45 protein-coding genes and 2 pseudogenes are annotated in these 48,870 nt (G+C 67.2%); 23 read left to right on the forward strand and 24 right to left on the reverse strand.

The window, feature by feature from the left end:
• On the reverse strand, positions 1-1,431 hold a 1,431-nt coding region (locus E0T84_RS26325), incomplete at its 3' end, for an Hsp70 family protein (protein ID WP_138745949.1).
• Between the two features lie 141 nt (positions 1,432-1,572).
• Here E0T84_RS26325 and E0T84_RS26330 point away from each other — a divergent pair.
• Together E0T84_RS26330 and E0T84_RS26335 are read left to right on the forward strand one after the other, a co-directional pair.
• Positions 1,573-1,985, forward strand: a pseudogene (locus tag E0T84_RS26330) (Rieske 2Fe-2S domain-containing protein); the annotation flags it as partial.
• 39 nt (positions 1,986-2,024) lie between these two features.
• A complete protein-coding gene (locus tag E0T84_RS26335) occupies positions 2,025-2,483 on the forward strand; it encodes a nuclear transport factor 2 family protein (RefSeq protein ID WP_171055186.1) in 459 nt (152 codons plus the stop codon).
• Positions 2,484-2,486: 3 nt separating this feature from the next.
• Here E0T84_RS26335 and E0T84_RS26340 read toward each other — a convergent pair whose 3' ends face one another.
• The gene (locus tag E0T84_RS26340) at positions 2,487-3,140 is read right to left on the reverse strand and encodes a L,D-transpeptidase (RefSeq protein ID WP_075909461.1); all 654 of its coding nucleotides are present in this window, start codon (positions 3,138-3,140) and stop codon (positions 2,487-2,489) included.
• 78 nt (positions 3,141-3,218) lie between these two features.
• On the opposite strand from E0T84_RS26340, the gene E0T84_RS26345 reads away from it, so the two are divergent.
• Positions 3,219-4,682, forward strand: a complete 1,464-nt coding sequence (locus E0T84_RS26345; RefSeq protein WP_138745951.1) for a bifunctional phosphatase PAP2/diacylglycerol kinase family protein — start codon at positions 3,219-3,221, stop codon at positions 4,680-4,682.
• Here E0T84_RS26345 and E0T84_RS26350 read toward each other — a convergent pair.
• Positions 4,636-5,310 (reverse strand): phosphatase PAP2 family protein, encoded by a 675-nt coding sequence (locus tag E0T84_RS26350; protein ID WP_138745952.1) that lies wholly within the window; start codon positions 5,308-5,310, stop codon positions 4,636-4,638. The genes E0T84_RS26345 and E0T84_RS26350 overlap by 47 nt on opposite strands.
• A 58-nt stretch (positions 5,311-5,368) precedes the next feature.
• Here E0T84_RS26350 and E0T84_RS26355 point away from each other — a divergent pair, with 58 nt between their 5' ends.
• From E0T84_RS26355 to E0T84_RS26365, 3 genes are read left to right on the forward strand one after another with little or no spacing between them, the layout of a single operon-like run.
• Positions 5,369-5,851 (forward strand): hypothetical protein, encoded by a 483-nt coding sequence (locus E0T84_RS26355; RefSeq protein ID WP_138745953.1) that lies wholly within the window; start codon positions 5,369-5,371, stop codon positions 5,849-5,851.
• A 54-nt stretch (positions 5,852-5,905) separates the two neighbouring features.
• Positions 5,906-6,898 (forward strand): diiron oxygenase, encoded by a 993-nt coding sequence (locus E0T84_RS26360; protein WP_070944910.1) that lies wholly within the window; start codon positions 5,906-5,908, stop codon positions 6,896-6,898.
• Positions 6,898-8,328: an FAD-dependent oxidoreductase gene (locus E0T84_RS26365; RefSeq protein ID WP_138745954.1), complete on the forward strand. Its 1,431-nt coding sequence runs from the start codon at positions 6,898-6,900 to the stop codon at positions 8,326-8,328. The genes E0T84_RS26360 and E0T84_RS26365 overlap by 1 nt, the downstream gene beginning before the upstream one ends.
• Here the strand turns inward: E0T84_RS26365 and E0T84_RS26370 are convergent.
• Genes E0T84_RS26370 through E0T84_RS26380 form a run of 3 tightly spaced genes read right to left on the reverse strand, consistent with a single transcriptional unit; the run spans position 8,325 to position 10,763 of the window.
• Positions 8,325-9,047, reverse strand: a complete 723-nt coding sequence (locus tag E0T84_RS26370; protein ID WP_138745955.1) for a TetR/AcrR family transcriptional regulator — start codon at positions 9,045-9,047, stop codon at positions 8,325-8,327. The two genes, E0T84_RS26365 and E0T84_RS26370, sit on opposite strands and share 4 nt — an antisense overlap.
• 55 nt (positions 9,048-9,102) lie before the next feature.
• A complete protein-coding gene (locus tag E0T84_RS26375; RefSeq protein ID WP_171055187.1) occupies positions 9,103-9,945 on the reverse strand; it encodes an alpha/beta fold hydrolase in 843 nt (280 codons plus the stop codon).
• A gap of 53 nt (positions 9,946-9,998) precedes the next feature.
• Positions 9,999-10,763 carry a trans-aconitate 2-methyltransferase gene (locus tag E0T84_RS26380; RefSeq protein WP_138745957.1) on the reverse strand — a complete coding sequence of 255 codons (765 nt, stop codon included), beginning with the start codon at positions 10,761-10,763 and terminating at the stop codon, positions 9,999-10,001.
• Between the two features lie 43 nt (positions 10,764-10,806).
• On the opposite strand from E0T84_RS26380, the gene E0T84_RS26385 reads away from it, so the two are divergent.
• Together E0T84_RS26385 and E0T84_RS26390 are read left to right on the forward strand one after the other, a co-directional pair.
• Positions 10,807-11,685 carry an amidohydrolase family protein gene (locus tag E0T84_RS26385; protein WP_070944914.1) on the forward strand — a complete coding sequence of 293 codons (879 nt, stop codon included), beginning with the start codon at positions 10,807-10,809 and terminating at the stop codon, positions 11,683-11,685.
• Between the two features lie 22 nt (positions 11,686-11,707).
• Complete coding sequence (locus tag E0T84_RS26390; RefSeq protein WP_371726368.1) at positions 11,708-12,898, forward strand: alpha/beta hydrolase family protein; 1,191 nt, start codon at positions 11,708-11,710, stop codon at positions 12,896-12,898.
• On the opposite strand, the gene eccE is transcribed toward E0T84_RS26390, so the two are convergent.
• The 13 genes from eccE to E0T84_RS26455 form a co-directional block, all read right to left on the reverse strand.
• On the reverse strand, positions 12,854-13,783 hold the full coding sequence (gene eccE / locus E0T84_RS26395; protein WP_138745958.1) for a type VII secretion protein EccE: 930 nt from the start codon (positions 13,781-13,783) through the stop codon (positions 12,854-12,856). The genes E0T84_RS26390 and eccE overlap by 45 nt on opposite strands.
• The gene (gene mycP, locus E0T84_RS26400) at positions 13,780-15,159 is read right to left on the reverse strand and encodes a type VII secretion-associated serine protease mycosin (RefSeq protein ID WP_070944916.1); all 1,380 of its coding nucleotides are present in this window, start codon (positions 15,157-15,159) and stop codon (positions 13,780-13,782) included. Before mycP ends, eccE begins: the two co-directional genes overlap by 4 nt.
• A 7-nt stretch (positions 15,160-15,166) precedes the next feature.
• Positions 15,167-16,582 (reverse strand): type VII secretion integral membrane protein EccD, encoded by a 1,416-nt coding sequence (eccD, locus tag E0T84_RS26405; RefSeq protein ID WP_138745959.1) that lies wholly within the window; start codon positions 16,580-16,582, stop codon positions 15,167-15,169.
• Between the two features lie 2 nt (positions 16,583-16,584).
• Positions 16,585-17,502, reverse strand: a complete 918-nt coding sequence (locus E0T84_RS26410; RefSeq protein WP_138745960.1) for an ESX secretion-associated protein EspG — start codon at positions 17,500-17,502, stop codon at positions 16,585-16,587.
• Positions 17,503-17,518: 16 nt separating this feature from the next.
• Positions 17,519-17,806 carry a WXG100 family type VII secretion target gene (locus E0T84_RS26415; RefSeq protein ID WP_019342950.1) on the reverse strand — a complete coding sequence of 96 codons (288 nt, stop codon included), beginning with the start codon at positions 17,804-17,806 and terminating at the stop codon, positions 17,519-17,521.
• Between the two features lie 29 nt (positions 17,807-17,835).
• On the reverse strand, positions 17,836-18,129 hold the full coding sequence (gene esxG, locus E0T84_RS26420) for a type VII secretion system protein EsxG (protein ID WP_070189520.1): 294 nt from the start codon (positions 18,127-18,129) through the stop codon (positions 17,836-17,838).
• Positions 18,130-18,178: 49 nt separating this feature from the next.
• A complete protein-coding gene (locus tag E0T84_RS26425; protein ID WP_138745961.1) occupies positions 18,179-19,738 on the reverse strand; it encodes a PPE family protein in 1,560 nt (519 codons plus the stop codon).
• Position 19,739: 1 nt separating this feature from the next.
• A complete protein-coding gene (locus E0T84_RS26430) occupies positions 19,740-20,051 on the reverse strand; it encodes a PE family protein (protein WP_138745962.1) in 312 nt (103 codons plus the stop codon).
• Positions 20,051-24,040 carry a type VII secretion protein EccCa gene (gene eccCa, locus E0T84_RS26435; RefSeq protein WP_138745963.1) on the reverse strand — a complete coding sequence of 1,330 codons (3,990 nt, stop codon included), beginning with the start codon at positions 24,038-24,040 and terminating at the stop codon, positions 20,051-20,053. The genes E0T84_RS26430 and eccCa overlap by 1 nt, the downstream gene beginning before the upstream one ends.
• Positions 24,037-25,587, reverse strand: a complete 1,551-nt coding sequence (gene eccB, locus E0T84_RS26440; protein WP_138745964.1) for a type VII secretion protein EccB — start codon at positions 25,585-25,587, stop codon at positions 24,037-24,039. The genes eccCa and eccB overlap by 4 nt, the downstream gene beginning before the upstream one ends.
• Positions 25,584-27,353 carry a type VII secretion AAA-ATPase EccA gene (gene eccA, locus E0T84_RS26445; RefSeq protein ID WP_138745965.1) on the reverse strand — a complete coding sequence of 590 codons (1,770 nt, stop codon included), beginning with the start codon at positions 27,351-27,353 and terminating at the stop codon, positions 25,584-25,586. The genes eccB and eccA overlap by 4 nt, the downstream gene beginning before the upstream one ends.
• Before the next feature lie 186 nt (positions 27,354-27,539).
• Positions 27,540-28,442, reverse strand: coding sequence for a class I SAM-dependent methyltransferase (locus E0T84_RS26450; RefSeq protein ID WP_070189514.1), 903 nt, complete (start codon positions 28,440-28,442; stop codon positions 27,540-27,542).
• Between the two features lie 30 nt (positions 28,443-28,472).
• Positions 28,473-29,375 (reverse strand): oxygenase MpaB family protein, encoded by a 903-nt coding sequence (locus E0T84_RS26455; RefSeq protein WP_070189513.1) that lies wholly within the window; start codon positions 29,373-29,375, stop codon positions 28,473-28,475.
• A gap of 76 nt (positions 29,376-29,451) precedes the next feature.
• Between E0T84_RS26455 and E0T84_RS26460 the strand changes: the two genes are divergently transcribed.
• The 3 genes and pseudogenes from E0T84_RS26460 to E0T84_RS32465 form a co-directional block, all read left to right on the forward strand.
• Complete coding sequence (locus tag E0T84_RS26460) at positions 29,452-30,066, forward strand: TetR/AcrR family transcriptional regulator (RefSeq protein ID WP_070189512.1); 615 nt, start codon at positions 29,452-29,454, stop codon at positions 30,064-30,066.
• A gap of 19 nt (positions 30,067-30,085) precedes the next feature.
• Complete coding sequence (locus tag E0T84_RS32460) at positions 30,086-30,250, forward strand: hypothetical protein (protein ID WP_234998632.1); 165 nt, start codon at positions 30,086-30,088, stop codon at positions 30,248-30,250.
• Positions 30,234-30,449 (forward strand): annotated as a pseudogene (locus E0T84_RS32465) (SAM-dependent methyltransferase); the annotation flags it as partial. The gene E0T84_RS32460 and the pseudogene E0T84_RS32465, both read left to right, overlap by 17 nt.
• A gap of 145 nt (positions 30,450-30,594) precedes the next feature.
• Here the strand turns inward: E0T84_RS32465 and E0T84_RS26470 are convergent.
• A complete protein-coding gene (locus E0T84_RS26470) occupies positions 30,595-31,176 on the reverse strand; it encodes a VOC family protein (RefSeq protein WP_070189510.1) in 582 nt (193 codons plus the stop codon).
• Between the two features lie 123 nt (positions 31,177-31,299).
• On the opposite strand from E0T84_RS26470, the gene E0T84_RS26475 reads away from it, so the two are divergent.
• The 6 genes from E0T84_RS26475 (at position 31,300) to E0T84_RS26500 (ending at position 36,986) form a co-directional block, all read left to right on the forward strand.
• Positions 31,300-31,929, forward strand: a complete 630-nt coding sequence (locus E0T84_RS26475; protein ID WP_070944928.1) for a TetR/AcrR family transcriptional regulator — start codon at positions 31,300-31,302, stop codon at positions 31,927-31,929.
• Entirely contained in the window at positions 31,926-33,047 is a 1,122-nt protein-coding gene (locus tag E0T84_RS26480; RefSeq protein ID WP_171055189.1) for an alpha/beta hydrolase, read from the forward strand. Before E0T84_RS26475 ends, E0T84_RS26480 begins: the two co-directional genes overlap by 4 nt.
• Positions 33,023-34,012, forward strand: coding sequence for a 2-hydroxyacid dehydrogenase (locus E0T84_RS26485; RefSeq protein WP_171055190.1), 990 nt, complete (start codon positions 33,023-33,025; stop codon positions 34,010-34,012). The genes E0T84_RS26480 and E0T84_RS26485 overlap by 25 nt, the downstream gene beginning before the upstream one ends.
• 80 nt (positions 34,013-34,092) lie before the next feature.
• On the forward strand, positions 34,093-36,300 hold the full coding sequence (locus tag E0T84_RS26490; RefSeq protein WP_138745966.1) for an acyl-CoA dehydrogenase: 2,208 nt from the start codon (positions 34,093-34,095) through the stop codon (positions 36,298-36,300).
• 66 nt (positions 36,301-36,366) lie between these two features.
• Positions 36,367-36,657 (forward strand): hypothetical protein, encoded by a 291-nt coding sequence (locus E0T84_RS31980; RefSeq protein WP_318263537.1) that lies wholly within the window; start codon positions 36,367-36,369, stop codon positions 36,655-36,657.
• A 17-nt stretch (positions 36,658-36,674) separates the two neighbouring features.
• Positions 36,675-36,986: a hypothetical protein gene (locus tag E0T84_RS26500; RefSeq protein ID WP_070189506.1), complete on the forward strand. Its 312-nt coding sequence runs from the start codon at positions 36,675-36,677 to the stop codon at positions 36,984-36,986.
• 20 nt (positions 36,987-37,006) lie between these two features.
• Here the strand turns inward: E0T84_RS26500 and E0T84_RS26505 are convergent, their stop codons facing one another.
• Positions 37,007-37,789 carry an SDR family NAD(P)-dependent oxidoreductase gene (locus E0T84_RS26505; protein WP_070944931.1) on the reverse strand — a complete coding sequence of 261 codons (783 nt, stop codon included), beginning with the start codon at positions 37,787-37,789 and terminating at the stop codon, positions 37,007-37,009.
• Between the two features lie 29 nt (positions 37,790-37,818).
• Positions 37,819-39,492, reverse strand: a complete 1,674-nt coding sequence (gene fadD2 / locus E0T84_RS26510; RefSeq protein WP_171055191.1) for a long-chain-fatty-acid--CoA ligase FadD2 — start codon at positions 39,490-39,492, stop codon at positions 37,819-37,821.
• Between the two features lie 54 nt (positions 39,493-39,546).
• Between fadD2 and ligD the strand changes: the two genes are divergently transcribed.
• The 5 genes from ligD (at position 39,547) to E0T84_RS26535 (ending at position 44,216) form a co-directional block, all read left to right on the forward strand.
• Positions 39,547-40,788 carry a non-homologous end-joining DNA ligase gene (ligD, locus tag E0T84_RS26515; RefSeq protein WP_070189539.1) on the forward strand — a complete coding sequence of 414 codons (1,242 nt, stop codon included), beginning with the start codon at positions 39,547-39,549 and terminating at the stop codon, positions 40,786-40,788.
• A gap of 8 nt (positions 40,789-40,796) precedes the next feature.
• Complete coding sequence (locus tag E0T84_RS26520) at positions 40,797-41,531, forward strand: (Fe-S)-binding protein (RefSeq protein ID WP_138745967.1); 735 nt, start codon at positions 40,797-40,799, stop codon at positions 41,529-41,531.
• Complete coding sequence (locus E0T84_RS26525) at positions 41,528-43,003, forward strand: LutB/LldF family L-lactate oxidation iron-sulfur protein (protein ID WP_070189502.1); 1,476 nt, start codon at positions 41,528-41,530, stop codon at positions 43,001-43,003. The genes E0T84_RS26520 and E0T84_RS26525 overlap by 4 nt, the downstream gene beginning before the upstream one ends.
• Positions 43,000-43,620 (forward strand): lactate utilization protein C, encoded by a 621-nt coding sequence (locus E0T84_RS26530; RefSeq protein ID WP_070189501.1) that lies wholly within the window; start codon positions 43,000-43,002, stop codon positions 43,618-43,620. Before E0T84_RS26525 ends, E0T84_RS26530 begins: the two co-directional genes overlap by 4 nt.
• A 146-nt stretch (positions 43,621-43,766) precedes the next feature.
• Positions 43,767-44,216, forward strand: a complete 450-nt coding sequence (locus tag E0T84_RS26535) for an STAS domain-containing protein (RefSeq protein WP_138745968.1) — start codon at positions 43,767-43,769, stop codon at positions 44,214-44,216.
• Positions 44,217-44,384: 168 nt separating this feature from the next.
• On the opposite strand, the gene E0T84_RS26540 is transcribed toward E0T84_RS26535, so the two are convergent.
• Both E0T84_RS26540 and E0T84_RS26545 read right to left on the reverse strand, forming a co-directional pair.
• Positions 44,385-45,782, reverse strand: coding sequence for a DUF1254 domain-containing protein (locus E0T84_RS26540; RefSeq protein WP_138745974.1), 1,398 nt, complete (start codon positions 45,780-45,782; stop codon positions 44,385-44,387).
• A gap of 84 nt (positions 45,783-45,866) precedes the next feature.
• The gene (locus tag E0T84_RS26545) at positions 45,867-48,206 is read right to left on the reverse strand and encodes an arylsulfatase (RefSeq protein ID WP_070189499.1); all 2,340 of its coding nucleotides are present in this window, start codon (positions 48,204-48,206) and stop codon (positions 45,867-45,869) included.
• A 152-nt stretch (positions 48,207-48,358) separates the two neighbouring features.
• Between E0T84_RS26545 and E0T84_RS26550 the strand changes: the two genes are divergently transcribed.
• A partial coding sequence (locus E0T84_RS26550) for an AraC family transcriptional regulator ligand-binding domain-containing protein (RefSeq protein ID WP_138745969.1) occupies positions 48,359-48,870 on the forward strand: 512 nt, incomplete at its 3' end.

Below are 48,870 nucleotides of genomic sequence, written 5' to 3' on the forward strand. Positions count from 1 at the left end.
CGGTGCCACTTCCGGCGGGGGCAGCGGTTTGGGCTCCGGTGGCTTGACCTCTGAACTCGGTGCGGTGCCCGTGGCACTGGTCAGCGCATAGGTGACGCCACCGATCGCGACGACCACCAGCGCCGCGGCCACCGCGAAAACCGTCAGCGGCAAACGCTGCCAGCCCGCGGGTGGCTGTTCGATCGGGCCCGTCGGCGGGACATACTGCACAGCCGGCCGCGCAGCTGTCTCGCTGCCGTAGGAGTCCACCAGATCGGGGCCGGTGTAGGGCACCACGTCGTCGCCGGCGTCGTCTTCTGACCACGCCAACGCGCGGAATGTAGAGGAACCCTCTGGGCTGGAAGGCATTTCGACCGGGGGCACCACGGCCGCCGCACCCAGTGTGGGTGCCACCCCGGTTTGCGCATCGGCCTCGGCGAGGTAGGCGGCAGACAGCGCGGCGCCGATCGCGGCGTCCAGTGCAGGCTGCGGCGTCGTCGCCACCACCGCCTGGGAGTGCTCCGAAAGGCGTTGGGTGACAAGAGGAATACTGGCTCCGCCACCTATTGTCACCACTGCCGACACCGCCGGCCAGCTGATCCCGTTGCGCTCCAACACTTTTTCCAGCGCGTCCAGCGCACCGGCCAGCGGAGCTTGGATCAACGATTCGAGTTCGGTGCGCGTCACCCGCACGGTGGCCGAATAGCCGGGCAGCTCCACCACGAGATCGGTCGCGGTGTCCGCTGACAGCCGTTCCTTGGCCTGACGGCATTCCTCACGCAGCCGGGCCAACGAACCGACTGCCGCGGTACCTGCCGGATCGATGCCACCGGCCTGGGCCACGCCGTCAAGCACATGCGCCAGCAGCGCCTGGTCGATCTGATCACCGGAGAAATCGGGATAACGGGTGGTCTCGTCGATCGGTTCGAACGCCGCGGCGGCATCGGCGAGCGTGATGCTGGTACCGCCACCGCCGAAGTCCAGCAGTGCCACCACACCGTTGGGCGGCAGGCCCGGGTTGGCACGTAACGCGGCCAGAGAGGCGACAGCGTCGGGGACCAGGCGCGGCGGCCGCCCGTCGCGGGAGAAGCTGGGATTGGTACGTAGGGCATTGCGCAGGGCACGCAGCGTAGGCGCTCCCCAATGCGCAGGCACCGCGATGGCCAGCTGGTCCGAGGGGCCACCGGCCAGCTCGACCATTGCATCGAGCGCCTCGACCAACAGGGTGTCCGCGGGATAGGAGGCGCCATCGGGCGCCACCAACGGCACCGGATCGCCGACCCGCTCCACGAAGCCGCTCAGGGTGACACCGGAACCGGACACAGGCACGCCGACCTGCGGCGTCCGGTCGGCCGACAAGGTCAGCACCGAACGCCGGCTGACAGGTTGATTGCCGACACGCGCCGCAACCAAGTTGGTGGTCCCGATCGACAACCCCAACGGGCCGCTCATAACGCCCGCCACGATAGCCGCCGCGCGGCGCCGGGGCCCACCGACACTCCGCAGGGGGCTCAGTGCCCGGACACCGGTACCCATGCCCGGCGTATTCGCGCACCCACGCCCGGGCAACATCGGAACCGACACCACATGCGGGCCGGCCATCCCGTGGGGCGTGGCAGCGACCCGGCGGCATCCATCGACGAACTGTCCTCCTGGGCCAAGCTGCACTGGCCCGGCGCTGTCCAAACCCACTTCTGGTCGGCGCAGGACTACTGGCCGTCGGATTCAACCTCGCCAAGGGCTGGATCGCCCCGGTGACCCGGATGGGCGCCACGGCGTCCGAGGACTGCGGCGTCGTGACCGGGCCGCCGTGGCACCTGGAGGCACACAGCGTGGTCGACGGAGTGGAGCGCACGGTCTCGCCGGTATGCCCCCATCTGGGCGGCATCGTGAATCGGAACGACGCCGACAAATCCTGGGACTGTCCGCTGCACGGCTCCCGCTTCGCTCCGGACGGCACCTCGATCGAGGGTCCGGCCACGCGCGACCTGACGCGTTCGGCATAGCGTCACACCCGCCGCGGCCGGTGTGCTCCAATGTCGGGCATGGGTGACATCGACGACATCGAGCGAGTCAAGTACCGGTATCTGCGTGCCCTGGACACCAAGCACTGGGACGAGTTCGCCGACACTCTCACCGAGGACATCGCCGGTGACTACGGGCAGTCCATGGGTAAGACGCTGCACTTCACCGACCGCGACTCTCTGGTGGAGTACATGAAGAGCTCGTTGGGTCCGGCGGTGATCACCGAGCATCGCGTCGCGCACCCGGAGATCGAAGTCGACGGCGACGAGGCCACCGCCACCTGGTACCTGCAGGACCGGGTGATCGTGCCGAGCATGAACTTCATGCTGTTCGGCTCGGCGTTCTACCACGACCGCTACCGCCGTACCGCCGACGGCTGGAAGATCAGCGCCACCGGCTACGACCGCACCTACGATGCCACCCTGTCGCTGGAGGGCCTCAACTTCAACCTGGAACCCGGTGCGGCCCTGAATATTTGACGGCTATTTGGCGACAGCGATCACGGCGCCGGGCCGTAGCCACTGCATGATCTTCACCAGGGTGGCGTCGTCGATCGCGACGCAGCCGGCTGTCGGTCCGCCGTCGGTGGTGTGTACGAAGAACGCCCCACCGTTGCCCGGCACCCGCGCCTTGTTGACGCCCATCACCACAGCGTGTTTGTACTGGGGGATGTGCAGGTTCTCCGTCCCGCTGCTCGGGTCGGTGTTGAACGGACACTGCGCCTTCTTGCAGACCTGCATGGTGTTGTAGGTCGGGCTCTTCATGTCGCCGTCCCACCAATGGTCGGGCGTGACCTGGACGTACTGAAGCCCACCGCCGGGATTCGGTGCAGTGCCGAAGGCGAAGTCGAGCGTGAAAATGCCCATGGGCGTTTTCATTTCGCCGTCATGGGTTTGCGGCGCCATCCCGTTTGCGCCGACGTTGGCGTCGATCCCCGCGCCCACCGGCTGCCAACCAGCGGGGCCCCGTTGCCAGACATCCATCTTGGCCTTCGAACCACCCACGCCGACAACCGAAATCACCTGGGTCGCGTTGCCGACCGAGGAGGCGAACCATGGTGGGTCGACCGCGCCGGCGGTAGGTGCGCATGCCAGGGCCAGCACCCCCGCGCACAGCAGAACGAGCAGTCGGCGCATCCGTCCATCGTCGCTGCCGTCCCTCTCAGCCGGATAAAGCTAGGAGCACGATCCGGTCGCGACGGCTACGTTGGCGCCATGGACGTGCACGCGATCGGCAAAGGACTGGGAACGCTGGACCGTGAGGTCTTCGAGGCGGTAGCTGAGTCACCCAGCCCGCTACTGGACACCGTGATGCCCGGGCTGACCAGGGCCGCAGACCATTCCAAGCTGTGGCTCGCCATCGCCGCCGCGATGGGCGCGCTGGGCACCGTATCGGCGCGACGCGGCGCCGCGCGCGGTGTGGTCAGCCTGGCGGTGACCAGTCTGATCACCAACCAGGTGGCCAAGCGGATCTGGCGGCGGCCTCGCCCGGACCGCACCCTGATCCCCCTCGCACGTCGCACGCGACGCGTCCCGACCTCGCACTCGCTGCCGTCGGGGCACTCCGCGAGCGCGGCGGCCTTCGCGGTGGGTGTGGGACTGGAGTCCGCGTCGGCCGGCCTGCCGCTGGCCCTACTGGCCGGCCTGGTCGGCCTGTCCCGGGTCGCCACCGGCGCGCACTATCCCGGTGACGTGTTCGCCGGGTTCGGCATCGGCGCGGCGATCGCCGTCCTCGGCGCCCGCATCGTCCCCACCATCCCGGCCGCCACACTGCCCCGCTCCGAGCCGCTGCGATTCCGCACCGAGCCGCGACCCGACGGCGCCGGTGTCGCACTCGTCATCAACCCGGCCTCCGGCGACGGAACCGGCGCCCGCATCATCGACGACGTCCGAAAGGCCCTGCCGCGCACCGAGATCATCGAGCTCTCCGACGACGACGACATCGAGGCGGTGTTGCGGGAGACGGCCGCCCGTACCGACGTGCTCGCGGTGGGTGGCGGCGACGGCACGGTGGCGTGCGCGGCGGGCATCGCCGTCGAGGCGGGGGTGCCGCTGGCGGTGTTCCCCGGCGGGACGTTCAACCACTTCGCCAAGGACATCGGTTGCGATTCGGTGGACCGCACCGTCAATGCGATCGCCGACGGCTCGGCGGCTTACGTCGACCTGGTCTGCCTCAACGAGGAACGCATGGTGATCAACACGGCCAGCATCGGCGCCTATCCGAAGTACGTGCGGACGCGCGAGAAGCTCGAACGACGGATGGGCAAGCGGTTGGCCGGCATGTACGCGCTGTATCTGACCCTGCGCCGGGAGGCCCCGGTCCGAATCAGCTACGACGACAAGACCCTTGAAACCGAGTTGTTCTTCCTGGGCAACTCGACGTACTTCCCGTCCGGATTCGCCCCGTCTCAGCGCCCGCGCCTCGACGACGGCCTGATCGACGTACGGATCCTGGAGACCGGCCGGCGGTTGAGCCGGCTGCGCATCGCGACGGCGGTGGCGCTGGGCCGGCTGGAACGCAGCCCGCTGTACCACGAATTGCAGGTGCCGGAGTTCCGGTTCGTCGCCGTCGACGGGCCCACCACCGTGGCCCATGACGGCGAAGTCGGCGAGGCACTCAGCGAGGCCACCTTCAACGTGCGCTACCGGGCGCTGCCGGTATTTCGTCCGCTGCCGTGACGGTTGTCGGCAACGGCGGGCACAGCAGGTAGACCGCCACGAACCAGACGTAGCCCAAGGCCCAGCCGGCCACGACGTCCGAGGGATGGTGGACGTTGAGCACCACGCGTCCGACGCCGATCGCGAGGATGAGCACGGCTCCGCCGGCCACCCACCAGCCGCGCAGTTGTGGGCGAATCGTCGGCCAGGCCAGGGCGAGCAGCGCAAGCACCGACACCATCACGCCCATCGCGTGCCCGGACGGAAACGACGTGGACAGGGCGTGGACCAACGCCGTGGCCGGCCGCGGACGATCGACCAGGAACTTGGCCAGCTCGGTGACCACCGCGCTGAACTCGATGGTCAGCAGTAGGTACCACGCGATGCGCCGCTGCCGGCGGACCAGCGCGACGACGATCATCACCAGCGCCACCAAGCGGAACGCGAAGGGGCCCAGCACCGTGCAGAACACGTCCCATGCCGTCACCCAGCCGGGGTGTGCCGAACCGAACCGGTACGGACCCGCCAGGCCCGCGGCATCGACGTCGGCCAGCCATCCCCATTGCATCGCGTAGCCGATCCACAGCGCCGCGTACACCGCGACGGCCGTCACCGCGCTCACGATCAGCCACCGGTCTCGGGTTTTCATCAGATCATCTCTACCAGCTCCAACCGATTTGCCACTTTCGCGCGCTACCGTCGAAGACATGGCACTGATCCTGCGAAAGCTGATGCACATCGGCGCTCTGCCGGAGGGTCTACGAGCCGAAGCCGAGGCCGAAGGCATCGTGTTTCTCGCCGAGTACGTCCCAGTGACCAGGCGTTTCAGCGGAACGATCCCGGGTAAGCGGTCGGCAGGCAGCGTCGCGAGCTATGCCGGTGCGCTGGTGCTGACCAACTACCGCGCGCTGGCCACGATGTCCACCCTGCCCAAGCTTGCCGGTCGCAGCATCGACCAACCGTGGTCGGCGCCGCAGGTCGGTGCGGTACACGCCGAGCTCGACCCGGCCGGGCTCACGCTCACCGCCGATGTGGCCCAGATCGACCGACGCTGCCGCGGCCAGCTGTCGTTGCACTACAAGACCGAGATACCGGCCGACGTTCTCGCGTCGCTGCCGCGCCGATCGCTGGCCTTCGACGTCGGGTCCGAGTACGTGTTCCGCGCGGTCGGCGTGCCCTACCACCCCTAGTCCGCAAAAAGACCGGTATTTACCGAGACACAAAGTCCCGGTAAATTGGGGGCCATGGCTTCTACCTCGCCTGCCGCACCACTGGATGCGGATTACCAGGACCTGTTGCAGACGCTGTCCGCGGGTTCGGTGCGCCGCCGCTTCGACCCGTACCTGGACATCGCGTGGGACTCCCCCGAGTTGGCGATCGACCTCGACGATCCACGGTGGGTGCTCTCACCACACGTCGATCCGCTCGGCGCCACCGCCTGGTATCAAGCCCAGCCGCTGGCTCGCCAGATCGAGATCGGCCGCTGGCGAACGCTGAACTCGGTGAAGGTCGGCGCGGCCTTCGAGAGCATCCTGATCCGCGGATTGATGGCGTTCATCATGAAGCTGCCCAACAACTCCCCCGAGTTCCGCTATGCGTTGCACGAGATGACCGAGGAGTGCAACCACATTCAGATGTTCCAGGAACTGGTCAACCGCAGCGGCGTGGACGTGCCGGGCATGCGGCCGCTGTTCCGCCGCCTGTCGCCCTACATCGGCCTGGTCGGCCAGTACTCCCCCACGGCATTCATGGCGGGAATCCTGGCCGGCGAGGAGCCGATCGATCATTTCCAGAAGGGGCTGATCCGCGAGGGTGCCAACATTCCGCCCGCGGTGCTGCGGACCATGCAGATCCACATCGCCGAAGAGGCCCGCCACATCTCCTGGGCGCACGAGTTCCTCAAGACCCATATGCCGGAACGATCTTGGCGGATGAAGGCCTTCGCGTGCGTCGCCTTCCCGCTCACCCTGCGCTGGCTCGCGCACGAGATCGTGGCCCCGCCGAAGTCGTTCGGTCAGGACTTCGGCATTCCGCGCGCGGTGATCAAGGACGCGTTCTGGCGCAGCCCGCACTCCCGCAAGATCCTCGCCGGTTACTTCGGTGAGATGCGTTCCCTGAGCGAAGAACTCGGCTTGATGAACCGGGTCGGCCGGTGGATGTGGAAGCGTTGCGGGATCGACGGTGAGGCGGCCCGCTACCGCGGTGTGCCCGACCGCGAAGCGGTTGCCCTGCCCTGATGCCACACGTCATCACGCAGTCCTGCTGCAGCGACGCCTCGTGCGTCTATGCCTGCCCGGTCAACTGCATTCACCCCACACCCGACGAACCGGACTTCCACACCGCCCAGATGCTGTACGTCGACCCGGTCGAATGCGTCGACTGCGGAGCGTGCGTGACGGCCTGCCCGGTGGACGCGATCAAACCGCACACCAAGCTGACCGCCGACGAAGACGTGTTCGCCACGCTCAACGCCGATTTCTACGCCACACCCCGCCGGCCGAGGCCGATCCTGGCTCCGGTCGTCCCGCCGCTTGAAGTGCGCCCGGGCGAGCTGCGCGTGGCGATCGTCGGATCCGGCCCGGCCGCGATGTACGCCGCCGAAGAGGTGCTGACCATTCCCGGCGCCCTGGTCCGGATCTACGAACGACTCACCACGCCATACGGTTTGGCCCGGTTCGGCGTGGCACCCGATCACCAGCGGACGCGCGGGGTGACACACCAGTTCGACCACGTCACCGCCAACCCGCGCTTGCAGATGCGCCTCGGCGTCGAGGTCGGCAGTGAGATCACCCATGAGGACCTGCTGAACGAGCATCACGCCGTCATCTACGCCGTCGGCGCGTCGATCGACCGCCGCCTCGACATCGACGGCATCGACCTGCCCGGCGTCAGCTCGGCCACCGAGTTCGTCGCCTGGTACAACGGTCATCCCGATCACGCTGATCGCACCTTCGACTTGTCGAGCCCTCGCGCGGTCATTGTCGGCAACGGCAACGTCGCCCTCGACGTCGCGCGTCTCCTCACGATGGATCCGGACCGGCTTGCCGGCACCAACATCGCAGCCCACGCCCTGGAAGCGTTGCGCCACAGTGCCATCGAAGAGGTGGTCGTGGTCGGCCGGCGCGGCATCGAACAGTCCGCGTTCACTGTCCCCGAACTCGTCGGCCTGTGTTCGACGCCCGGCGTCGATGTCGTCGTCCGCAACGAAGATCTGCGGGCGCTGCCTGACTCCGACCCGCGTGCCGCGATCTTGCGTGCGGCGCCGCGCGGGGCGGGCAACCGCCGGGTCGTGCTCGAGTACCTGTTGTCGCCCACCGCGATCCTCGGAGACTGCGCCGCCGAAGGTGTCGAGTTCGTCCACAACGAGCTGATCGCTGCACCCGACGGCTCCACGCGGGTGAAATCGACTGGGCTCCAACGGGTCATCGAAGCCGGTCTGGTGCTGACGTCCATCGGATATCGCGGGCGGCCGGTGCCGGGGTTGCCGTTTGACGATGCCACGGCGACGGTGCCGCACCAGGGTGGCCGGGTTCCGGGCGTCCGGGGCGCGTTCGTCACCGGGTGGATCAAACGCGGGCCGACCGGATTCATCGGCACCAACAAGTCCTGCGCCCAGGAGACGGTCCGCAGCCTCGTCGCCGACTACAACGCCGGGTTGTTGGCCTAGCAGGTCTCGCGGTTCGTCAGCGCCGCGATCACCGACGTCAGCTGGTCGTCGCGGTTGATGTCCAGCCCACTCGCCCGCGCCGCGCCGTCGAGGACATACCACCCGAAGTCGGCCAGGTGCGTCACGATCTCTTCTCGTGACCGCTCCGGCGCCGCACCGCGGATCCACGCCGACAAGGTGGCCTCCACCATCGTCACCACCGCGAACGGCACCGTCTTGAATGCGCTGTCATCCACCCCGATGGTTTGCGCGATCGTGGCGATGATCCCTTCGGACTGCCTGGTCATTCGGAGCTTCAGCTCACTGACCGCGTCCAGCGAGCCGTCGCTGCCGAAAGTCGGCCCGCGCCGGACGAACTCGTCGAGCCGCGGGTGGTCCAGCATCCAATCGGCCACCGCCCCCACGGTGCGGGTCAGGATCTCCCGCAATGAGCCGCTGGAGACGTCGAGGTTGGTGTCGAGCACCGCCGCGAAGTCGTCGAACACGTACGAGCGGACGCGTCGCTCCAGCTCTTCTTTGCCGGCGAACTGGCGGTACACCACCGACTTCGCCAGTCCGGCGCGGTCCGCGATCCGCGCCATGGAGATGTCGGCGCCCGGCGGATTCTCCTCGATCAGCGCGACCGCGGCTTGCATGATCTGGGCACGACGCTCGGAGTTGTGCTGCTCCCAGCGGGCCTCATAGCCGCTGACCGCAGCGGGGTCGGCGGCGGTCGGCATGGCCCCCACCCTACCCACGGCCGGTTCGGACGTGGAGTGGATGGGAAAGGACGTGTCACCCAGTGATTTGTGCACCGCCGGTAACGGGCAGCGGTTGCGCCGGTGCACAAATCGCGTCGATGACGCGGTCGGCATGGGTGACGTACAGCCCGTGGGCGGCGCCGGGGATCTCGACGAGCGTGCCCTGTGGCAACAGTGCGACGGTCCGGCGCCCGGTGAGCTCGATGGGTGACGACACGTCGGCGTCACCGTGGACCAGTAGCACCGGAAGGTCGAGTTCGGCCAGCTCGGCACGGTAATCGGTGTGGGCCCCCATCCGCTGGGTGGCCAGCAGCGTCTCGACGGGCACCGCAGCGATCTGGTCCACCGTCCACTCGACGACCTCAGGCTCCACGGCGTGGTCTCCGAAAAACGGTGGTGCGCTTTCGATACACCATTGCTGCACATCGCGTTCCAGCTCGGCGAGCATCCCGTCGAGCATCTCCTCGGGTACCCCGTCCGGATTGTCCGCGGTCTGAACCAGCAGTGGGAGTTGCGCCGCCACCAGCACCGCACGATTCACCCGGCCGGTCCCATGCCCGCTGAGATAGCGCACGATCTCACCGCATCCCAGGGAATGCCCCACCAGTGTCACATCGCTGAGATCCAGGTGATCGAGCAGCCCGGCCAGGTCGTCGGCCAGCAGATCCACCGTCCACTCACCGCGATAGTCGCTCGAGCTTCCGTGGCCGCGCCGGTCGTAGGCGACACAGCGAAAGCCCTTGTCCACCAGGCGTTCGATGATGTGATTCCACTGGCCTGAGTTGAGTCCCCACGAGTGGGTGAACAACAGGACAGGCCCTGACCCGGTGTCGGTGCAGTGGATGTCGGTGTTGTCGGCTGTCTTTGACGTAGGCATGTGTCCATCGTCGAACGTGCAGGTACGCATGTCGATTACGTCGTAGGTAATGACTACCGGACTCGGGCGGCCACGAACACCCGACGGAACGGGAAGAACGTGGTGCCGTCAGCGCGTCGCGGGTAGGCCTCGGCCAGCATCGGGATGATCGCCTGGCGGTACTGCTGCCATAGCTCGTCGGTCAGCCGTCCTTTGACCTGAGTCAGGGCGGTACCGGTGATCCAATCCAAAACTGGTGTCTCGCCAGATAATTGGTGTACATAGGTGGTCTCCCAGGCGTCCACCGCACAGCCCGCATCGGTCAACAGGCCGGCGTACTGAACCGGCGTGTCCACCTGGCCCACGTCTCGCCACGGCATGTCACACAGCGGCCCGGTGAACGGCTCGCGCCGCGCCAGCGCGCGCACCGCGTGGTGCGACGGCGCGTCGAAATTGCCGGGTACCTGAAAGGCGATCCAGGCCCCGGAGGACAACTGCCGAGCCCAGCGCGACACGAGCTCGCGATGCGAGGGCACCCACTGCAACGCCGCGTTCGAAACCAGCACGTCGGTGTCCGGTTGCGGTTCCCAGTGCTCGATCGCGCCGGCATGCGCCTCAAGCCCACGGGCCTGCGCAGCCGCGACCATCTCCGGTGAGCTGTCCCAGGCCTCCAGTGTGGCACCGGGCCAACGCTGCGCGAGCGTCTCGGTCAGGTTGCCCGGCCCACAACCCAGGTCCACCACGCGGCGCGGCGCCTCGGCCCCGACCCTCGAGAGCAGGTCATAGAACGGCCGGCCCCTGTGGTCGGCGAACGCGAGGTAGGTCTCCGGATTCCACATGCCCCGATCATGCCCGGCACCTGGCTCGATATCGTCGGATCCGATGGACGAATCGGAGCAGGTACTGCAAATCTGGTCGGGGCTGGGGCTGCCCGGCATCATCGACGTGCACACCCACTTCATGCCCAAGAACGTCATGGACAAGGTGTGGCAGTACTTCGACGGCCGGGGCCCGCTGATCGGGCGGGAATGGCCCATCACCTACCGTGCCGACGAGGCGCAGCGGGTGGCCACCCTTCGGGCCTTCGGCATCCGCAGGTTCTCCTCGCTGATCTATCCGCACAAGCCGGACATGGCGGCCTGGCTCAACCAGTGGGCCAGAGGGTTCGCACAGGACACCCCGGACTGCCTGGCCACCGCCACGTTCTATCCCGAACAACAGGCCGCCGGCTACGTCGCCGACGCCATCGCCGCAGGCACCCAGGTGTTCAAAGCACACATCCAGGTGGGCAACTATGAGCCGAACGACCCCCTGCTCGGCGAGGTGTGGGGCCAGATCGAAGACGCCGGCGTCCCCGTCGTGATCCACTGCGGCTCCGGCCCGGCACCTGGCGATTTCACCGGCCCGGACCCGATCGCCCGGCTGCTGAGCCGCTATCCACGCCTGGCACTGATCATCGCGCACATGGGAATGCCGGAGTACTCGGCGTTCCTGGATCTCGCCGAGCGCTACGACAACGTGCGCCTGGACACCACCATGGCGTTCACCCCGTTCGTCGAGGAGATGATGCCGTTTCCCACCGCCGAGGCGAGCCGGCTGAAAGCCCTCGGTGAGCACATCCTCTGGGGCAGCGATTTCCCCAATATCCCCTACGGCTACGCCGAGGCCGTGCACCACCTGATCGACCTGCCGGGTGTCGATGACGCATGGTGCCGCAACGTTCTGCACGACAACGCCGCGAAGTTGTTCGGCCTCAGCTGAGCAGTTGGTTAGCATCGGGATCGTGGACGCGGACCCGGTAGAACCCCCGATCCCAGTTCCTGATGTTCCCGGCGGCGATGCCGGCGCCCGCGGACTGCCGCGGCGGGCCGATCTGACCATGCGGCAGCGTGCCATCGTGGACGCCTCCGCGATCGCCGACATCGCGTTGCGCACCGGGGTTGCCTCGATCGTGGCGACGTCGATGGTGCCGACCACGCTGGCGTCGATGCTTCACCCGTCGACGTTTCGAACCGAGAACGACCACATGCCGTTCTACGCCGAACTGGCCACCGCAAAAGATCCCGCGGTGTCGTTTCCGGCGCCCACCCGGCCACCCCGGGTGTCCACCCGCCGGGCCAATCCCCTGGCCGAGATGATCGCGCACGGCCGGGTGGAGAACCTCCAGTTCGACAGCAGCTTCACCGCGGTCAACCCCGCGCTGCGCGACATGTGCAGTGGGTTCACTCGCAACAATGTTGTGCGGGCACAGCATTGGCGCCACGACGACGGACCGCACCCCACGCTGTGCGTGATCCATGGCTTCATGGGGTCGCCGTACCTGGCGAACGGGCTGTTCCTGTCGCTGCCCTGGTTCTACCGCTCCGGCTACGACGTGTTGTTGTACACATTGCCGTTTCACGGCGGCCGCGCCGAGCGGTTCTCACCGTTCAGTGGTTACGGATTCTTTTCCCACGGATTCGCCGGCTTCTCCGAGGCGATGGCCCAGGCCGTGCACGATTTTCGTTCGGTGATCGACTATCTGGAGTCCACGGGTGTCGATCGGGTTGCCTTGACCGGCATCTCGCTGGGTGGCTTCACTTCGGCACTGCTGGCCAGTGTGGACGACCGGATTCAGGCCGTAGTCCCCAATGTTCCTGTGGTGACGCCGGATCGCACGGTGGACGAATGGTTCCCGGCCAACAAGCTGGTGGCGCTACAACGGTTCGTGGCCAGGACCGACCCCGCGTTGACCGAAGCGGCGGCACGGTACGCCTCACCGTTGAACTACCAACCGGTGGTGCCCAAGGAACGACGCCTGATCATCACCGGCCTCGGCGACCGGCTGGCTCCGCCGCAACAGGCCGAATTGCTGTGGGAACACTGGGATCGCTGCGCGTTCCACTGGTTCCCCGGCAACCACCTGCTGCATGTGAGCCAGCCGGACTACCTACGCCGGATGACCCGCTTCCTGCGGGATTTCATGTTCGACTGACGGCACGGGCGACCCCAGCAGTGCCTGCGGCAGCGCGGTCGGGTTGCCGTCCAGACGCTGCGAAGACAGCGGGTTCAGCGCGGCCAACGCCGGACGGTGCCGACCGCCTGCCGATTTCAACCCGGCCAGCGGAGCCCGACGCGGGGGCCGATCGGCCGTCCGCAGGGCAACACCCACCGTCAACTGCGGTTGTGCCGGAGATCCGGTGAATTCCAGTGCGGTCCAGGTTTCCTGAGCCGGCAGCGCGCCGACCCCGGCCAGCACGGCCTCCAGCTTGTCGCTGACGTTGACGCGGTATGCCGCGAAGTACCCGGAGTCGTCCTTGACACCCCGCCAGGTCTCCTTGCCCGGGTCGGGCAGCGGTGAGTCCACCCCCTCGACCAGCGTGACCGTCCAGCCCTGCTCCCGTAGGTGATCGGCCAGGCGACGCCCGACGATTTCCGTGGTGTCCCGCAACGGGATTCGCGACGACCGGGCACGCAACGCATCGAGGTTGTCGGTGGCGACGACGGTCAGGCTGATCCAGCTGCGTCGCACACCACCGGCGTCGCGGTGGGTCACTCGAACCTTGTCGCATCGGATGCCGTACCGGTCCAGGTAGCTGACGACAACCGGAAGCTGCGCCGGGTTCGCGGGGTCGACCCGCAACACGACGGTCTCCGAATCGATTGCCGCCTCAGGCTGCTTCTTGGTCAGGTTGCGCCGCCACACCCCGAAGTGCCGGGCCACCCGCGTGGTCAGGAACAACCCGCCCCACCAGGCCAGCAGCAGCACCACCGCGGCGGCGGAGACGCCGAGCACCCAGCGTTCGGTGTTGGTCTGCCATGGCCGGGCCAGTACGGCCGCGACGATGAACAGGGACGCCAACGCAAGTCGGGCGGTCATGAAGGATCCTTCCGTCGGTATGCGCTGAACGCAACGGCGATGGCCGCCAGCGCAAGTGCGCCGGTGCCGGCGAATGCGACGATTCGCCCGGTGTTGTCACGCGGCGCCGGTTCTGCCGGTGCGGCAATGGGTTTGCCTTCGGGAGACGCCGGGCCGTCCAGCGGCATGTCGGCGACGTCCCAGGTGAGCGCGGCCACCGGATCGACACCGCCGGCGCCCATCACGTTCGACGGCGAGCGGGCGGCGCCGCGAGCCGTCGTGGTCAGCCGGTGCACCACCTGACGCGCGTTCAGGTCGGGAAACTTGCTGCGTACCAAGGCCGCAACGCCGGACACGTAGGCGGCGGCATAGCTGGTACCGCTGAGCGGCACCAACTTGTCCTGATCGGCGGGCATGGCGTTGGACAGTCCTCCGCCGGGTGCGTTGCTCACCGAGGAGATGTTCTCGCCCGGTGCGGCGATGCCCACCCAGGGTCCGGCCATCGTGAACGCCGAGGGCTGACCGGTGGCGTTGAGCGCCCCGACCGACAGCACGTAGGGCTGCCACCACGACGGGATGGATACCGAGGAGACGCCGCCCCAGTTGCGCGGATCGCCCGGGGCGCCGGCATCGGCAAGCGGATTGGAACCGCACGCCGATCCGGTGGTGACCCCGCCCTGGGTGTTGCCCGCGGCCGCGACGATCACCGCGTCCTTCTCGACCGCCGCATATCGCAGCGCCGCGCCGAGTTCGGTCTGGTCGATTTGTTTGTCGGCCGGCATGCAGGTCACCACGGAGATGTTGATGACACGCGCACCCATGTCGGCCGCGCGCACCACGGCGCGGGCCAGGCTCGCCACGTCCGCCGTAATGCGCGCCTCAGCCATGTCGCCACCGGCCGCCCGCGGGGCGAACCGCGGTGAGTTCTGCCGGATCGAGATCAGCCGGGCCTCCGGCGCCACGCCGGAGAAGCCGTCGGGTCCGGGCTGCCCGGCGATCAGGCCTGCCACCGAGGTGCCGTGACCATCACAGTCGGTCAGGCCGTCGGTGGACTCGATGAAGTCACCACCACCTTCGACATGCGGCAGCCGGGGCCCCGGCTGCACGCCGGTGTCGATGACGGCGACCGTCTGACCTTGCCCGCGACTCTGCTTCCACGCGTCGGACAGGTTGAGCGCCAACTGGTTCGGATTGACCGATCCCGGATCGGTGCCCGGCAGGACACCGGTGGTGACACATGCCGAACGCTGTGCCATCGCCCCCATCGGGCCGGCACTACCGGCCGGTGGGGCGACCTGTGGATCGACCGCGGGCGGGCTGATGGCTCCCGCCGACGGGGAGCCGACCAACAACACCAAACTGGTTGTGGCCAGAACACCCAGGCTCTTGTGGATCACCGATTCATCACCTGTCGAGAACGAGGCTGAACAGCCCGATGAGGAAGGCCATCACCGGAATCAGCGAGGCGTCGAGGCCGGCGGCAAGGAAGCCGACCAGGCGCCGCATCGGCAGCGAGTAGGTGTCCGGTGAGGCGACCGGCGGGTTGAGCGCGGCCACGGCCCACACCACCACCAGGGCGGCCAGTACCGCCAGCGCCCACCACGCGGCCTGGTACCGGCCGTCGATCGCGAAGGTCACCAACAGGGCAACGGTCAGCAGGTAGGGATGCCCGAGGAGCCATGCCTTGCACGAGGCGGAGTCCCAGACCCGGGCGCGCAGAGCGGCTCCGAGAGCGGCGGCCACCACGACGTACCAGGCCCACGGGGACGCGGTCGGCGACCCGACCAGGACTACCGACCCGGCCACCCCGAGCAGCACGCCCGCGGCGATCACGCCGGTCTGATGCGACTGGCTCGCCCGGACCCGGCGCGGCAGGTCGGCCAACACCGAAAGCGGCTGTGCCGACGGGGACGGATCGCCCGGCGCCGGGATGACCGGCAGCGGGAAGCGTGCCCACATGGCAGACAACTGGGCAGCCTGAACGGTGACCACCAGTGCGATGAGGATCAGTGCGCAGCCGATCACCGTCGAGTTGATCGTCCACAGCGACGCCGCACCGGCGACCAGCAGCACACCCACTCCGGCGACCGTGGTCGCGGTGAACGCCGCGACGCCCCGACCGTCGGGAGAATTGGCCACGCTGATCAACGACCATGCGGCCACCGCGGCGGCGGCCAGCAGGATGCTCGGCGCGCCGAAATCACCGGGCACGCCGAGCGCGAACGCCGCGGCGACGGGGACGAGCGCGGTGACGGCCAGCGCGGTCGCCAGCGCCGGGGACCGGCCCTTGATCGACAGTGAGGCGAGCACCGAGGCAACGGCGATACCGCCGACGACGAAGAGACCGAGCAGTTCACCGGTCACCACGCGGTGGGCGACGGCCAGGCCGGTACCGACCAGGATCAGCCCGATCAGAGCCAGTGAGGCATAACGCGCGATGTTCGCGGCGCCCCACGGACGCTGACGCGAGGCCGAGAAGATCACGGCGGCGTCGGCGATGTCCTCGACGATGCGCGGCGCAGCGGGCCCGGCGGGAACGGCCTGCAGCGCAAGCAGATCCCCGTCCACCACACCGACCGTGTCGAGCGTGGCATCCAGGCTGTAGGGCGCACCGCCGACCGGGGCCAGGCTGAGCCGCACCGGGTCCGGGGCGCTGGCGCCGTCGTCGCCCCCGGCGGGGAGCACGATCCGCTGGACCGCGGGCAGGATCTCACGCAACGGCAGCTCGGACGGCAGAGCCATCTCGGTCAGCCGGCCGCCGTCGTCTCCAGCGGCCAGCACGGCCACCCGAACGATCGGCATCACAGTGTTGTCGGACATTCCTATGCTTTCTGGGTTCTTCTCATGGAGCGTGAATCTCGGTGGGATGCAGCGCTGTCGGTTACTACGCAGTCGGGTGCCGCTACTCGGTCGAAGTCGCGGATGAGCGGCTGGTCCGGGAACCAGGAGCCGCTCGGCAGCGAGGCAGTGAGCCGCTCGATCGCCATCGCGATCTCTTCGGCTGTGCCCGCCGTGAAGGTCGAAATCCATTCCCCGTCAAAAGCTTTTGACGGGGACACCAGAATCCGTCCCTCGGGGGTGTCGATGATGCTGACCCCCACTTGGGTGGTGACCCGGTGACCGTCGCGATGTTCGCCGGCGACGATCTCGACGTAGGTACGCCGTCCGTCGAACACCGATTCCACGATCGACCGGGCCGAGTCCGGGACACCGAGGAATCCCAGCACTTCGATCAGGGGGGTGCCGTTGCGGATCTGCTCATCAGCGCGGGCGCCGGCTTCTGCCGGCAACGCGAACTCGTCGAACCGCGCCGGCCTGCGACGCGACAGTCCGGCAGTGAGCACCGGGACCAGGGCGTGAGGATGGTGGATGTCCATCTCGGTGAACGTCACCAGCTGCGCGTTGCGCAACACCACGACCGTGCGCCCCTCAAGGCGCGCGATGATCCCGCGCAGCAGATCCCCCGGTCCGGAGACGAACCGCAGATCGAGCCATTGGGTTGCCCGGCACACCAGCCGAACCCATTGCGCTACCCGCGGATTCACCTCACCACTGGAGTCGAGCACACCCATCCTGGTCAGTTCAGCGGTCTGCTCGGCCGCGAAGCCGAACCGCTGCGCCGGCTCGCTGTAGGGCGGCGTGATGGCCAGCACCCACGGGTACGCCCCGGCGCCGAGCACCTCGGCGAGGTACCAGGCCTGATCGGTGGTCAGCTCGACCGCGTTGGCTCCGGTGCTCAATGCGGAGCCTCCGGCATCAGCCCCACTTGGCCCCTTCGGCTGCGTCACGCGCGCTCATCGACATGGTGTTCATCTCGTGGGTCGATGCCATCGCACGGTAGGCCCGGGTCAGCTCTTCCATGGCCTGGTTCCACTGTGCCTGCCAGGCCTGGTAGGTCATACCGGTGTCACCCTGCCAGGCGCTGCTCAGCGCGGCCTGCTCGGCGGCGATGTCGGCGCCGACGGCGTGCAGAGCACCCGAGTAGGTGTTCATTTCCCCGGCGTGAGCCAGCATGGCCGGGTAGTTGTACATGATCTGAGACATGAAAACTCCTGTATCCGTTGCTTGTTCGGCTAGACCGCGGTGTAGGTGCTGGCGGCGGCGGCATCCTGGGCGACGTAGGTGCTCGCGGCGTCGCCGAGGTTGAGCTGCGCGATGTCGAGCAGTGCGTTGACCTTGGCCGACACCTCGACGAACCGGGCGTGGGCGGCCTGGAACGCGGCGGAGGCCTCACCCATGTGGAAGGCCTGCGAGGACATGGCGGCCTGCTCGGCCTGGGCGATGGTGCTGCGCATCAGCGCGGCCTTGGCGCCGAAGGCGGCCTCGGAAGCGATCAGCTGGGGGATGTGAGCATCCAACAGGCTCATGGTTTTTCCTTTCGGATCGTTGATGGTTGGTCGTGCACGGGCGGTCTGGTCAGCTGCGCGAACCCCCTTCCGGATCACCCGGGGCCTCGTCGGGCTCCCAGGAACCGGGCAGCATCGGCGAAACGGGACTCTCGTCGAATCTCTCGCCGGCCAGGGTGGTCAAACCTGCCGCGGTCGCGTCGGGCCTGGTTTCGGTACCGGTGAATCCCATGGCCCCGGCGCCGCTTTCAGAGGCACGCACCCCTGGTTCCGGTCGCGGCACGGGATCGGGATCCGGTTCCTCGTAGTCCATGTAGGCATCCGCGTATGCGTGATCCTCCAGTGCCGCACCCCGCTTGCGCCGCCGCTTGCGCCGCGCCGCCAGCGATGCCGCCACCCCGGAAGCCGCCGCGGGGATTCCGGAAGCCGGCGCCGAGGCACTGGACTTGCCGCCGACTGTCGGGCTGAAACCCTCGTCCGGGTCATTGCCCATCACCGCGTAGGGCGCGAACGCTGCCGCGGGGACCGGGGCCGGCGCTGCGGCACCTCCCGCGGTAGCGGTACCAGCCGCGGGCGTACCGACACCCACCGCGGGGCCACCGGGTGCGGGTAGGCCCGCCAGCGGGTATGACCGTTGTTGTTCGGCCAGCGGCGTGGGTTCGACTGGTGCATCTGCCGGGGCCGACTCGGCCGGCGGTTGTGTCACGTGGTCGATGAGCAGCACCAATCCGGTGATCCCCAGCGCCGCCAGCGCCGGGATCAGAAACGGTGACGCGAGGATCATGCCCCAGGTCGGCCAGCCCACCAGGTTGGTGAACACCTGGTAGGCGACCGCTGACAACAACGGCCCCCAGGTACCCCAAGCGCCGATCGGGTCGGTCATGAAGTCGTTGAGCAGCTTCTGCAGATTGCCGAGCGGATCTTTGAGGAAGTCGATGATGTCCTGGCCGCCCGGCACGTTCTTCAGGTACTGCTCGAGCAGGTCGGAGATGATGTTCGAATTCTCCATCGCCGAACCGGATTCGCTCGCCTGAGCCTGCGTCATCATCTGCTGCGCGTTGGCCGACGCGGTACCGGCCTCTCCCACACCAGGTTTGAGCAGCATCGGCGACGGCGTGCTGGTCGGTGCCGCCATGACCGCGGCACCCGAGACCGCCTGATAGGTGGCCATGGTGGTGGCTGCCTGGATCCACATCCGGACGTAATCAGCCTCGTTGACCGCGATCGGAATCGTGTTGATACCGAAGAAGTTCGTGGCGATCAGGACGCCGTGCACGACGTGGTTCAGAGCCAGTTCGGGCAAGGTCGGCATGGTGGCCACCGCGGTGGTGTAGGCCGCGGCCGCCGTCTCGTGTTGCACCGCCACCGCGGCACTGTTGGCACTCTGCTGCGCCAGCCACGTCAGGTACGGCCCGTGGGCGGCGATGTACTGCTCCGAGCTCGGCCCCTCCCACGACCCGGCCTGCACCCCTCCCAGCACACTGGTGAGTTCTGCTGCCGCCGAGGCATATTCGGTGCTCAGCGCCTGCCAGGCCCCCGCCGCGGCCAGCAACGACCCGGCGCCCGGGCCGCTGGAGAGCAGCGTCGAGTGCACCTCGGGTGGTAGGGCCATCCAGATGGGGGCGGTCATGTCAGAGGCCGCGCGCGATCATGTAGGACGACGCTGCCATCGCGTCACCGGTGATGTAGCTGGCGCCGGACTCCCCGACACCGACGCCCGAGCGGCCGAGCTCTTCGACACCCTGGGCGGCCAGCACAGAGTGCTGGGCGCCGTGCGTGCTGAACCCGGTCGCGGTCTGCAGTGACACCGCGTCCGCTGCTGGGGGGATCACTGCCGAGACGACGGGGGCGGCCGCTGCATGGGCGGCGGCCAGACGCGCGGTGAGCGCTTCGACGGCCGCGCTCGCGGCGGTCAATCCTTCCGGAACTACCCGCAATGTCATCAGAATTCCTTTCTCCCGTTGTTCACGGACAGCGCCGTGTCATCGATGAGTGGGTTGACGAGCTGGACGAACTCGGGCGCGTCGCCGTCGCCGAGCAACATGCCGCGTCCCGCCGGGAACCGGGCGAACCGGTGCCCGCGGAGCTTGCCGCTGTCGGCGGGATTGCCCGACAGCATCAACGTGGTCGCTTGTAGATCGTTGAGACGACGCAGCAGCGGCGCCGTCATCACGGCGTGCGCCGATCCGGTGGCCCGGGCCGTCACGATCACGCGCAGACCCAGATCAGCTGCCTCGGCCAGCAGATTCACGATGTTGGTCCACGGCCGCTGCCCCGCGAACGGCCCACTGACCGAGGGTCCGTCGGGGATCTGGTCGACGTCGTCGATGATCAGGTAGTGGATGTGGCCGTCGGTCCCGGTCCGCTGGTTCCAGGCACTGAGCTCTTGCGGGCTCAAACCGGCCGGCGGACGGCGCTTCTCGATGAGGGCCGACAGGCCCAGCATCGCCGGCAGCACGCGGTCGATGTTGGCGGTGTACTCGTTGTCCGGGAACAACGGTTCCTCCACCAGATGCAGCCTCCGGTCGATGACGGTGAAGGCCACCTCGTCCGGCCGCGAGTTCTCGCGGATGGTCCGGATGATGTGCCGCAGCAGCGTCGTCTTGCCCGACCGGGTATCGCCGAACACCGCCAGCAGCGGGTTGGTCTTGAAGTCGATCACGACCGGTGCCAGGTCCTCTTCGCGCTGGCCGATGACCACCTGCTCGGGCGCCGGGTACAGCGGCGCCAGCGCCGCCGGAGCCAACGCGGTGGGCAGCAAACGCACCGGAGGTGCGCTCTGCCCCGGGTAGCGAGCGTTGATGACACCGATGTCGCTCAACTGCGGCTCGGCGAACAGGAAGTGCTCGGCGGCCATGGTCAGACCCCGGCCGGGCTGATCGGCCGGTACCGATTCGGCCGGTCGGCGCAGCGCGCCCGCGACGCGCACGATGCTGTCGTGGCTGTCGTGCAGCTTGAGTTCCAGCCGCAGGCCCAGACCGTCGCGCATCGCCAGCGGCACCTCCAGCCAGTTCGGCGTGGTGATGACGACGTGGATGCCGTAGGCCAGACCGCTGTTGGCCAGCTCGGTCACCTTGGCCAGCAACGGGTTACGCGTATTGAACGTGTCGGTGTTGTCCCGGCTGAACGCGTACAGGTTGTCGATCACCAAAAAGACGTTGCCGTAACCGTCTTCATATCTTCCGGTGGAGCTACCCATCCGGCTCACCGCGCCCTGCCGCTGACGGGCCTGCAGCAGCTGCTCGAGCTCACCGAAGGTGCGGCGGATGCGCTCGGGCTCCAGCGGGGTGGCCACACTGCCGACGTGGGCCAGATCGGCCAGGCCGGCCAGCTGTCCGCCGCCGTAATCCAGGCAGTAGAAGCTCACCTCGTTCGGCGAGTGCAGTGCGGCCGCCGACAGCACGAACGTCTGCAGCGCGGTCGACTTGCCCGATCGCGGACCACCATGGATCAGCACGTTGGCGGCCGACGAGTTCGCGTCGTACACCAGAGCGTCGCGGCGCATCTCGAACGGCTTGTCGATTTCGCCCAGCGGCCAACGCAGTTGGCCAGGTTCGATGTCGGTGGCGGCCAGCACGTCGTCCAGTGCGATGGCGTTGTCCAGCGGCGGCAGCCACAGCTTGGGCGCCTGCGGGCCGTAGGTCGCCAACTGGTCGCCGATGGTGGCGATCAGCTTGCGCGGCGGCGCTACGTCGACTTCTGGCTCGTTCGTGACGATGACAGTATCGGGTTCGGGCTCGACCCGCGAGGCGGTGAACAGCTGCGGTTGCGGCAGCGCCCGCACCACGATCGACTTCTCGGCGCGCGGCGGATCGTAGATACCGTCGACATAGGTGCTGCGGAACTTGATCGGCACCGCACCCGGGGCAGGCACCAGGAAGCCTTCGCCCTTGTGCTCACGACCCGACTCGATGTGATAGGCGTCCTCGACCCCGATGATCTGACGGGAGATGCTCGGGCTGGCCACCTTCAGGCCGATCCGGTACGACGTGTTCTTGTCGATGTCCTTGATCCGGCCCACGTCCAGGGTTTGCGACGCGAACAGGATGTGAATCCGGAACGAGCGTCCCTTGCGGGCAACGTAATCGAACAGATCCGCGTACTCGGGATGCTCGGCGAGCATGAGAGTGAACTCGTCGGCGACCACGAACAGCGTCGGCATCGGGGGAAGGTCAGCGGCCCCGGCCACCCCCGACTCCCTGGCAGCCTCGTACTCGGTGACCGAGTTGAAGGCACTGCCCTGTATCCGGCGGCCGGCCTCCTTCAACATGTGCTCGCGACGGGCCACCTCACCGCGCAAGGTGTCGGCGAACCGGTCGGCCAGCGACCGCTTCTCGGCCATGTTCGAGATGACCGCGACCACCTGCGGGAAGTTGCGGAAGATGTCGGCACCGGCCTCGCCTTTGAAGTCAGCGTAGATCACGATGAGCCGATCAGCGGAGTGAGTGGTCAACAGCGACAACAGGATCGACATCAAGGTCTGCGACTTGCCCGAGCCGGTCATACCGATCATCAAGCCATGCGGGCCCATACCGCCCTCGGCCTCGTCCTTGAGGTCGAAGTACAGCGGCTCACCGGTAGCGGTGACACCGATCGGTACGCGCAGTTCATCGTCGCGGTTACGCGGAGCCCACAGGTCGGCAACGTCCAATGCCGAGGCATCTGGGATGTCGAGCAGTGTCGTGAAGGTGGCGCCACCGGTGGCGGTCGACCGCACGTAGCCGGGGTTGGAGTCCCAGCGCGACAACCGACGCGCGATGTGGGCGGCCGCGGCGGCCGACATCGCGTCGGCGTGAGCGACATACGGCTGCCAACCGCTGCTCTGCCACCGCTCGATCCGGCCCTCGGTGACCCGCAGGATGGGCCGCTCGGGGTCGGGGTACTGCTCACGGTTGGGCAGCTTGTCGCTGCGGTGGATCACGGTGACCCCGGTCAGACCCGGTTTGCGTGCGATGTCGTCGGGGTCGGCTTCGGGATCGTCGAGCACGACCAGCATGTGCTTGAGCGCCTGGTCGGCCGCCGCCGGGAAGGCCGGCCGGCCGGCCAGCGCCGAATCGAGTTGTCCGCGAAGCTCGGTGACACCGCTGGTCAGATACCGGGCCGGACCGACGCCGTCAGCCTGAGACGGAATATCCACGTGCGGAAGCCACTTGAGCCACGACCAGGTGTCGGCATCGACGTCGGGCGAGGCCAGCGCCACCCCGAGCATGGTCGGGTCGTGCCAGGTGACGGCTTGGGCAATCCAGGCCCGCAGTGCGCCGCGGACTTCCTCGGCCTCACCGATCACAGTGATTCGGGCCAGCTTGGTGACGTCGATGCCGGTGGGGGCGTCGCGCACGGTGCGCTGTACGTCGAGCAGGCCACGAAGGGTGGTGTGCGACACCGGCTCCAGGTCGATCTCGTCGGCGGTGTCCTTGACCTTCAGCGCCGCATCCAGCGGCACGTCGTGCAACCCCGCGCGCAGCACCAGGAAGTCACGGTCACGCGGGTCGCGCTCCCACTGCCGACGGGTGCCCGGAATGACGGCCAGGGCCTCGGGCTCCGGGTGCGACCACTCCAGCGCCGCACGCTGCTCGGCGGCATGGGCACGGACATTGTCGCGGACCACCGACAGGTAGCGCAGGTAGTCGGCGCGCTCGGCGTCGACCTCCTCGGTGCGCATCTTGTTGCCGCCGCGGTAGAGGGCGGTGGCGGCCAGCAGCAGCACGAACGGGAAGAACAGCATGGTCGGCGAGATCATCCGCATACCGGTGGCGAACAACGCGACGATCATGCCCACGATCAGGATGACGATCAGGTAGGGCAGTACCCGGCGCAGCAGTGACGGCGGGACCATCCGTTCCAACTGAGGTGGCGGCTCGATGGTGATGGTGCCCTTGCGGGTGGTCGGCGGAGCCAGCCGACGCTGGTGCTCGAAGATCAACCTACTCATCGCGTTGCCTCCAGGCGAGCAGCATTGGCGTTGGACGACAGCGCATCGTGTGCGGTCAGGGCGTCGCCACGGGACAGGGTCGGACCGGCAGCGAACTGCGTCAGAATCGACCACGGAATGGGCAGGGCCGGCGCGGTGAGTCCAAGCGCGGCAAGGGTTTTGTCGTCACCGTTGGTGTCGATGCCATAGCGCACGCCGGTGTCGCTCACCCAGAAATGCGAGCCGGCGACCGGCGATCCGGGCTCGGCACCCACGGTCTGCACCAGGTACCCGGTTCCGGGCTCCATCGCGACACGAGTGGCGGCACCGTTGGCGCCCGCGCCGACCAGGTCGACGCTGTGTTGCCCATTGGGGATCGGGAGGGCCGCACCGGAGAGCAGGCTCAACCGACTCTCGGTCGCGCCGGCGGGCTTGCTCCACTGCGCGCAGGTCACCGGGGCCGCCGAGTCGGAAACCAGTTCGAAGGGCCTCGTCGGATAGGCAGCGGTGTCGATCCCGTGGGCCACCGGCGTGCGGGCGACCTCATCAGCTCCGAGTCGCGGCGGCTGTTGCAGCCCAAAGGAATCGGTGTTGCGCATGATCGACGCGAGCACCGGAGAGATCGGCTGCAGGCCGTCGGGCAGCACCGCGTAGTAGCGGACGGTGTTGTCGGCCTCGGCGGCCGAGACCACCGCACCGACCGGGACCGGCGTCGACAACTCGAACTGTGCGGGAGCCCCCGCGCCGGCGATGGCCGGAGCGGTCAGCGCGGGAGCCTCGGGAATCGCATTGAACAGGCCGGCCGCGATCGGGCGCGGAGCCGGGATCTCGGCACCGAAACCGAGCGCATCGGTGACCGCGCGGTTGTTCAGGTCGATCGGGCTGCGCTTGCCGTCCCACAGCAACCAGTCACCCGGGAAGGGACCACCACTGTGGTGCACGAGCACCGCCTGACCCGCAGTGATCGGCAATGCCCGCTCCTCACCGGAGCCAAGCGTTCCGGCGATCAGCGTCACGCCGGCGGACGAACCCGAATTGCTGTCGCAGACAGTCCAATCCGCGGCAGAACTGGCGTTCTGCACCATCCGCTCCGGCGCGCCTGGAATGCCGAGCAGGTTGCCTCGCGGGTACTTGTCGATCTCGCTGGTCTTGACGGTGGTCGGGTTGTCCGCCTTGCCCGTGATCAGCCGTGCCGACGTCAGGTTGAGCACGGGATGAAGCTGTTCACCCACGCGCACGTACAACGCCGCGGTGGATCGGTCGGCCAGCACGGTGTCGTTGCCGGCTGTACCGCCCGGGCGGAACAACGAGAACAGGAAACAGCCGACCAGGCCGGTGATCAGGATCAATGCGCCGGTCAGCACCGCACGGCTCTGCGTGCGCAGCGGGTCGACCAACATCCGGGTGTCGTGCAGTGCCACACCGGAGGCGATACGACGCTGCACGAATCGCCAGCCCGTGACCTGGTTCTTGGTGACAAAGCCGCGCCGGTAGGACACCTGGTCGGGGTTCTCGTTGGACGGCGTGCGGGACGCGAATGAGCGCCGGTCCGGATCGGGTGCGGTCATGCGGGCACCGTCAATCCCAGCCCGCGCAGCAGCGGGGCGGCCGAATTGTTCACGTCACCGGCGGTGATCGTCATCATCTCCTCGTCGGTGAAGTCGTCCTGGTCGGAATGATCAAGGCGGTACTCGCGTTCCTCCTCGGAACGCTCCACCAGGTTGCGGACGAAGCGGCCGTTACCGGCGATGTCGAGGCTGCGCCGCGGCACGCCGGCGGCGTCGGGCGTGGTGGCCTCGGCCAGGTGGCCGAACAGCTTCTCCATCTCGTCGTGGGCGGCCTTCTCGAAGGTGCTGTCCCGCTTCTCGGCCATCCGCTCGGCGATCTCGACGAGTTCGGACGACGAGTACGACGGAAAGTCGATGCTGCGCGTGAAGCGGGAGCGCAGACCCTCGTTGGTGTCCAGGAACATGTCGAGGTCCTTGCGGTAACCCGCGACGATCACCACGAGCCGGTCACGGTCGTTCTCCATGCGCGCAAGCAGCGTGTCGATGGCGACCAGACCGAAGTCGTTCTTGGCACCGGTGGACACCAGCGCGTACGCCTCGTCGAGGAACAGCACACCGTCGAGCGCGCTGTCGATGATCGCGTTGGTCTTGGCTTCGGTCTCACCGATGTGCTGGCCGATCAGATCGGCACGGTGCACTTCGCGGACCGTCTCCTTCTTGAGAAGCCCCAAGCCGCAATAGATCTTGGCGACCACGCGGGCGATGGTCGTCTTACCCGTACCGGGAGGGCCGGCGAACACCAGGTGATTGGTGCGCTGGGCCACGGCCAGCCCGCGCTCCTGACGGCGGATCGACATGGCCACCGAGCTCTTGAGCCGGGCCACCTGGAACTTCACTTCTTCCAGGCCGATGAACTCGGCGAGCTCGGCCTCGGCCTCGACGAGCAGGTGCGCCTTGCGCTCCTTGGCGCCCGGATCGACGAAGTCGGACTCCGACGGTTCGGTCTCGGGATCCCACGGATCGGTGCGGGCATCGATGCGTGCGGCGTTGGTGATCAGCAGCCCGAAAGTCGTGTCCAGCAGGGCCTCTTCAACCTGCTTGTTCTCCGGGTGCGCGGCGAACAGATCCTGCAGCACTTCGTTGGCGTCCTCGTCCTCGCCCTGCGCGCGCAAGGTCAGCGCCTTGGCCAGGGCGCCGTCGAGCGCGGCCACCGCGACCGGGCCGGAGGGGTCCTCCAGGTAGGACAGCGCGGGGGCCAACATGCCGAGCCGCGCCAGCGCGATGCCCAGGGTGGTCCGCGCGGCGTGGGCGCTGACCTCGTCGAGCGACGGGTTGGTGACGACCGGGGTGAGCAGCCGCACCACGTCGTTCCAACGCTGGGCTTGGTGGTTGAGCGCCACCCGCAGCCACGTGGCGTTGAGCCATCCGGGACGGCGGGCGAGCAGCTCGCCCACCAATGCGTCGGCCTCGGCGAGCTGCCCCTCGGCAGCCCGGCGCGCCGCGTAGGCCAGCTGGAAGTCGTCCACCTCGCTGGCGCGGAACTGCAGGTACAGGCCACTGTCATAGGTGAAGCCGAGGTCGCCGGCGGCGAGCTCGATCTCCCGCTGCAGGAGCCCGGCGCTACCCCGGGTGCGCCATACCGCGTCGATGACCGGTCCGGACACATCGCCCGCGGCGGCCAGGCCGGTCCAGGCGTCACAGTGGTCATGCGCGATACGTGTCAGACCGGCGAAGCCGGTCCGGGCTGCGTCGGCGTCGGCCGGCCGTTGCCGGTCGTTCACCGTCAAGCCCAGCGCACGACAACATGTGGCGAAGCGGCTGATCACATCGCGATCGAGCCGGGGCGCTCCCTGTGTTGGAGCCGCAAGCGTGTCACTACCCATATGCGTGCACGGGAGCCACTAAGCCCCCGAATCTCTCCCTTATGTATGGCTAAGCTAACTTTTGCTGAAGTTAGCATTGCATAACTTAAGTGTCGAGAGGCACGTACTCGCACTAGGTCGTGAACTGCCTCACCTTTTTGTCGCAGAGACCAAGGTGATAGTTCCTGTCATCAGGCCGGCTTCGGAGTCGGGAGCGGGTACCGGGCGACCGACGTCGACCAGATACCGGTGCAGCGGCGTCGCCACCGCGTCCCAGCCCCGCGACCCGAACCACCGCTGCGCAGGCTCGTGTTGCTGGTTGTACACGAGCGTGAAGAAGGCGTTCTCTTCATCGGAGGCCGCCGCTTCCGCGCGCTTGGCCTCGAAAGCATCATCCGGCATCGGCTCCGCCTCCTCGATGCCGACAAAGCTGCCCGGTGCGGCCAGTGCGTCGATTCCAGCAAACAGCTGTTCCTGTGCTGTGGCAGGCAGGTAGATCAACAGTCCCTCGGCGATCCAGCCTGACGGCCGCGCCGGGTCGAAGCCGCTGTCCTGCAGCGCGCGCGGCCAGTCGTCGCGCAGATCGATCGCCACCTCGCGGCGCTCAGCTCTTGGTGCGTCGTCGAGGCCGTCGATGGTCTCGCGCTTGAACTCGAGCACCTGGGGCTGATCCAACTCATACACAACTGTGCCGTCGGCCCAAGGTAGCCGGTAGGCCCGCGAGTCCAGGCCCGCCGCCAACAGCACCACTTGCTTGACCCCGGCGTCGATGGCACGGGTGAAGTACTCGTCGAAGTACTTCGTGCGAGCACCTTGGAAGGTCACGAAGCTCTCGCCGAACTCGGTCTGCAGCGGATGCTCGGGATCGGTGCCCTCCACCGCAGCAGTCCACTCACCCCCGACCCTGCGGCAGAACACCTCGGCATACTGGTCAACGGCGAGCGGATCTTCCTTCTGTGCCTCCAATGCCCTTGATGCGGCTACGAATAACGCCGTCGAACCGACGCTCGTGGTGATGTCCCAGTTGTCATTGTCTGTTCGTCCGGTGCTCACCCGCGCGAGGGTACGCCGCGAACCTGGCAGCTACACCAATGGACGCCCGGTGCGGATGCGCCAGTCGAGGTCCTTGAGCAGCACATTGAACGGGAACTGCCGCAAGACCGAGGGCAGCAGGTCGTTGATCGTGCGCAGCACCGCGATCAGCTGATCGAACCGCTTCTGGCTCTTGGCATCCCACGGCAGGTGCATCTCGTCGCGGAACCGCTGCGGCAGGAACCCGGTGGTGATCAGCAGGGCAACCGCGTCGAGCCGGCGCTGCACGAAGCGGGGCAGCTTCGGGTTCTTGGGGCGGCCCGCGGCGATCGGGTACAGGTAGCCGCGCACGGTGTCGTCGATGTGCAGTTTCTCGAGCGACTCTTCCCAGTACCGGTCGAACGCGGCCCGGTCGGCCGGCCACATCTCCTCGGGCACTTGCAGGGTGGTGCCCATCGTGACGCTGTCGCGGTAGTGGCGGTCGGCGGTCTCGTCGTCCAACTCTCCGACGAACATCCGGAACACGTCGACCCCTCCCTTGTAGAGGCAGGCGGCCACCCACAGCTGCAGATTCTTGTCGAACGCGTTGTATTTCACCGGGCTGTCCTCGGTGGAATACACCTGCGCGTGGGCCTTGTTCACGGCACGTCGGTAGGCCGCTTTCTGGGCATCGGAGCCGCGGGTGGCCACGGCCAGGTAGGTGAAGGTGGTCCTGGCCCGCTTGATCGGGTGCAGGTCGGTGCGTCCGCTGTCGACGCGACTCTCCACCACGCCATACCCGACACCCGGGTTCGCCAGCTGCATGATCACGTTCGCCGGACCGGCCAGCAGCGCGACACCCATCAACCCGTCGTCGAAGCTGGCGGCCCGCCGGCGGCGCTTGGGCGCAGCCCCGGGACGCGACGGGTCGTTCATTGCCCGTTCGACGTGCGGGATCGGTTCACTGACCGTCATGGTCACCCCTTCTAAAACTGAGAACGTGTGATTCCTGATATTGGCCTGCCAGCCTGACGGGTGTCAAGATGTGGGAATGAAGCAGGTCCGCCCATACCGCGGCATCGAAGCCGCCGACCGTGTCGCGCAGCGGCGCAGCCAGCTGCTGGAGGCGGGGCTGGACCTGTTGGGCGCCGACGACGCCGAGGTGACGGTGCGCGCCGTGTGCCGCACCGCCGGGCTGGCAGCACGGTATTTCTACGAGAGCTTCGCAGACAAAGACGACTTCGTCGGCGCGGTCTACGACTGGGTGATCGCCGATATCGCCACCTCGACACAGGCCGCCGTCGACGCGGTCCCCCTGGCCGACCAGACCGTGGCCGGCATGACCAACATCGTGCACCTGATCGCCAAGGATCCGCGGATCGGCCGACTCCTGTTCAGCGTCAAACTGTCCAACGAGGTACTGACCCGCAAACGCGTCGAATCCGTGGCGCTGTTTGCCACGCTGCTCGGCCAGCACGCCGGCGACGCCCTGCAGCTGCCGGCCAACGACTATCTCAAAGCCACTTCCTATTTCGCGGTCGGCGGAGTGACACAGACGATCAGCGCCTGGCTGTCCGGCGAGGTCTCACTATCCCCGGAACAACTCATCAACCAGCTGCGCTCGATGCTCGACGCGGTGGCCGGCATGCACCAACCGGGGACCTGATGCGTCGCATGATGGCGACATGACCAACTCCGCACAGTCTGCAGGTCAGGCAGTGGCCGATACCGGCGTCCTGGTGGCGGCCATCCGCACCGAGGAAACCCGTCGCACCGACCGGCTTTTCGACGACCCGTTCGCAGAGCGCCTGGCCGGGAACTCCGGACGGAATACTGGCTGCGGTGCGTGAGCAGATGCAGCGCAGTGGGGCGCCGTGGTTGTTCGGCACCGACGCCCCGCAACAGTTGTGTGAGCGATGGGGCTGGTCGGCCGTCGTCACCGACGTGGCCGAACCGGGGAACAAGTGGGGCCGGTGGTTCGCCCCCGCGGTGCCACTGGACGTTCCCGGGGTGCCCCGCGGGTATTTCGTCGTCGCCACCAAGTCCTGACGCCCGCCCCGCCACGTGTTCTCGGTGCCACACATCTCCACTGTCACGACATCTCCACTGTCACGCTGGAGTGGCTACCGGGCTCGACAGCCACGCTAGCGTGACAATGGCGAGGCGGGCCGAGCGAGCCGGCGCCAACGCCCGATCAGTGCCCTGCGGTTACCGGCGGCCGTCGGTCGGCCGCCGTCTTCGGCGGAGTCTGTGCGTCGTTGTCGGTGAATTCCTTGGTCCAGCACGCGAATTCCAGGGTGATGCCGTCGGGATCGAGGAAGTAGAACGACCGCACGTAGACGCCGGGGTGCACAGTGGCCGACGCCTGCATCGGGCTGTCGTCGTGGTTGAGCACGGGGCCGACGCGAACGCCCTTGGCCTTGAGTTTCTGCCGGTACTCGTCGAATTTCTCGGCGGGCACGTGTAAGGCAATGTGATTGAGCGAGCCGGTGGCGCTGACGAATTCGCCGATGCCGGGGATGGCGGCCGGCGCCGAGATCCCCGGCACGCCGTCGGGGGCGTCACGGAACCAGAAGAACGCGATGCAATCCCCGTTCCCCGCGTCGAAGAAGAAGTGCTGGCCCATGTCGCCGGGCAGATCCAACGACTTGATCAGGGGCATCCCGAGCACGTTGGTGTAGAAGTCGACCGTGCGCGCCATGTCCGCGCACACCAGGGCCACATGGTTGATTCCGCCGAACTCGAATTCCGAGTTGGGATTGTCGGGCTTGATCACGTCGATGAACCTCCGGGGCGAACACGCCAAGGACTGGCGCAAGTGCGAATCTGAATCTAACATCAGATTCAGATGTGATCAATGGCCTGCCAGGTTCCCCGTTCGCCGGGAGTGAGGAAATCCGTGACCGTCAGTCCCCGCACCCCGCTGCCGACCGCGCGCGGGCGCCAGACCCAGGCGGCGATCGACAACGCCGCCCGCACGGTCGTCGCCCGCAAGGGCATCCTGGCCACGACGATCTCCGACATCGCCTCCGAGGCGGGCCGCTCGGCCGCGTCGTTCTACAACTATTACGCCTCGAAAGAGGCCATGGTCCGCGAATGGGCCCTTCGGTTCCGCAACGAGGCCCGCGAACGCGCGCTGCCTGCAACGGCACCGGATCTGACCAACTGGGAACGCTGCCACCAGGCAGCCTCCGCGCACTGGACCACCTACCGGCACCGCCTGGCCGAGATCATCAGCGTGTCCCAGATGGCGATGATCGACGACGACTTCGCCGAATACTGGGACGAGATCTGCCAGCTGCCCATATCCATGATCACCGAGATGGTCAAACATGCTCAGCAGCAAGGGTTCTGCCCCGACGATGACGCTCACCTGACCGCCGTCGCGTTGGTGTCGATGCTCAACCAGTTCTGCTACACCCAGCTGTCCGGCGGTCGCGACGCCACCGCCGACGACGCCGCCTGCATCAGCACCCTGGCCAACGTGTTCCACCGGACCATCTACCACGAGGAGAGACCCCGCACATGAACCAGCCGGAAGTGATCCGCGAGTTCATCGGCATGGAATCGCCGACGGCCCAGCGTGCCGGCGCCGGCGGCTTCCCATGCCAGGGCCTCTACTACCGGCCCGCGGGACACAAACCGACAGTCGCCGTGATCGCCACCCACTATCAGATCGACTTCTCCGAGCACTACATCGCCGACTACCTGGCTGCCAGGGGCGTCGGATTCCTGGGGTGGAACACCCGCTTCCGCGGATTCGAGAGCAGCTTCCTGCTCGACCACGCCCTGGTCGACATCGGAGTGGGCGTGCGCTGGCTCCGTGACCGGCAGGGAATCGAAACCGTTGTGCTGCTGGGCAATTCCGGGGGCGGATCACTGATGGCCGCCTACCAGTCCCAGGCCGTCGACCCGAATGTGCAGCCGCTGGCCGGGATGCGACCGGCGGCCGGTCTCACCGAACTGCTGCCCGCCGACGGGTATGTGGCCAGCGCAGCCCACCCGGGCCGCCCCGACGTGCTCACCGCCTGGATGGACAGCTCCGTCGTCGACGAGAACGACGCTGTCGCCGGCAACCCCGAGCTGGACCTGTTCGACGAGCGCAACCCCGCGCCCTACTCGGCGGAGTTCGTGGCGCGCTATCGCGCCGCCCAGGTCGCCCGCAACGAGAAGATCACCGACTGGGCCGAAACGGAGCTCAAAAGAATTCGGGCAGCGGGGTATTCGGATCGTCCCTTCACAGTGATGCGCACCTGGGCCGACCCGAGGATGGTCGACCCCGCCATCGAGCCCACCAACCGGCAGCCCAACCTGTGCTACGCCGGCACTCCGATCAAGGCCAACCGATCGGCCCGCGGCATCGCTGCGGCCACCACCGTGCGCAACTGGATCGGCATGTGGAGCCTGCGGCACGCCCAGACCAGGGCCGAGCCGCATCTGGCCCGGATCACCTGCCCGGCCCTGGTGATCAACGCCGACCAGGACACCGGGGTGTTTCCGTCCGACGCCAAACGCATCTACGACGCGCTGGCCGGCACCGACAAGTCCCAGTGCTCGATCGACACCGATCATTACTTCACCACTGCCGGCGCCCGCGATGAGCAGGCCGATACCATCGCCGAATGGATCGCGAAGCGGTGGCCGTGAACCCCGGACCCATCCGGGTTCTCGCGCACTTCACCCCCGGCGACAAGGTGCTGAATTTCCTTGCACCGCATCAGGACTGGCTCGATGTGCGGTTCTGCGCCGAAGATGACGACGACACCTTCTACCGGGAACTGCCCACCGCCGAGGTGCTCTGGCACGTGCTGCGGCCGGTTTCCGGCGATGACCTACAGCGCGGTCTCCGGCTGCGGCTGGTGCACAAGCTGGGCGCGGGCGTCAACACCATCGATGTCGACACCGCCACCCAGCTGGGCATCCTGGTGGCCAACATGCCCGGGGCCAATGCCCCCTCTGTGGCCGAGGGCACCGTGCTGCTGATGCTGGCCGCGCTGCGCCGGTTGCCCGAACTCGACCGTGCCACCCGGGACGGTACGGGCTGGCCGTCGGATCACAGCCTGGGCGAGACAGTGCGCGACATCGGCGGGTGCACCGTCGGCCTGCTCGGCTACGGCAACGTCGCCAAGCGGGTCGAGAAGATCGTCGTGGCGATGGGCGCCGAGCCGTCACAGGTCCTGCACACCAGCACCCGCGACACCGGCCACCCTCGATGGCGCCCCCTGCCAGATCTGTTGGCCGCCAGCGACATCGTCTCGTTGCATCTCCCCCTGACCGACACCACCCGCGGCCTGCTGGACAGCAAGGCCCTGGCGTCGATGAAGGCCGGCGCGGTCGTCATCAACACCGCGCGGGGGCCGATCATCGACGAGCCTGCCCTGGTCGAGGCACTGCGCAATGGACAGCTGGCGGCCGCCGGGCTCGATGTGTTCGCCGAGGAACCGATACCCGCCGACAATCCACTGCTGGAGCTGCCCAACGTGGTGCTCACCCCACACGTCACCTGGTACACCGTCGACACCATGCGGCGCTACCTGACCATGGCGGTGGACAACTGCCGGCGCATTCGCGACGGGGAACACTTGTCCCACGTAGTGAACGGGGTCAGATAGGCCGCTGGAGTGGCGCCGGTCACGCCGGGGTACCCTCGGGCCCAACCGACCGGTTAATAGACCCCGGATGGAGGAACCGCATGCCCATTGCGATCACTTCTGAGCACAGCGATCTGGCCGATTCTGTTCGGTCCCTGGTAGCGCGGGTGGCGCCGTCGGAGGTGTTGCACGAAGCGCTCGAGACACCGATCCCGAATCCCCCGCCGTACTGGAAAGCCGCGGCCGAGCAGGGGCTGCAGGGCGTACACCTCGCGGAATCCGTTGGCGGGCAAGGCTTCGGAATCCTGGAGCTGGCCATCACCTTGGCCGAGTTCGGCTACGGCGCGGTGCCCGGCCCCTTCGTCCCGTCGGCGATCGCCGGCGCACTGATCTCGGCCGACAAACCCGAGGCAAAGATTCTCAGCGGCCTGGCCTCCGGCGAGACCATCGCCGCCTACGCCATCGACTCCGGCCTGACCGCGACCCGCCACGGCGACGGCCTGATCATCCGCGGCGAGGCACGGGCAGTACCTGCCGCGGCGCAGGCATCCGTTCTGGTGCTGCCGGTCGCGATCGAATCCGGTGTCCAGTGGGTGGTGCTGGATGCCGACCAGCTGGAGATCGAGCCGGTACAGAGTGTCGATCCCCTGCGCCCGCTGGCCCATGTGCGAGCCAATGCCACCGAGGTGGCCTTGAACGAGGACGCTGGTCGCGTTCTATCTCGCCTGACCCGCGCCCATGCCCACGCCCTCATCACGACCCTGCTGGCGGCCGAGGCGATCGGTGTCGCCCGCTGGGCCACCGACACCGCCACCGCGTACGCCAAGATCCGCGAACAGTTCGGCAGGCCGATCGGGCAGTTCCAGGCGATCAAGCACAAGTGCGCCGGGATGATCGCCGAGACCGAACGGGCCACCGCCGCGGTCTGGGATGCCGCCCGCGCATTGGACGAGGCGCAGGAAGACCCCCCGGCGGAAACCCATTTCGAGTTCGCCGCCGCGGTGGCCGCCACCCTGGCACCCGCCGCCGCGCAGCACACCACCCAGGATTGCATCCAGGTGCACGGCGGAATCGGCTTCACCTGGGAGCACGACACCAACGTCTACTACCGGCGTGCGCTCGTGCTGGCCGCCTGCTTCGGTCGGGCCTCGGACTACCCGCAGTCGGTGGTCGATACCGCGACGACCACCGGGATGCGCCCGGTCGACATCGACCTCGATCCCGACACCGAGAAGCTGCGCGACGAGATCCGCGCGGAAGTCGCTGGGCTGAAGGCGCTTCCGAGTGGCGCCGAGCGCAACACCGCGATCGCCGAGGGCGGCTGGGTGCAGCCGCACCTGCCCAAGCCATGGGGGCGTGCCTCGGAGCCGATCGAGCAGATCATCATCGCCCAGGAATTCAGCACCGGCCGCGTGCGGCGCCCACAGATGGGCATCGCCTCGTGGATCATCCCCTCGATCGTGGCGTTCGGCACCGAAGAGCAGAAGCAGCGCTTCCTGCCGCCGACGTTCCGCGGCGAGATGATCTGGTGCCAGCTGTTTTCCGAGCCGGGTGCGGGTTCGGACCTGGCCAGCCTCACCACCAAGGCCACCAAGGTCGACGGCGGCTGGCGCATCACCGGTCAGAAGATCTGGACGACGGGTGCGCAGTTCTCGGAGTGGGGTGCGCTGCTGGCGCGGACGGACTCCAGCGCTCCGAAGCACAATGGCATCACGTACTTCCTGCTGGACATGAAGTCTCCCGGCGTCGAGGTGAAGCCGCTGCGCGAGCTGACCGGCAACGCGATGTTCAACACCGTGTTCATCGATGACGTGTTCGTGCCCGACGACATGGTGCTCGGCGAGGTCAACCGCGGCTGGGAGGTCAGCCGCAACACGCTGACCAACGAGCGGGTGTCGATCGGCAGCAGCGAGCCGCCGTTCCTGGCCAACCTCGACCAGTTCGTCGCGTTCCTACGTGACGGCCAGTTCGACCAGATCGAGCAGAACCATGCCGGCCAGCTGATCGCCGAAGGCCACGCCGCCAAGGTGCTCAACCTGCGGTCCACCCTGTTGACGCTGGCCGGTGGCGACGCGATGCCCGCGGCGGCGATCTCCAAGCTGCTGTCGATGAAGACCGGCCAGGGCTACGCGGAGTTCGCGGTGGCGTCCTTCGGTACCGACGGCGCCGTGGGTGATCCGGAGCAGGAGTTCGGCCGCTGGGCCGAGTACCTGTTGGCCAGCCGCGCCACCACCATCTACGGCGGCACCACCGAGGTGCAGCTCAACATCATCGCCGAACGACTGCTGGGCCTGCCCCGCGACCCGTAACCGTTCCCTGCGCGGGTGTCAGGCGTACCGTCGAAATAGGCGGCTACCAGAAACGGTTGGCACTCGATGATGAGAACGTCACTACAGCGCATTGTGCGCCCGGTGGTACTGGGTGTGGCGGCGGCGTCGATTGTCACAGCGCCGACGGTCGTGTGGGGTCAGGCCGCTCCTGGGCCCACCAAACTTCAGGCCGAGCCGTGTGTGAATGGCGTCATTCCGTGGAACCCCTACGTAGTGAACTGCAATCTGCAGCCCAGACCACCGCGGGTGCGCGGCTCCGCCCCCGACGCCGGCGCCATCATCGCGTGCCGGGACCGGCCGGGCTGCCTGGCCTGGTACATCAACGGGCCGCCGTGACGAGCTGAGTTGACTGTATGGGCAGCAACAGAAACGACGTCGAAAAGCGTTGGCACGACCCGCAAACGTTCCGGTCCGCGGTGGGCTACGTGGTGGGGGTCGTGGTCCTCGCTGCTGTCGCGCTGGCGTTCTACGCGTTTGACCATTCCACGCTCTCGGCGATCCTGGTCCCCACGATCTTGTTCGTCGGCGGCCTCGGCGCCTTCATCCGCACCTACCAGGTGTGGAAAGCCGGGGGCACCTGGCCGATCTGGCAGGGCGCGGGCTGGTTCCTGCTGGCGTTGTCGCTGATATGCCTGGCTGTGCCGGGCACCGCGATGCTCGACTGACTCCTCGCCAAGGGATCAACTCAGGGCAGGATCGAGTCGACGTATCCGCCGTCGGCGCGTAGCGCCCCGCCGGTGGTGGCCGAGGCCAGCGGAGAGGCCAGGTAGGTCACCATGTTGGCGATCTCCTCGGGCTCGATGAGGCGCTGGATCAGCGACTGCGGCCGGTGCTTGATCATGAACTCGCGCTGCGCCTCGTCCCACGGCAGCGATTTGTCGACGAGTTGGTAGACGAAGTCCTCGACGCCTGCCGTGTGCGTCGGCCCGGCGATCACCGAGTTCACGGTCACGCCGGTGCCCGCGGCCTCCTTCGCGAAACCGCGCGACACCGCGAGCAGTGCGGTCTTGGACACGCCGTAATGGATCATCTCCGCCGGCGTGACAATGGCGGAGTCACTGGCGATCTGGATCGCACGGCCCCAGCCGCGCTCGGTCATCCCGGGCAGATAGCTGCGGATAAGCCGAACTGACGCAAGGACATTCACGTCGAAGTAGGTGCGCCACTGGTCGTCGGTGATCTCCAGCGGCGGCACGGCACCGAAGATGCCGAGGTTGTTGACCAGGATGTCGACGTCGGGCAGCTGCCGCAGCAGGTCGGCGGTCCCCGCTTCGGTCGAGACGTCGGCGGCGAAGCCAAGGACGTCGAACTCGCCCAGTTTGGCGACGGCTTCGTCGACGCGGGCCGCCGTGCGGCCGTTGACGGCGACCCGGGCTCCGCTGCGGGCCAGTTGCTCGGCGATGGCCAGCCCGATGCCCTGGGTCGAGCCGGTGACGAGCGCGGTCTTTCCGGTCAGGTCGATGTTCACAACGCTGTACTACCACCGGCGCGCGCGAACTATTCCAGGTTGCGCAGCTCCCGCTTGAGGATCTTGCCGGTCGGGTTGCGGGGCAGCTCGTCGAGGAAGACCACCTCGCGCGGCACCTTGTAGCGGGCCAGGTGTTCTTTGACGTAGGCCTTGACCGTGTCCTCGTCGAGGCTGGCGCCTTCGGCCCTCACCACGAAAGCTTTCAGCCGGGCGCCCCATTCCTTGTCCTCGACACCGAGTGCGGTCGCTTCGATGACGTCGGGATGGCCGCTGATCAGATCCTCGACCTCGGCCGGGAAGACGTTCTCCCCGCCGGACACGATCATCTCGTCATCGCGGCCGCTGACGTAGAGCAGGCCGTGCTCGTCGAAGTACCCGACGTCACCGGAGGACAGCATGCCGTCGATGATCTGCTTGCCCCCGCCACCGGTATAACCCTTGAACGGGAACGTGTTTCGCACGAAGATGCGGCCCACCTGCCCCTGCGGGAGCTCCTTGCCGTTGTCGTCGATGATCTTGACGGTGATGCCCTTGACCACGGGCCCGACCGTCGACGGGTTGATCGACAGGTCCTTGGGCCGGGCGATGCTCGCGAAGGCGATCTCGGTCGAGCCGTAGAGGTTGTAGATGACGGGCCCGAGCTCCTTGAGGGCGCGCGAGGCCAGCTCGGCACCCAACTGGGATCCGGAGACGAACACGATCCGCAGTGAGGACAGGTTGGGCTTGGGCGTCATCTGCTCGAGATGGTCGAGCAGACGCGACAGCATGACCGGCACCACCACCATGGCGGTCACCTGGTGCTTCTCGACGTCTTCCAACAAGGTGGCGGGTTTGAACCGGCGACGCAGCACCAGTGTGGTGCCCAGCATCATGGCGATGGTGGCGTGCAGGAAACCCAGCGCGTGGAACATCGGCGCGGGAAGCGCGGTCACCTCGCCGGCTTTGAACGGGACGTGCGAGAGCACTCCGCCGATCGGGGCGAGCGACGGCGGAGCGGCCCGGTTGGCGCCCTTGGGCGTGCCGGTGGTGCCGCTGGTCAAGATGATGATCGACGGGTGCTTGCCGGCCTTGGGTGCCGGTCGCCCGTTGCTTCGGGCGATGACGTCGGCCAGTGTCTCGTCGGTACTGCCAGAGGGCTGGTCGGACTCCGGGTTGACGCCCAAGGCCCGCAGTTTGCCCAGTTCCGGTTCGGCGTGGGCCACCGCCGCGGTGTACTCGTCGTCGTAGATGATCACCTTGGCGCCCTCGCGCTCGGAGACCTCTTTGATCTGCGGCCCCGAGAACTCCGAGTTGAGCATGATGATCCGGGCGCCGACCCGGGCCGCGCCGTACAGCGCGACCAGGAACCAGCGGTGGTTGCGGGCCAGGATCCCCACCCCGTCACCGCCCCTGACGCCCATCGTGAGCAGTTCGTGGGCCACCGCGTGCGCCGCGGAGTCGAGCTCACCGAACGTGAATTCACCGTCGTCGTCGATGACTGCGACACGCTCGGGGTGCCGACGCGCGTTGAGCGCCGGGATCATCCCGATCTCGCCCCAGGTGCGGATATCCCCGAGCATGGCCAGGACGTTCTGTGGCGGCTCCAGCCGCAGCGCGCCGGCCTCGAACATCTTGCGCGCATAGTGCAATTCGGCTGCGCCGCGCTCGGCGTACTGCTTGGCCTTCGCGGTCAGGTTCGCCGGCAGATAAGACAGACTTGGCATGTCGCCACAATATGTGACACCTATCGCACCGCGGGCGGTAACTACCATGTGGTCATGGCCGGTGCAGTGTCGCTGGAGATCGACGGCCTCGAGGTGGCCGTCAGCAATCCCGACAAGGTGGTTTTCCCAGACGCGCACGTGACCAAGCTGGACCTCATCAACTACTACCGGTCAGTGGCCGACGGCGCGTTACGCGGTGTGTACGGGCGTCCGATGATCCTCAAACGGTTCGTCAAGGGCATCGCCGTCGAGGCCATCTTCCAGAAGCGGGCACCGGAGAAGCGGCCGGACTATGTGGACGTCGCCGAGCTCAAGTACCGATCCGGTACCTCGGCCAAGGAAGCCGTCCTGCGTGATGTTGCGGGGCTGGCGTGGGCCGTGAACCTGGGGTGCGTCGACTTGAACCCACACCCGGTGCGCGCTGAGGACCTCGACCATCCCGACGAATTGCGGGTCGACCTGGACCCGATGCCCGGGGTCGACTGGCCGCAGATCGTCGATGTCGCCCAGGTGGCCCGCGAGGTGCTGGAGGAATACGGTCTGACGGCGTGGCCCAAGACGTCGGGGTCGCGCGGCTTCCACATCTATGCCCGCATCCACCCGAGGTGGCCGTTCACCAAGGTGCGCCTGGCTGCCGAGACGGTGGCCCGCGAAGTGGAGCGACGCGTTCCCGACCTCGCGACGGCCCGGTGGTGGAAGGAAGAACGGGGCGCCCGGGTGTTCGTCGACTTCAACCAGAACGCCAAGGACCGCACAGTCGCCTCTGCCTATTCCGTCCGGGCCACCCCCGACGCGAGGGTGTCCACCCCGTTGCGCTGGGACGAGGTCGACGAGTGCCACCCGGAGGCGTTCACGGTGACCACGGTGCCCGACCGGTTCGCCGCCATCGGCGACCCGTGGGAGGGCATGGATGTCACGGTCGGCGAGTTGGACCCGTTGCTGGCGTTGGCCAAGGAGCTCGGCCCGGCCGAGAAGGCCCCCAAGGGAGCCGGACGAAGCGGTGACGGCAGGCGCGTTTCTTCGATGCCGCTGATCGAGATCGCCAAGACCAAGACCAAAGACGAGGCGATGGCGGCACTGGATGTGTGGCGTGAACGTCATCCCGCGGCGGCCGAACGTCTGGAGCCCGTCGACATCCTGCTCGACGGCATGCGCGGCCCGAGCTCGATCTGGTACCGGGTGCGGATCAACCTGCAGCATGTGCCGGAGGCCGAACGTCCTCCGCAGCAGGAGCTGCTCGCCGACTACAACCCGTGGGAGCACTACCGCGGCGCGCAGTGGCACCGGGATTCCTAGGAGAACGCATGCGAATCGCCCTGTTCGCGACCTGCCTGGCCGATGCCATGTTTCCTCCCGCGGCGATCGCCACCGTCCAGTTGCTCGAGCGCCTCGGCCATCACGTTGTCTTTCCGAAAGGCCAAACATGTTGCGGCCAAATGCATGTCAACACCGGCTATCTCAAGGAAGCCACCGCGCTGGTGCGCAATCACGTCGAGGCTTTCGAATCCGCCAACTGCGAGGCCGTGGTCGCCCCGTCGGGCTCATGCGTGGGTTCGGCGCGTCACCAGCACGCGATGATGGCCCGTCGCGCGGGCGACGAAACCCTGGGCACCCGAGCCGAGAACCTGGCCGCCAAGACGTACGAGCTGTCCGAGTTCCTGATCGATGTACTCGGTGTCGACGACGTCGGCGCCTACTATCCGCACCGCGTCACCTATCACCCCACTTGCCACTCGCTGCGCATGCTCGGGGTGGGTGACAAACCACTGCGGCTGCTGCGCAATGTGGGAGGTCTGACGCTGGTGCCGTTACCCGAGGCCGAATCCTGTTGTGGCTTCGGCGGAACGTTCGCGATCAAGAACGCCGACACGTCCACGGCGATGCTGGCCGACAAGATGGCCCACGTCCTGGAGACCGACGCCGAGGTGTGCAGCGCCGGTGACTCGTCGTGCCTGATGCACATCGGGGGCGGGCTGAGCCGGCTGCGTGCGGGGGTGCGCACCGTGCACCTGGCCGAGATCCTGGCAGCCCACCCATGACCACCTTCCTGGGCACCCCCGGCGTCGGCAACCTGCGAGGCGACGCGCCGTTTCCGCAAGCCGCCCGTACCGCGCTCGCCGACTCTCAGTTGCGCCGCAACATCGGCCATGCCACCCAAACCATTCGCACCAAGCGGCTCAACGCAATTCGCGAATGCGACGACTGGGAGCAGCTGCGGGCCGCGGGCAGCGCCCTCAAGCAGGACGTGATGGCACGGCTTCCCGAACTGCTGGTACAGCTCGAGGACAACGTCACCCGGCGCGGCGGTGTGGTGCACTGGGCCCGCGACGGCGACGAGGCCAACCGCATCGTGGCCGACCTCGTCCGCGCCACCGGCTCCGACGAGGTGGTCAAGGTCAAGTCGATGGCCACCCAGGAGATCGGACTCAACGAATACCTGGAAGCCCAGGGCATCGCCGCCTTCGAAACCGATCTGGCGGAGCTCATCGTGCAGCTCGGCCACGACAAACCCAGCCACATCCTGGTGCCGGCCATCCACCGCAACCGCGCCGAGATCCGGGAGATCTTCACGCGCGAGATGCCCGACGCCGGTGAGCTCACCGACGAGCCCCGGGTACTGGCCATGGCGGCCAGGGCACATCTGCGCCGCAAGTTCCTCACCACGAACGTCGCGATCAGCGGTGCCAACTTCGGTATCGCCGAAACCGGAACGCTCGCGGTCGTGGAGTCCGAAGGCAACGGACGGATGTGCCTGACGCTGCCGCGGACGCTGATCACCGTGATGGGTATCGAGAAGATCGTGCCGACGTTCGCCGATCTCGAGGTCTTCATGCAGTTGCTGCCCCGCTCGTCGACGGCGGAACGGATGAACCCGTACACCTCGATGTGGACCGGCGTGCACCCCGGCGATGGCCCACAGGAGTTCCACCTGGTCCTGCTGGACAACGGCCGCACCCGTGTCCTGGCCGACGAGGTCGGCCGCGCCGCCCTGCACTGCATCCGGTGCAGCGCGTGCCTGAATGTGTGCCCGGTCTACGAACGCACCGGCGGCCACGCCTATGGCTCTGTCTATCCGGGCCCGATCGGCGCGATCCTGAGTCCTCAGCTCACCGGCACCACCGGCCACGATGACCCCAACGCCAGCCTGCCGTACGCCTCGTCGCTGTGCGGCGCGTGCTTCGAAGCCTGTCCGGTCCGCATCGACATCCCGTCGATCCTGGTGCACCTGCGCGCGCAGCAGGTCGACGAAGAAAGGGGAGCACGAGGGGTCCTTCCGTCCGGGCAGGACCTGGCCATGAAGGCCGCGGGCTGGGCCATGGCCGGTGCGGGCCGGTTCTCGTTGGCCGAGAAGGCTCTGAGCGCCGGGCGGCTGATCGCCGGGCGCGATCACCGCATCTCCGCACTGCCCTGGCCGGCGTCGAAGTGGACCGCCAGCCGCGACATTCCGGAACCACCACCCGAGACGTTCCGGCAATGGTGGAGCCGGACGCACGACGGGGGCCACGAATGAGCGGCCCGACGCCCGAGGCCAGGGCCGCGGTACTCGGCCGGGTCGGTGCCGCCCTGGCGTCCGCGCCGCCCCGGCCCGTCGTGGTCCCGCGGGACTACCACCGCGAGCCGCTGACCGGCACCGGCAACGTCGAACGGTTCGCCACGACGGTCGCCGAGTATCGGGCCCGCGTACACCGCATCGAGGCCGCGGCGATCGCGTCGACGGTCCGCGAACTGGTCGGACCGCACGCCAGCGTGGTCATCCCCGCTGACGTGCCGCCCGAATGGGTGGCGGGGCTGACCACCGTCGCCGACGAGCCGGCGCTGGGCGTCGAGCAACTCGACCGAGCCGATGCGGTGCTGACTGGATGCGCGCTCGGTATCGCCGCGACTGGGACGATCGTGCTGGACGCCGGCCCCACGCAGGGGCGGCGCGCGCTGACCCTGGTGCCCGACCATCACCTCTGTGTGGTGCGGGCAGACCAGATCGTCGACACCGTGCCGCAGGCGTTCGCCGAGCTGGCGCCGACACGACCGCTGACCTTCATCTCCGGCCCCAGCGCCACCAGCGACATCGAATTACAGCGCGTAGAAGGCGTCCACGGACCGCGAACGCTCGACGTACTGATCGTGTGAACCTTACCGACGAGTAAGCCCCCGAGGGTTCTTAGCAAAGTATTAACGCTGGCACCCAGCCGCCTTAGATTGCCCGCATAACTTTGTGGACAGGTTGACGCGACGGAGCTCAGCCAGAGCTCAGGAAAGAAGGCGGGAGGCTGATCATGACATTCACGAACAACACCCCGGCAATGGATCGACACTTTCGGTACGGAAACTCGGCAGTCATCTGCGAGGGCGCATCCATGCGCGCGGTATGCCGCCAGCTGGCGACAGTGGTGACCGTCAAGGGAGATATCGACAGCAACAACATCGACCAGATCGCGTCGTACGTGAATCGGTTCATCCTTGCGGAGAAGCCGTTGACACTCGATCTGAGTGGCGTGAACAGCTTAGCACCGCAGGCGATCTCACTGTTCTACGACATCGACGAAAAGTGCGGTGAGCTCGGCGTGGACTGGTCAGTGGTGGCCAGCCAGCCGGTCGTCACCGAGATTCGCCGCCAGGAGGTGGGCGTTCCGCTCAGCTCCTCGGTGCCAGAAGCCCTGCATCACTTCGCCGAAGGCAATACGGCACGCCGCCGGTTGCTCCCCCTGCTTATCAAAAGCGCCTGACAGAAAGGCCGACGTAATGTTGATCGATGTTCGCTGGTTGACCCGCTTGCTCCGTCATCGCCACCGGGCGGTGCACATCTAGCTCACCGCTACACCCGAGAAAACGAGGTGGCTGCCAGAGGTCTGGCAGCCACCTCGTTTTCGTTGGCAAGTTCCTGGTAATCCTTGTCAGGAAACCTTCCTGACGGCCGGCGGCTTCCACGTGCCGTCGATGATCGATGGCGCGGTCTCCTTCGGCCAGTACAGCCGCAGCATGAGGTTGAACTTTCCGTGTGGTGCGGGCAGCCAGTTGGCTTCCTTCTGCGGCCCGGGGTTGTCGCGTTGCAGATACAGATCGACCGACCCGTCCGGGTTGGTGACGAAGTCGTTCCGCTGGCTCAGCGTGTAGCGGTTGAGCGGGTTGTCGACAAAGAAGAATGCCTCGTCGTACATGGTCAGCGACCAGAACCCGTTGACGGGTGGGAACTGGCCTTTGTCGAAGTGCAGCGTGTACTTGTTGGCGCCGTCGTAGGCCTGGCCGTCGGCATCTGCTTCAGAAGTCGGGTAGACCGCGTCCTGGGGCCGGTTGGCACCCAACCCGATGGCGGTGATCACGGCGCGTTGCAGATAGTCGGTGCCGTACTGACCGGTCTGGGTGGTGAACCGCCAGCCGTTGACGTCCTCCAACTCTTTGAAGCGGGCCATGATCTTGTCGACCCCTTCTTTGGGAACCGACTGCAGAGCCGCCGCGACATCGGAGCCGAGCTTGTTGATGTCGAACTTCTCCCCCGGTGCGATGCCGAGTTCGGCCATCTTGTCCACGATCGGCTTGTCCGCCTCGGCGGGCGGGTTGTCTTTCATCAGGGTGGCCATCAGATTGAAGAAGTCCTCGGTGCTCAGCTTCTCGACCTGATCGCGAACCGGGGTCTTCATGTCGATGGAGGGATCGACCTTGCCGGCCGGCGGGGTGTAGGGCTTGCCGTACGAGCTGAGCGGCACCAACGAGATCTCGTCCTGCAGCTTGTGCACGGCGGCGTAGTCCTCGGGGGTGCCATCGCAGTAGATGCGGCCCAGCAGCCACACCGTCGAGGTGGGTGACTTGTACTCCTTCACGCCTGCGGGCAGCGCGCCCTTCCAGCCGGGCCCGGTGATGGCGTAGGTCTGCGGACCAGTGCCCGTAGTGCGCTTCCCGGGAACCTCGAACACGTTGGTGTAGCCGTCGAGCATCGGGAACAGGTAGTAGCGGTCGTGGGCGTCCGGCAGGCTCAGCACCCAGGGCTCATCCTTGACGTCGATGAACCCGTTTGTGTACAGCGTGTCCGCGTTGGGCGCGGTGACGTCACGGAACTGTGCGTTGGGGTACTCCCGCATCCGCATGAGCTGCCCCATCGGAGCCCGCGGCGCTTCAGGCTTGTCCACATTGGTCATAACGCGTCGCGTCATCTCAACGGTGACCAGGGAGTAACCGTAGACGTACGCATCCAGGGCGATGGCCTTGGCCTCGTCGGGTGTCAGCTGCCCCGAGCCGGATTGGCCGGACTTTTCCGGCGACGACGGCGAACATGCCAGCGTGGCCATCATCAGCATCGTGGTGCCGAGCGCGACCAGCCATTTGGCCGTGCGCCGATCCTTCTTCACGAAAAGTCGTTCCTTTCTCGGGTCTTCTGCCGGCTAGGTGTAGGTGACGTGCACGCGGTGAATCTGCCCCTCGAACGGGAACGGTGCGCGTTCGCGGTAGTCGAGCGATACCGGTGAACCCAGGCAGGTCCCGATGTCCAGGCAGTCGTTGGCGGTGAACAACAACGGTGCGCTGATCGGGACCTGACCACTGGCGAGTGTTTCGCCGTTGCGCGCAACGGTGATGTCGAGCGGGCCGGCCGGGCGGGGATCGGCGTACTGGGTGGTCACGGTGATGGTGGCCCGCCCCGGCGGCACCTTGCCGGCAGAGCGGATCTTCGTGCGCGACAGGATGAAGAGGTTGTACTCGTAGCAGAGTTGGCCCTCGTCCAGATAGAGGGTCAGCCCACCGGCCGCGGCGCCGAGGGCGTACAGCACCCCGTTGGCGTTGGCGGGAATGTCGACGTCGATGGTGACGACGTTGTTCTTGTTGCCCAGCGCAGGCGCACAGAACTCCGGCATCCGGATGGTGTCCCCCGAGAACTCCCACTCTTTGTACGGCGGGGCGATGCGCAGCTCGGGGTGATAGACCGGAACCCACAGGCCACCACCGACGGGCAGCACCGCATTGCGGGCCGCCTCGACCATGAACATCTCCCGCATCTGAGCCAGCTTCTCGGGCTGTTCCGCGGCGAGATCGTGGGCCTGCGACCAGTCTTCGTCGAGGTGGTAGAGCTCCCACACGTCGTTGTCGGGGGTCCAGGTGGCGATACCGGGCGGCTGGCCCGGCACCCACGGCAGCCGCGGCCCGCGCGCCGAGGCCATCCAACCGTCGTGGTAGATACCACGGCTACCCATGATCTCGAAGTACTGGGTCTTCTTGCCGCCGGGTGCATTTCGGTCAGCCAACGTGCGGGCGAAACTGGATCCCGCGAGCGGCGTCTGGGGTTCGCCGTTCACCGTGTGCGGCGGTGCGATGCCGACGATGTCGTAGATGGTCGGCACGATGTCGTTGCAATGCAGGAACACATCGCGGGGAGCGGCGTCCGCGTTGATCTTGGCCGGCCAGCGCACCGCCATCGGGTTGCGCGTGCCTCCCAGGTGGGAGGCGAGCAGTTTCATTCCCTTGTACGGAGTGCTGCCCGCCCAAGCCCACGCCGCGTGGTACTGGTTGTCGACCAGAGGCGAACCCAGGACGTCGAGGCCGCCGAGCTCGTCGAGGGCATCGATGTGCTGGCGCACCGTGGTGGGAATCCCGTTCTGCGCCAACAGCTCGGCGATGGTGCCGTTCTGGCCTTCGCCCGACGACCCGTTGTCGCCCCAGATGTACAGGAACAGAGTGTTGTCGGAATAGCCCAGCGATTCGAGCTCGTCGGCGATGCGGCCGACCTGGACGTCGACGTGCTCGCCGTAGCCGGCCGCCACTTCCATCAGGCGGCGCTGGAAGGGTTTCTCGTCCTCGGGGATGTCGTCCCACGCCGCGAGCTGAGGATCACGCTCGGTCAGGGCGCAGTCCTGCGGGATCCAGCCCTTGTCCTTGGCGCGCTCGAAGACGCGCTCCCGGTAAGCGTCCCAGCCGTCATCGAATTTACCCGCGTACTTGTCCGCCCACTCCTTCATGATGTGGTGCGGGCCGTGGATGGCACCGCTGGCCCAATACATGAAGAACGGTTTGTCGGCGTTGAACGCCTTGTGCCGGCGCAGCCAGGAGATGGCGTCGTCGGCGAGATCCTCCGACAGGTGGTATCCCTCTTCGGCGGTCTTCGGCGGGGCGACAACGGTGGTGTTGCGCACCAGGTTCGGTTCGTACTGCGAGGCCTCACCGGCCAGGAATCCATAGAAGTACTCGAAACCCAAACCCGTGGGCCAGTTCTCGAACGGCCCTGCCGCGGTGGTCTCTTCCGCGGGGGTGTTGTGCCACTTCCCGAACGCCGAGGTCGCGTAGCCGTACTGCTTGAGCACTTCGGCCACGGTGGCGCTCGACCGCGGGATCTTGCCCGCGTAGCCGTCCCAGTCGTTGGCCAGCTCGGCGATCTGGCCGTTGCCGATCTCGTGGTGGTTGCGGCCGGTCAGCAACGAGGCCCGGGTCGGCGAGCACATGGCGGTGGTGTGAAAGCGGTTGTAGGACACGCCTTCACCGCAGATCCGATCCAGGGTCGCGGTCTGCACCTCGCCGCCGAATGTCGAGGGCAGGCCGGGGCCTGCGTCGTCGATGAGGACGATGACGATGTTCGGCGAGTCATCGTGCAGTCGCTTCGGTACCTGCCGCGGCTGGTACGTCGACTCCTGCAACGTGCGGCCCGCGATACTGGCCGATGGAACTGGCGGGAACGGCAAAACGCCGCCGTCCGGTAGAACCGCCGCCACCAACTGGTCACCTTGCACGTCAGACACCGCGCCCCTCTCATCAACAGGAACTCGGGCTGTGTAGCCGACCACTGGGGGCAAGCCGCACAGCCGATTCACCCCGACCCGGGCATCTACTCTGCAGCAAACTGACAGCTGCTGTCTTGACATTTCGGGACAAATCTTTGACATTGTGGGACATGGCCGTGATCCGGGGGACGGCGCTGACGAATTTTCACCAGCTCGTCACCGAACTCGGCGGGGACAGTCGCGCTCTGGTCACCGCAGCCCACATTCCGTATGACGATGTCGGTCGCCACGACCGGTTCATCTCCCTGCCCAATGGCGCCCAGATGCTCGAAGACACCGCTGCCGTGCTCGAAACCCCCGATTTCGGACGGCGTTTGGCGCTCCGTCAAGGTATCGACATCCTCGGCCCGGTCGGGCTGGCAGGACGCAACGCCGACACCGTCGCCGAAGCCTTCACGATCTTCGACAAGTTCATGGCGGCCTACAGCCCGTCGATCACCGCGCGGGTGACCACACACCTCGACCCCGATCTGCGGCGCTTTGAATTCGAGTACGTCCTGGATCCGTCACCGCCGCAAGCCCAGGCCGTCGAGTTGTCTCTGGGTGTCACGCTGCAGGTCTTACGGCTGTTTCTCGGTGCCGAGTACCGCCCCGTCGCAGTACACCTACCCCCTGTCTCTTA

It is taken from the genome of Mycobacterium sp. DBP42 (assembly GCF_005924235.1).
GTDB lineage: Bacteria > Actinomycetota > Actinomycetes > Mycobacteriales > Mycobacteriaceae > Mycobacterium > Mycobacterium syngnathidarum.

Bases quoted from the DNA above. Each gene is read 5' to 3' on its own strand.
- E0T84_RS26335 (WP_171055186.1), top strand. From the start codon at position 2,025: ATGGGTGACATCGACGACATCGAGCGAGTCAAGTACCGGTATCTGCGT.
- E0T84_RS26340 (WP_075909461.1), bottom strand. From the start codon at position 3,140: ATGCGCCGACTGCTCGTTCTGCTGTGCGCGGGGGTGCTGGCCCTGGCA.
- E0T84_RS26345 (WP_138745951.1), top strand. From the start codon at position 3,219: ATGGACGTGCACGCGATCGGCAAAGGACTGGGAACGCTGGACCGTGAG.
- E0T84_RS26350 (WP_138745952.1), bottom strand. From the start codon at position 5,310: ATGAAAACCCGAGACCGGTGGCTGATCGTGAGCGCGGTGACGGCCGTC.
- E0T84_RS26355 (WP_138745953.1), top strand. From the start codon at position 5,369: ATGGCACTGATCCTGCGAAAGCTGATGCACATCGGCGCTCTGCCGGAG.
- E0T84_RS26360 (WP_070944910.1), top strand. From the start codon at position 5,906: ATGGCTTCTACCTCGCCTGCCGCACCACTGGATGCGGATTACCAGGAC.
- E0T84_RS26365 (WP_138745954.1), top strand. From the start codon at position 6,898: ATGCCACACGTCATCACGCAGTCCTGCTGCAGCGACGCCTCGTGCGTC.
- E0T84_RS26370 (WP_138745955.1), bottom strand. From the start codon at position 9,047: ATGCCGACCGCCGCCGACCCCGCTGCGGTCAGCGGCTATGAGGCCCGC.
- E0T84_RS26375 (WP_171055187.1), bottom strand. From the start codon at position 9,945: ATGCCTACGTCAAAGACAGCCGACAACACCGACATCCACTGCACCGAC.
- E0T84_RS26380 (WP_138745957.1), bottom strand. From the start codon at position 10,763: ATGTGGAATCCGGAGACCTACCTCGCGTTCGCCGACCACAGGGGCCGG.
- E0T84_RS26385 (WP_070944914.1), top strand. From the start codon at position 10,807: ATGGACGAATCGGAGCAGGTACTGCAAATCTGGTCGGGGCTGGGGCTG.
- eccE (WP_138745958.1), bottom strand. From the start codon at position 13,783: ATGACCGCCCGACTTGCGTTGGCGTCCCTGTTCATCGTCGCGGCCGTA.
- eccD (WP_138745959.1), bottom strand. From the start codon at position 16,582: ATGTCCGACAACACTGTGATGCCGATCGTTCGGGTGGCCGTGCTGGCC.
- E0T84_RS26415 (WP_019342950.1), bottom strand. From the start codon at position 17,806: ATGTCTCAGATCATGTACAACTACCCGGCCATGCTGGCTCACGCCGGG.
- esxG (WP_070189520.1), bottom strand. From the start codon at position 18,129: ATGAGCCTGTTGGATGCTCACATCCCCCAGCTGATCGCTTCCGAGGCC.
- E0T84_RS26425 (WP_138745961.1), bottom strand. From the start codon at position 19,738: ATGACCGCCCCCATCTGGATGGCCCTACCACCCGAGGTGCACTCGACG.
- E0T84_RS26430 (WP_138745962.1), bottom strand. From the start codon at position 20,051: ATGACATTGCGGGTAGTTCCGGAAGGATTGACCGCCGCGAGCGCGGCC.
- eccCa (WP_138745963.1), bottom strand. From the start codon at position 24,040: ATGAGTAGGTTGATCTTCGAGCACCAGCGTCGGCTGGCTCCGCCGACC.
- eccB (WP_138745964.1), bottom strand. From the start codon at position 25,587: ATGACCGCACCCGATCCGGACCGGCGCTCATTCGCGTCCCGCACGCCG.
- E0T84_RS26455 (WP_070189513.1), bottom strand. From the start codon at position 29,375: ATGACGGTCAGTGAACCGATCCCGCACGTCGAACGGGCAATGAACGAC.
- E0T84_RS26460 (WP_070189512.1), top strand. From the start codon at position 29,452: ATGAAGCAGGTCCGCCCATACCGCGGCATCGAAGCCGCCGACCGTGTC.
- E0T84_RS32460 (WP_234998632.1), top strand. From the start codon at position 30,086: ATGACCAACTCCGCACAGTCTGCAGGTCAGGCAGTGGCCGATACCGGC.
- E0T84_RS26480 (WP_171055189.1), top strand. From the start codon at position 31,926: ATGAACCAGCCGGAAGTGATCCGCGAGTTCATCGGCATGGAATCGCCG.
- E0T84_RS26485 (WP_171055190.1), top strand. From the start codon at position 33,023: ATGGATCGCGAAGCGGTGGCCGTGAACCCCGGACCCATCCGGGTTCTC.
- E0T84_RS26490 (WP_138745966.1), top strand. From the start codon at position 34,093: ATGCCCATTGCGATCACTTCTGAGCACAGCGATCTGGCCGATTCTGTT.
- E0T84_RS31980 (WP_318263537.1), top strand. From the start codon at position 36,367: ATGATGAGAACGTCACTACAGCGCATTGTGCGCCCGGTGGTACTGGGT.
- E0T84_RS26500 (WP_070189506.1), top strand. From the start codon at position 36,675: ATGGGCAGCAACAGAAACGACGTCGAAAAGCGTTGGCACGACCCGCAA.
- fadD2 (WP_171055191.1), bottom strand. From the start codon at position 39,492: ATGCCAAGTCTGTCTTATCTGCCGGCGAACCTGACCGCGAAGGCCAAG.
- ligD (WP_070189539.1), top strand. From the start codon at position 39,547: ATGGCCGGTGCAGTGTCGCTGGAGATCGACGGCCTCGAGGTGGCCGTC.
- E0T84_RS26520 (WP_138745967.1), top strand. From the start codon at position 40,797: ATGCGAATCGCCCTGTTCGCGACCTGCCTGGCCGATGCCATGTTTCCT.
- E0T84_RS26525 (WP_070189502.1), top strand. From the start codon at position 41,528: ATGACCACCTTCCTGGGCACCCCCGGCGTCGGCAACCTGCGAGGCGAC.
- E0T84_RS26530 (WP_070189501.1), top strand. From the start codon at position 43,000: ATGAGCGGCCCGACGCCCGAGGCCAGGGCCGCGGTACTCGGCCGGGTC.
- E0T84_RS26535 (WP_138745968.1), top strand. From the start codon at position 43,767: ATGACATTCACGAACAACACCCCGGCAATGGATCGACACTTTCGGTAC.
- E0T84_RS26540 (WP_138745974.1), bottom strand. From the start codon at position 45,782: ATGCTGATGATGGCCACGCTGGCATGTTCGCCGTCGTCGCCGGAAAAG.